Origin of the sequence: Alteromonas sp. MB-3u-76 (assembly GCF_002831605.1) — a bacterium.
Classification (GTDB): Bacteria; Pseudomonadota; Gammaproteobacteria; order Enterobacterales; family Alteromonadaceae; genus Alteromonas; species Alteromonas hispanica.
The window spans coordinates 3228916-3286586 of the sequence record NZ_CP025115.1 but is presented as its reverse complement, the minus strand read 5'-3'; the positions used below and the strand labels follow the sequence as shown (position 1 = coordinate 3286586).

The following is a 57671-nucleotide window of genomic DNA, read 5'->3' as shown; positions in this document are numbered from 1 at the left end:
CAAATGCCGGTGCAGGTAATCGATTTCTCTGGTGAGTACCAGCATATCGATATTACCAAGCTCGAGAGACTGATAAGAAAAGCACAGCCTGGAAGCTTCTTTGCGTTAGACGTTAATGATGTGTTCGAATTGGTTGAGTCGCAGCCTTGGGTATACCGCGCTTCGGTGCGAAAAAAGTGGCCAAATACACTAAAGATTTATTTGGTAGAGCAGCAAGCTGTTGCAAAATGGAACGAAGATTTATTGCTCAATCCATATGGTGATACCTTCAATGACGAAGGGGTAGAAATGGAATTGCCGAGACTTTACGGTCCTGGTGGTAGTGAGAAAACCGCGTTAGAAGGCTTTAATAGCATGCACGCGTTGATGGCTACTACCAATATGGCTATTGATGAACTGTCGTTAAGCGAGAGATTTGCTTGGCAGGTACAGTTAGAGAACGGTATTAGATTGAATTTAGGGCGTCAGGACTTTATCGATAGACTACAGCGGTTTATTGATGTTTATCCGTTATTGGCGCAACAAGAGAAGGCCGTACGTTATGTCGACCTTCGCTATGACACGGGCGTTGCCGTTGGTTGGAACGACGACAATGCCACAAACAAAGAGAGTTAAGGAAACCATGTCAAAACCTGCTGAACGCAATTTGATTGTAGGACTAGATATCGGCACCAGCCAAGTGAAGGCCGTGGTGGGCGAAGTGCTAGATGATGATCAAATCAGTATTGTTGGCGTGGGTACCCATGCATCAAAAGGCATGGATAAAGGCGGCGTCAACGATTTGAATTTGGTAGTGAAGTCGGTACAGCGCGCAGTAAATGAGATGGAACTGATGGCAGATTGCCGCGTTTCTTCTGTGTTTATGTCAATTTCTGGGCGCCATGTTAAATGCCAGAACGAAAATGGTATGGTGCCGATCAATAACCAAGAAGTTACACAAGAAGACGTGGATAATGTGATACATGCGGCGCGTAGTGTACCTATTGCAGCGGAAAGACGTTTGCTACATGTGTTACCACAAGAATTTACCATTGATGTACAAGAGGGAATTAAAAATCCGATTGGTATGTCAGGGGTTCGTATGGAAGCCGATGCACACATTATTACCTGTGCAGATGATATGGCTAAAAATATGGTGAAATGCGTTGAGCGCTGCGAGCTGAATGCCGATCAGCTTATTTTCTCCGCATTGGCCTCAAGTTACGCTGTGCTAACCGACGATGAGCGTGAATTAGGCGTATGTGTTGTCGATATTGGTGGCGGCACCATGGATATGGTTATTTACACAGATGGCGCAATTCGTCACACTGCTGTAATACCAGTAGCTGGCAATCAAATAACCAGTGATATAGCGAAAATTTTTAGAACGCCAATCAGCAATGCAGAGGAAATTAAAATTAATTATGCCTGTGCATTAAAAGATATGGTGAGTATGGAAGATAGTATTGAGGTACCTAGTGTAGGCGGTCGTCCTGCTAGGGTAATGTCTCGTCATACATTAGCTGAGGTTATTGAACCTCGCTATCAAGAACTTTTTGAACTGGTACACGATGAAATTCGTGCCAGTGGTCTGGAAGAGCAAATTGCTGCTGGTCTTGTGTTAACAGGAGGCACCGCCAAAATGGAAGGTGCAGTAGAGTTTGCTGAAGAGCTTTTTCAGATGCCCGTACGTGTGGGCAAACCCATTGACGTAAAAGGCTTAGCTGAATACGTTGACGATGCCGGCTTTGCTACGGTAGTGGGTTTACTGCAATACGGTAAAGCACAAAATGATAATAAGAATTCCAGTACGCAGAAATCGAGTGAAAGCTTGTTTCACAGAGTGCAAAGCTGGTTTAAAGGTGAATTTTAATTTTTAGGGGGCGCTATTGCTATGGCATTTAGGCTAGCAGGATGCAATAAGCCTTTGTAGATGACCTAGTGTAGTGTTTTAAAGACGTACAACCGGAGAGTAAGTATGTTCGAATTAATGGATAGTCACGGCGAAGAAGCCGTAATCAAAGTCATCGGCGTAGGCGGTGGCGGCGGTAATGCTGTTGAACACATGGTGTCTCAAAGCATTGAAGGCGTAGAGTTTATTGCGGTAAACACCGATGCACAGGTACTTCGTAGTTCAAATGCAGACATTACTCTGCAAATTGGCTCAAGTGTGACTAAAGGGTTGGGCGCAGGCGCCGATCCCAATATTGGTAGAGATGCTGCGCAAGAAGACAGAGAAACTATTCGTCAAGCGTTAGACGGCGCCGACATGGTGTTTATTACTGCCGGAATGGGTGGTGGTACCGGAACAGGTGCTGCGCCAGAGGTGGCAAAAATTGCTCGTGAAATGGGTATTCTGACTGTTGCAGTGGTAACAAAACCGTTTCCTTTTGAAGGGAAAAAACGTACCTCTTTTGCAGAGCAGGGCATTGTTGAATTAGCTAATAACGTAGACTCGCTTATTACTATTCCTAACGAAAAACTGCTCAAAGTGATGGGGCCAGGTACGCCATTACTTCAGGCATTTAGTGCGGCAAACGACGTGTTACGCGGTGCGGTTCAAGGTATCGCTGAACTGATTACACGCCCTGGTTTGATCAATGTGGATTTCGCCGACGTAAGAACGGTTATGTCTGAAATGGGTAAAGCCATGATGGGCAGTGGCGCGGCAAGTGGTCCAGACCGCGCTGAAGAAGCTGCAGAATCAGCTATCGCCAGTCCACTGTTGGAAGATATCGATTTGTCGGGTGCACGAGGTATTCTTGTTAACATTACGGCTGGCCCAGATTTCGCTATCGACGAGTTTGAAACAGTAGGTAACGCAGTAAAAGCGTTCGCTTCTGAAAACGCGACAGTGGTTGTTGGTACTGTTATTGATATGGAAATGACTGACGAGCTTCGTGTTACCGTTGTTGCAACGGGCATTGGCGCAGAGCGAAAGGCTGATATTTCTTTAGTAAGTACCGAGGGTTCACGTTTAACTCAGCCGGCTAAAGAATACGGAAGTAGCAACAACGCTGGTGAGTCGCGTTCTTCTGTTGGTGGTACCGAAGGTAACCAAGCACTAAAAGCAGAAGACAGCGCTCAGCCTGACAATGATTTGGAATATTTGGATATTCCTGCGTTTCTACGTAAACAGGCAGATTAACGTACTGCCTTGTTTTCTTGAAAAACTGTGAAAAGCTGCGAACAACTGCGAATAACTGCGCGAAGTTGCAGGGAATTTTTTTGTTCTGTTGCGGTCTTACGCATAGCAATTAGTTAAACACTGTGTATGCGTAGGTCAAATTAGGACCTGCATAGGCGCTAACATAGATAAAGATAAACGCTGCGGGGAAACCCTGTATTTGTGTGTTTTTTGACATGTGAGTAATAACTCACTATAATTCGCGCCCGCTTTTTTAAAAGGTAAAAGCATAAGCAAATGATTAGACAACGTACAATCAAGCAATCGGTTCAAGAAACTGGTATTGGTCTGCATAAAGGGGAAAAGGTCACGATGACTCTCCGGCCTGCGCCTGCGAACACGGGGATCGTGTTTAGGCGTGTTGACCTTAACCCACATGTTGATATTCCTTCTCGCGCTAATGCGGTAGGGAACACTATGCTGTGCACGTGTTTAAATAACGAAGACGGTGTAACTATTCAGACCGTTGAACATCTTGCTTCTGCTCTTGCTGGCTTGGGTATTGACAATATTATTGTTGAAGTAGACAGCAACGAATTGCCTATCATGGATGGAAGTGCAAGTCCGTTTGTATTTCTTCTTCAAACCGCTGGTATTGAAGAACTTAACGCACCAAAGCAGTTTATTCGTATTAAAAAGCCTGTGCGTGTTGAAGACGAAGATAAGTGGGCCGAACTTGTGCCCTACGACGGTTTTCGCGTCGATTTTAAAATCGATTTCGATCATCCTGTTATCAGTGAAACCCGCCAGCATATGGTGATGGATTTCGATTCGTGTTCATACGTTAATGAAGTGAGCCGTGCGCGTACGTTCGGTTTTATGCGAGATTTAGAATACATGAATGCTAATAACCTTGCATTAGGTGGCAGCATGGAAAACGCAGTGGCGCTAGATGAATTTCGCGTTCTTAACCCCGAAGGTTTGCGTTACGATGACGAATTCCTAAAGCACAAGATCCTTGATGCAATCGGTGATCTTTACTTAGGCGGAAACAGCCTAATTGGTGAGCTTAGAGCTTACAAAACAGGGCACGGCTTAAACAACAAACTTCTTAACGCGTTACTTGCGCAGCAAGATTGTTGGGAATATGTGACTTACGACTCTCAAGAGTCTGCGCCAATTCGCTACGCACAGCCCGTATTAGCATAATTTCAAAAAGCCGCCTTTATGGCGGTTTTTTTTCACGTGGCAATCGTTCAAATAAATGATAAAGTAAGCCACAATTTTGTAGTACTTTCACCTCAACGTTCATAACGAAGCGACTAACAAAAAGCGTTGGCGATATCGCTAAGCGCAAAGCAATGAAAAGAGTGTGAAACCCAAATCCGTTACGTGGTATGAAGTTAACAATTACACTAGCAGGTAAAAACACACGCTATCGGCACAGTGTCAGTGTTCGTACGCTTGTGAGCGCAACTGTGCTTACTTCTATTTTTATGCTTGTGTCTAGTCGTTCAACAGAATCAGTTCCTGAAGATATTGCTCGCGTTCGTTTAGCGCAAACTCAGTTAGACGAATCCAAAGACGATATTGAATCACTGAAGAAAGAAACCACAACGAAATTAAACGTTTTGCTATCTCGCGTGGCTGAGCTCTCAGCTAAAGCTACCTTGCTCGATGAGCAGGGGAAGGAGATAGCAACAGAATTAGGTATGTCAGCGACTGACCTGGACGCTTTCGTACCGGTATCGATACCAGACAACACCCAAGACGACCCCATTCTTCACGAGATAGCAAAGCTAGAGCAATCACTCGACTTGAAATCGCAACAGTTAGCTATGCTTGAAAATTTAGTACGGGGTCACCATATCCAAGAACAGAGTCGATTATCTGGTCGTCCGATTGCGTCGGGGTGGTTGTCTTCTTATTACGGTATGCGTGCCGACCCGTTTACTGGCGAGCCTGCTATGCACAAAGGGCTGGACTTTGCCGGTAAAGCGGGAATAGACGTAGTATCTACAGCGGCAGGTATTGTTACCTGGGCAGGCGATCGCTATGGCTATGGCCAACTTGTAGAAATTGATCACGGAGATGGTTTTGTTACCCGTTATGGGCATAACGATACCTTATCTGTTTCGATAGGTGATGTGGTTACCAAAGGGCAACCTATCGCAAAAATGGGCAATACCGGTCGCTCGACTGGTGCCCACGTTCACTACGAAGTAATAAGAAACGGAAAACAAGTCGATCCTCTGCCTTTTGTAAGAAAAAAGTAAGGTAGCAGCCAGGTTAGTAGGTTTTACACCTGCATCAAGGGTAGCAAGCAATGAAAACGCTGTTCGTTTTTGCGCGCTAGTTACATAAAAATCGCAAGGCATTGCCTGGTATTGGTATACGCCTTAATTATTTAATTTTGCTGTACTTTTGGTATGGCGTCTCGACAAGTAGTGGAATAAAAAAGCTAATGTTTTCAAGCATCCTAAGAAAAGTATTCGGAAGTAGAAACGACCGACTATTAAAAAAATTACGTAAAAACGTAGATGCCATCAATGCACTGGAAGCAGAGTATGAAAAGCTTTCTGATGAGGCGCTAAAAGCGAAAACCGAAGAATTCAAAGCCCGCATTGAAAAGGGTGAAACCTTAGATGCGCTGCTTAACGAAGCGTTTGCTACGGTAAGAGAAGCCAGTAAGCGTGTTTATGGTATGCGTCACTTTGACGTTCAAATGCTAGGCGGGCAAGTTCTTCACCAAGGTAACATTTCAGAGATGCGTACTGGTGAAGGTAAAACTCTTACCGCTACGTTGCCTACTTACTTAAATGCACTTTCTGGAAAAGGTGTTCACGTTATTACCGTGAACGACTACCTAGCCAAGCGTGATGCACAGTGGAGTAATCAGCTATTCAATTTCTTAGGCATGCAGGTGGGATGTAACGTTCCAGGTATGTCGCCTGAAGAAAAGCGCCAAGCGTATCAAGCTGATGTGACATACGGAACGAATAACGAATTCGGGTTTGATTATCTTCGCGACAACATGGCGTTTAGCCCACAAGACAGAGTACAGCGCCCACTTAACTATGCAGTCGTAGATGAAGTTGACTCAATCTTGATTGATGAAGCACGAACGCCTCTTATTATCTCAGGTCAAGCTGAAGATAGCTCTGAGCTTTATCGTCGTATCAATACGCTAATTCCAAAACTAGTACAGCAAGAAAAAGAAGACGAAGAAGGCCAGGAAGGTGACGGCGATTTCACAATCGACCTTAAAGCCAAGCAAATTCACCTGACCGAGCGCGGACAACTTCATGTTGAAGAAATTCTGCAGGAAGAGGGTGTGTTGCCTGAGGGTGAATCACTATTCGCCGCAGGAAATATATCATTATTGCACCACATTAATGCTGCGCTACGTGCGCATAAGCTCTTTACCAAAGACGTAGACTACATTGTTAAAGACGACCAAATTGTCATTGTTGATGAGCACACGGGTCGCACAATGGAAGGCCGCCGTTGGTCAGAAGGCTTACACCAAGCTGTAGAGGCAAAAGAAGGTGTTCGCATTCAAAACGAAAACCAAACGCTTGCGTCTATTACCTTCCAAAACTACTTCCGCATTTATAACAAGCTCGCGGGTATGACAGGTACCGCAGATACTGAAGCATTCGAATTTCAACATATTTATGGTCTTGAGACCGTGGTTATTCCAACGAATAAACCTATGCAGCGTAAAGACATGGCCGACCTCATTTACTTAACGGCCGAAGAGAAATACGAAGCCATAGTAGAAGATATAAAAGATTGTGTTAAGCGCGGTCAGCCTACGCTGGTAGGTACGGTATCTATCGAAAATTCGGAGCTTATTTCACGAATTCTGAAAAAGGCGAAAATTCCGCACAAAGTATTGAATGCTAAGTTCCACGAGCATGAGGCTGATATTGTTGCCCAGGCGGGTAAAACGGGTGCCGTTACTATAGCTACAAATATGGCGGGACGTGGTACAGATATCGTGCTTGGCGGAAATTGGCAGGCCGAAATTGAAAAAATTGAGAACCCAACTGAAGCTCAAATTGAAAAGATAAAAGCAGAGTGGAAAAAGCGTCACGACGAAGTGCTTGCCGCCGGTGGTTTACATATCATTGGTACCGAGCGTCACGAATCACGTCGTATTGACAATCAGCTTCGTGGTCGTTCTGGTCGTCAAGGTGATCCGGGCTCAAGTCGTTTCTATCTGTCGCTAGACGACGCACTTATGCGAATATTTGCCTCTGAAAAAATGGGCAACATGATGAAGCGCTTGGGTATGGAGCGTGGCGAAGCTATCGAGCACCCGTGGGTAACTCGCGCTATCGAAAACGCGCAGCGTAAAGTGGAAGGTCGCAACTTCGATACCCGTAAACAGCTTCTTGAATACGATGATGTGGCCAACGACCAACGTAAAGTTATTTACGAGCAGCGCAACGAGTTGCTGGACGAAGGCGATATTAGCGAAACGATTACAGCAATTCGCGAAGATGTTATTAGCAGCGTAGTGGATGAATATATTCCGCCACAGTCGTTGGAAGAAATGTGGGATGTGAAAGGGCTGGAAGAGCGCCTTAAAGCAGATTTTGCCACTGATCTACCCCTTCAAACATGGCTAGAAAATGACGACAAGCTTTACGAAGAAAAGCTTAGAGAGCGTATTCTGGAGGAAGTGGTAAGCGCTTATACAGAAAAAGAGAAAATTGTTGGCCCAGAAGTGCTACGTCAGTTTGAAAAAGCGGTAATGCTGCAAAATTTAGACAGTCACTGGAAAGAGCATCTGGCGGCAATGGATCATTTGCGTCAGGGAATTCATTTGCGCGGTTACGCTCAAAAGAACCCTAAGCAGGAATATAAGCGAGAGTCTTTTGCACTGTTCTCTCAAATGCTTGAAACTCTGAAAGTTGAAGTAATAACAATTCTTGCGCGTGTGAAAGTGCAGGCCGAAGAAGATGTACAAAAAGTTGAAGAGCAGCGTCGTCAGGCTGACGATGTGCCCAAGAACTTTGAGCATGAAGACGCCTCTGCAAAGCCAGAAGAAGCAAGCGACACGCCTCGTACCGCAGTGAGAAACGGGCCTAAGGTTGGTCGTAACGACCCTTGCCCATGCGGTTCTGGTAAAAAGTATAAGCAGTGCCACGGTAAGTTAAGCTAATGAAGCGAGTACACGTTGCCGTGGGCGTAGTTGCCCGCGGTAGTGATATCTTTACCACTCTTCGCTCGAAAGACGTCCACCAAGGCGGTAAATGGGAGTTTCCCGGGGGCAAGGTAGAAAACGGTGAAACCGTGACTGAAGCACTCAAGCGGGAACTTGCTGAAGAGATTGGTATAGATGTTTTGTCTAGCGAGCCACTCATAGTTATCGAGCATGACTATGGTGATAAGTACGTAAAGCTAGATGTGCATCGCGTGACGAACTTCAATGGCGAGCCTCACGGCAAGGAAGGCCAGTCATCTCGTTGGCAGGCTGTTAATGACTTAAACGTGAAAGACTTTCCGGAAGCTAACGTCGCTATCATTCAAGCGCTAACGGAAGAGAATAAATAAGCAATTGAATTAGCTGGCAGCGATACCTGCTGTCATTAGCAATACAATTGCTTTTCGTGAGAGCAGCTAACGCTGAAATAAAAAAAACAGCTACGCGTTGTACCTGTTTTTTTATGTGCGGTATTCCTATGCTACTTCCACGCTATTTCTGTGGACAGTTTTAAGCTTGATTTCAATAGCAGAGAAAAGTTAGATTTCTATGCGTTCAGATGTGGCAAACGCCACGTCTAACTTGTGATAGGCGGCCTCATTAATAAAGTGAGGGTAGGTAGGCTCATCGCCATGCCACACGATATCTTTACCATCAAACCCTCTAAACATAGGGTTACCGGGCATTAACGGCACAAAATCATTATCTTGAATAGAATGATGAATCATTGCCGTGCGATTTCCTTCTTCGTTGAGCGGAAATGACACATTTTCTCCTAAACGAAATGCCTCACACGGTGGCAAGTTATCGCACTCATTGTTATTTAGTGCGATACAAAAACTCAATAGCACTTCTGCCATTTTTTGTGTAGACAAAAATACATCTTCTCTCAGCACGCCTTGTGGCTGTGCGCCTACTTCTATCATTACCCCCAGCTTTCCGGTAGTGCATAAATACCCGTGCTCATGATAAGGCTTCTCATCTTCTACCAGAATATTGGCGTCGGGCATGTGTTGTTTTACGTAGCGAGCCATTTTTATATACACATCGCTGGTATCAAGAATGATGAGGGTTGCACCCATATTGCTGGTGGTATTGTGAATATCAATCACTAAATCGGTTGTTGAAGCACCTTTGGGACCTAGCTGAGCGTTGATCGCTGCTGCAAGCTCTTGTTCTTGCGAGATGCTGCCTAACGAGTTTGGCGTCTTGGTGTGCCGACTACTCGAAAGTGCTTGGTTAGTAAATTGGCGATTGAGATCTTCCTCTAAAAATCTCACGTTTGCAGCAATAGCGGCGGGGTTTGCTTTGTAGAGCGTAATATCTAGGCTGCTAAACTGAGACGGTACGCCATTATCTTCCCAGTTTTGAACGAGCTGAATACCGCTCATTTCGTTACCGTGAGTGCCACCGACTAATGCGATAGAATTAATCATGATGTTCCTTTAAAAGAAAAATTAGTGTTTAAAAAAGTCGTCTGGCTGCTCTGCTAGCATTGCTTCAATCTCTTCTATATCGATAGATTGCGGCGTTGCATCATCGGCAGGCTTACCCGCTATTTTTCTGTCTTCTCCAGCCCACTCACCTAAGTCAATTAGCTGACATTTTTTACTACAAAAAGGGCGATATTCACTTTCGGGTGACCAAACTACGGGTTTGGTACATATGGGGCATTTGACTTCCATCTATCTCTCCAATAAAAGAATTTATATCAAGGATGAAAATAAGACTATAAACTAAGTACTCAAACTGAGCCCTTAAAATAAGCTTCCATCCAAGCTATCAAATCAAGTCTTTAAGTTACGCCTTCGAGTCAGCATTTTGAAAAAGCAGCGTATAAAATAAATTTAAAACGGCACCGATAAAGAGCCCTATAAAAGAGTTCACCAGTACAAAAATACGTTAAGTAACATCAAATGTAAGCGTGGTATAGGTTAGCAGGCTGCCAGAAGGAATTGAACGTTTTCTTCCACTGAACCACTTTTACTGTCTTCAGTTGAAAACAACATAAAGCGCAGCGCGTAGCGATACTTATTACCGCTCAGAGTAGGGTAGTAGCCTTCATCTACACGACATTTTACGCGAATAAGTTCATTTTTATCTTCGGCGGCACCTTGGAAGAAACCACTTTCAGCAACTGTGGTTTTGAACTGACCTCGTTCGCGAATAAACGACAGGCTCACTGTAATGGCGTCGTCTAGCAAAGCAAGGGTTTCTAACCATTGTGTTATTTCATTTAGACGACGTTCTAAAGGCTGGTGAAGCCAAAAATGTAAGTTAGGTAGGTCAAAGCTGCACGCCCCGCCGGGTATGGCGAAACGCTGCCTAATGGAGCTTAAAAGCTTATCTTCTTTTAACGCATTGCCAAACCGGCCGTCGGTTTTAATCTTTTGACGAAGGCGTAGCACTGTTTTTAGTGCATGCTCTAAAGCGGTAGTATCAATTTTGGGGTGCTTAGACCAATACACGAGGTTTTTTTCGTGGGCTTCTAAATCTTTAGTTAAATCTGAGCGAAGATCGATGCGTTCTATCAAGTCAAGCAGTTCAAAAAGCTGCTCGAAAAATACCAGTTGTAAGCTACTTTGTTCTGCTTTCGCTGTAATTTTAAGTTGGCCAAGCAGCTGCTCTACGCGCAGATAGTTGCGCACTTTTTCCTTAAGGGGAAATTCGAATACAGCGTCGCTCATGGAAATCCTTAAAACACACTTACGTTAGGCGAAAGTCTAAAGCCTAAAGCATAGAGGCGGTTAAGCCAAGTATACTTCTCAACCAAACTCTTCTTTTGATGCTAATTGAGTAAAAAAGTTTCAAAATCAAACAAAAACCAGAGAAAACAAAAAATTAAAACCTGCAGGCGGAGTGTTCGCAGACAGAGTATGTTTAGACGGACGGCATAAAGACAGATTACTTATAAACAGATTATTTGTAGACAAATTACTTGTAGAAAACTAGGGCACAATTCTTTCACTTAAGTAGAGAGCCCTTTGTTAAGTGCCCTTCTAAAATAGCTCTCCGTTAAGTGCCCTTCTAAAATAGCTCTCCGTAAAAAGCAATCCGTAAATAGCTCTCCATAAAGAGCTTTCCGTTAAGACACCTGCATTAGCAGCTTAGTATGTAACTCATCAACTTGCTGGTGCAACGATGTAAGCGTAGTGCTGTTATCAAGTACGTAGTCTGCAGCCTGTAAGCGTTCCTCTCTGCTTGCCTGTGCCGCCATAATATTTTTAATTGTTTGCTTGTCACTACTATCTCTTTGCATAGCGCGCTTAAGCTGAATATCCTCTTCACAATCCACCACAACTACCTTACTACACATTTCAGTAAGCTTATTTTCTACCAGCAAGGGCACAGACAATATGCAGTAAGAGCCAGTTGAGGCTGCAATTAGCACTAGCATACGCTCGCGAATAAGCGGATGTAATAACTTGTTTAGCCATGCTTTGGCTTCGGGGTCTGCAAATACATGCTTGCGCAGTTGGGCTCTGTCGAGAGTACCGTCATTGAGTAATACGCTTTTCCCGAAGCGCTGTACAATACTGTGTAACCCGAGGGTTCCTGGAAGTACAACATCTCTTGCCACTTCATCTGCATCAACAACATCGATATTGTGGGTTTTAAAGCGCTCAGTAGCAGCAGACTTACCGCTTCCAATACCACCTGTTAGGCCAATAACGTAAGGAGTATTGATCATTTATAATACAAGCTCGAGATAGTTAGAAATAATAGTATCTTTGTACAAAAAGGTAAGCCAACCTGCCACTGCTAAATAAGGGCCAAAGGGGATAGCCAGTGACTTGCCTTTATTTTGCGCCACCATTATGGCGATACCTACCACCGCACCAACGAAAGATGATAATAATATTATTACTGGCAAACCTTGCCAGCCCGTGTAGGCACCAAGCGCTGCAAGTAATTTAAAATCGCCATAGCCCATTCCTTCTTTGCCAGTAACAAGCTTAAACAGCCAATACACAGACCATAAACTAAGATACCCAGCAGCAGCGCCTATAATAGCGTCGGTGGTGCTCACAAAAATGCTATTAGTACTTAGCAGTAAGCCAAGCCATAGCAGGGGCAGGGTGAGTTGGTCGGGCAGCAGCATTTTATCTATGTCGATAAAAATAAGCGCTATAAGTATGTAGGTAAATAAAACTGCCCAAAGCGCCTGAGGAGTAGGACCAAAATGAAAAGCGGTAAAGGTACATGCAATGGCTGTAAACAGTTCTACCAATGGATATCGAGGAGATATACCTGTTTTACAACTGGCGCATTTACCTTTTAATAGCACATAGCTTATTACCGGAATATTTTCCCAAGCGCGAATAGTGTGGCCACATTTGGGGCAGGTGCTGTCTGGTTTAACGAGGTTGAAAGGGGCTGAACTGCTCTCGGAGTCACTCTTAGAACCATGTGTAGAATTGGTCCCTTCATCAGTGTCGGCAAAATAACTTTCGTATTCCTCTTGCCAACTACGCTCCATCATAATGGGTAGGCGATAAATAACCACATTCAAAAAGCTGCCAACCATTAAGCTGACTGAAAACACGAGTAGATAGAAGAACTCTGGGTGAAGTTGGCTAAGGGTGATCATTGCATCCATTAAGTTGCTTCCATAAACAGCATTGTTATATCGGTGTATAGTTATGTAAAAAGCTCGCTGGTTAGCGAGCTTGTTTTATCAGGTTTTTCGGGCAGGTAATTTGTAAGCTTAAGCGTAAATGCTAACCAATACTATTTTGCCTAAGCTTCTTCCCAACGCAATTTATACCACGTTACCCATATCAAATATAGGTAGGTACATGGCAATAATTAGGCCGCCGATTACCACACCTAGTACAGCCATAATCATAGGCTCTAGTAAGCTGGTTAAACCGTCTACCATGTCATCTACTTCCGCTTCGTATATTGTGGCAATCTTACTTAGCATTTCATCTACAGCACCAGACTCCTCGCCAATAGCAATCATCTGCGTCACCATGTCGGGGAATACGTTAGTCGCACGCATAGCCACATGCATGGGAATACCGCCAGCCACTTCTTTACGCATATATAATATCGCTTCCCTATATACGGCATTGCCAGATGCGCCGGCGGCAGATTCAAGTGCGCCTATCAGAGGTACACCAGCGGCGAATGTTGTTGCAAGGGTGCGGGTAAAACGTGCGATGCTGGCCTTTTTTAGTATTTCCCCAATCACAGGAATTTTCAATACCAATCTATCGCAACGATCACGTAAGTTTTGGCTCTTTTTATAAGCACGGCCAAATAAAAAGCCAGCAACACCCACACCAATCGCGATAAAAATACCGTAATCTTGTACAAAGCGAGAAATACCCAATACAAATTGCGTAAACGCAGGCAACTCAGCACCGAAACTGCTAAAAATCTCTTCAAATTGAGGCACTACAAAAATAAGAAGAATAGTAGTAACAATAAAAGCAACTACGACTACCGCAATAGGGTAAAACATCGCCTTTTTGATTTTAGATTTTAAGGCTTCGGCTTTTTCCTTGTATGTGGCTATTCGGTCGTAAATAAGCTCTAGGGCACCTGACTGCTCACCGGTATAAACCAGGTCGCAATACAAATCATCGAAATAGTTGGGATGTTTTCTAAGGGCTGAAGATAGAGGATTTCCGGCCTTTACTTCCTCGGTAATCTCGCCAAGCAACTTGCGCATGCTAACTTTTTCATGGCCTTGGGCAATCATTTCAAGAGACTGTATAAGCGTAACACCAGCGCTTAGCATGGTTGCTATTTGACGAGAGGTAACAGAGATGTCTGCTGGTGTTATTTTTGCTGCGCCGCTTCCGAATAAAGGTTTGCTTAACTTCTTGACCTTGTTAGCGGAAATACCCTGTCGTCGGAGAAGATTCTTGGCTTCTGAAAGTGAAACTGCGGAAATTTCACCTTTCCGCGACTGGCCCCTTCTGTCTTTGCCCTGCCATGTAAAAACTGCTGGTGCTCTTGCCATAGTAATTCTTCTGACTCTTCTTGAACGACATAAAACAAAAAAAGCCCAGTTAATGCTGGGCTTTTGAGTTATCTTGTTTAGTTAGCATATATCAGCTGGAACACACGCATTATCCCATTTAACATTACCGTCAGTTACATCAGGTGTTAACGTGTAAGTAGCGGCGTCTGTACCGTCTGTAAGACCTGATTCTCCCGATGCAGTCGCTTTAATTACTCCATCAGTGATAGTAACTCCGACAGTATCTGTATCCGCGTCAATTTTGCCTGGGACTCCATTTGTGCCTTCATCACAGTCTGCAATATTACCTGTAGATGAATAACAGATCTCTACAGCCGTTTTCGCAGCAGCAGTAGCGTTGGTCACCTCAGTAAACTTCGCTTTTTGCGTGTAGTTTTGATACGCAGGCAACGCGATCGCTGCAAGAATACCGATGATTGCAACAACAATCATTAATTCGATTAGGGTGAAACCTTTTTGGTTTGTTTTATTCATTTTCATCATGGTCTATCTCCGGGACGCGTATAACACGCTAAGTTTAAATAAATTCAAATTGACGTTTATACCCGAGTCGTCCTTAAACGCCCCTGGTACTTGTTACTCAGTATAGAATTTTATTTGTCACTGACAAGTATCTAGAACTATACCTATGTCTGACTCAGCAAGTATGACACGTTCATCTACGCCTTTGCAGGTCTATGTCATTGAACTTTCGTATAAAACTCTTTTTGCTTTCGATGTATGTCGAGCAATACAATACTCTAGATTTAATGTTTTAAGTGTTGACCGCTATCGCTGTTCCCGCCTTCATTTTTATTTTGCGAATGTTTGCAAGTAGTTAACCAGCGTATTCCTCAAAACACAATTTAAGCACACTACATCAAGCCCAGGTTCTGTTTAACACTAACGTGATCCTACCAAAGCCTGCATTACATATTCATCTTTACATATTAGTCCAAATTTATACGCAGCGATAAATCTATCGCCTGCACATGCTTGGTTAATGCACCGGAAGATATGTAATCCACGCCTAGCTTAGATAAAGAAGAAAGTCTCTCGTCGGTAATATTGCCAGACACTTCAAGCTTACACTTACCGTTATTAAGCGCCACTGCCTGTTGGATCTGTTCGTTGGTAAAGTTATCTAACATCACTATGTCTGCACCGGCCTCAAGCGCTAACTTGAACTCGTTGATACTTTCCACTTCTACTTCTACTGTTTTACCCGGCATAGTTTCTTTAGCCCGGCTCACCGCTTTTTCAATGCCGCCGCAAGAGAATATATGATTCTCTTTTATTAGAAATGCATCAAATAGCCCAACGCGGTGATTTTGTCCGCCGCCACAGCGAACAGCGTATTTTTGCGCATATCGCAGGCCAGGAAGCGTTTTTCTGGTATCTAGAATTTTCGTTTTCGTACCTTGCAAAAACTTTGTGTAAAAAGCAGTGACGGTTGCGCTGGCTGATAAAGTCTGCAAGAAGTTAAGTGCGGTGCGCTCAGCGGTAAGAATAGCGCGGGCAGAGCCAGACAAACTCACCAGCACGGTATCAGCAACTACGCTGTCACCATCTTCAACATGCCAGGTTACCGTTACCGATTCGTCAATAAGTGCAAATGCCTGATTTACCCATGCCACGCCGCAAATAACGCAAGGTTCTCTGGTGATAATTGTCGCACTAGCCGTTACATCTTTGTCGATAAGGTTGGCGGTAATATCATTATCGGCATTAAGCTCTCCGCCCAAATCTTCTATTAATGCTAAAGAAACTTGCTCGCGTATGGCGTCTATATCGGGTGATGTTATCTTCATCGCTATGGTCTTTTCAGGTTGTCTTTTTTACAGGGTACGCAATATTAACCAATCGCCACGCTGAGTAAACTCTAATTGGCGAAGAACGCTCATTCCAAGCAAAATATGGTTATCTTGCATACCAGGGTTTAAGTTTGCCTGTACGTTTCGTAGCTCAATATCGCCAATGCGAAGGGTATCTATTGTCGCTTCGGCAATTCTAACTGTGCCATTGGCGGTTCGCGCTAGCCCTTGGCGGCCAGCCTGTAATTGTAACTTGTTAGCTAAATGGGCGGGAACGGCAACGTCGGTAGCTCCGGTATCAACTAAGAAAATAACTTCTTCACCATTAATGAAGCCACTGGTTACATAATGCCCCTGACGATTTTGCTTTAGACGCACCTCGGTTTGTTCACCCATTCGCTCAGAAATTGGGTCACTGTTGGGGTTTACCTGTTTTTCCAATAGGTCTGAGAATACAAAAACCAGCAGTCCCAGACCGCAGACCCAGGCAAGAACCACCATCCATTTGCCAGCAGCGCTTGTTTCGTATTGTTCCTGTGACATTACCCTCTTACCTCTTTTTGCTTATGTAAACGAATGACACTGCATGACGCTGTAATAGTGCACTATGATAAGACATCATTGCCTCTTATAGATACTGTGTTAATTTCTTGTTTTAATTCTGATTGCTATTAGTAAGGTAGCAATGTAACACTTCTATATGTAATCGGTTTTTTGTAAAAGAGATTAAAAACAGGTCTCAACCAATTACCGAATAACTTTTATACTCATCACTTGCACCACGTTACGATAAGAAGATTTGCGACATGACAACTTACCACAACGCCACTCTTTTGCCTTCTCCGCACTGCGATGCACGTCCTGATGGAGCCGTGGTGAACATGTTAGTTATTCACAATATCTCTCTGCCACCCTCACAGTTTGGTACGTCGGGGATAAGAGATTTGTTTATGGGTGAGCTCGACCCTACTGAGCATCCATTTTATCAAGAACTTGCCGGATTGCGGGTATCTGCCCACTGCGTTATTTACCGCACGGGCAAAGTAGAACAGTTTGTACCATTTAATGAACGTGCATGGCATGCAGGTCTGTCCACTTTTCAGGGGAAAAGCAGGTGTAATGACTTCTCAATTGGTATTGAGCTTGAAGGCACAGATACGCTGGCATACACCAACGAGCAGTACGCTGCATTAACAGAGCTAACCGAGTTCATCGTTAAGCACTACCCAGACATTACGTTAGGGCGTATTGTAGGTCACAACGATATCGCTCCGGGGAGAAAAACCGATCCTGGCCAAGCTTTCGATTGGGCGCGTTACAGAAAAAGCCTGACTCATTTGATATAAGCATTGCTGCAAGCTATTTATCAAGTATACGAGCTCACAGCGAAATATGATGCAAAAAATGAACAAACGTACAAACGAATAAACCAATAAAGAAGAAGCGACCTACCACATGATTTTAATGAGTTTGCTATTAGTTTTAAGCTTGGAACGGCTGATTAGTAAAGAACCGAATTGGCACATTGAAAAATATGCTAGTCAATACAGAGAATGGCTTACAGGTAAAGGATGGATAGGAAAGAAAAGCAATTCTGCAGTTTTGTATTGTAGTTTGCTGGCGCCAGCTGTCATTTTAGCCGCTGTTGAGTATTTTCTGCTGGGTGCTTTTCTTACCTTTATTGAACAAAGTATTGTTCTATTCCTGTGTATTGGCTGCCCAGCCTTAAGAGCAACTTACAAATGCTTTTTAAACGCAGCTGAGCGTAACGACTTGCAAGCCTGCAGCATGTATACAGACCAACTTGGTCATTGCGCGAATACACAGAGTGAAAGTGAAGACGGTGAATATGAAGAAAAGAATCAAGGAAGTGCTCAAGTACAGGGAAAAAGCTTTGGGCAACACTTAACCTGGCTTAATTATCAGCATTACGCAGCCGTTATGCTGTGGTTTATGGCATTTGGTGCGCCCGGTGCACTGTTTTACAGTTTAAGTAGAAGCACAACGGAAGCCCTCTGCACGGCGCAACATCCTTTGCGAGAAACTGCTGGTCGCCTTATGTTCGCACTAGATTACGTACCAGTGCGTATCACCACATTTGGAATGCTAATGATGGGGCATTTTTCGAGGGCATTGCCCGAGTGGATAAAGCACGCGTTGCAACTTGATATATCCGCTTACGATGTGTTGACGATTATTTCAGCAAAAGCGGAGATGCTCACACCTGAAGAACAGGCATTGCAGGCTGAAAATGCGGCTGTTGAACCTAAGGTTTTAGTAAAATTAGCAAAACGTAATGTTATTTTTTTACTGGTTGTTACGTCTGCACTTACGGTTATTGGCAGCTTGGCATAGCGATTATTTTTTACATTTACCTATTGGGGAATAGTTGGTCTAATAAAAAACTGCCGCTATATCAGACCTTTTCGTCGCTATTTCCTTCTTTTCTTTCTCATCAGACCAGTAATGATGAGAAAACTTTTCTTAACAAATTCAATTATAAAGCTTTACACGCTGCAAACTGAGTGAGGTTTGCTATGCTTGAAAGTATTTACCTCTAAATCGATCTGCCTTAAACTGTATAGGTAAAATGGTATTACCAATTTTTGTTGTGAGAATATTTAACTGATGTATTCAGTGCATTCACAACTGTTATTGATACCAAAGGACTTCAGCAAAGGACTTCACAATAGGACTTCAACAAAGGAAGACAAGGCCGCATGCGTCAGCAGCGAAAAAAACTAGCAGATGTTATTACCGAGCAGCTTGAATCTATGATTCTTGATGGTTCGCTTTTAGCCGGGCAAAAGTTACCGCCTGAGCGCGAATTAGCGCAGCAGTTTGATGTGTCTCGTCCCTCTTTACGTGAAGCTATTGGTAACCTGCAAGCCCGCGGTTTAGTAGAAAGGAAGCAGGGTGGCGGCACATTCGTCAATCGCAATCTCAATTCTGCTATGACAGACCCACTGATGGACTTAGTGAGTGCGCGACCAGAAACACAGTTCGATTTGCTCGAATTTAGACATGCGTTAGAAGGTATGTCTGCGTATTACGCGGCGCTTCGAGGTCAGCCCGAAGATTACAACGCGCTCAAGCAAGCGCTTAACAATCTTCCAGCACCAAAAGCCAATGAGAGCAAGCGAGAACAAGCGGAAGCGCTAGGCCGATTTTATATCATCATGGCCAGGGCTTCTCATAACATGGTTCTGCTACATGTGATGAGCACCATGCAAAGTATGTTGGTAGACAACATAGAACGAAATTTAGACATGCTTGCTGTGCATAGCGATGCAGTTGCAGATATTGCAAAGCAGCGTCGCGAAATTGTTGAAGCCATTGCTTCACAAGATCCAGAAGCAGCGCGACAGGCATGTAATACGCATTTGGCGTTTATCGAAAAAACGCTATTAACCATTAATCAGCGCGACACTCGTGTTCAGCGAGCGTTGCGCCGTTTAGAAATTTAGCCGCGCGCACCGAGCACACGGTTAATTATTCGCAGAGGCCGGTCGGGGTATTCCCGTGCCACTGCAACAGCAGGTGAGCCAGAACGGGTCACTGTGAGTACAACGTAGTTTAGTTTTCCTTCTTAAATGCAGGGGCTTAGCCATGCACAAGGAGGATTTTCTATATAAGCAAAAATAGGATGGCACCATGACTGATATGATGCACCAAGATGTGGATCCTCAAGAAACTAAAGAGTGGCTAGATGCCCTCGAGTCTGTATTCGAAGAGGAAGGTGTAGAACGCGCTCATTACTTACTTGAGAAGCTAGTTGATAAAGCTCGTCGTAGCGGAGCACACTTACCGTATGACGCAACAACTGCGTACATCAACACTATCCCTGCAGCGCAAGAACCTAACATGCCTGGCGACCTAACGATTGAAGCGCGTATTCGTGCAGCAATTCGTTGGAACGCACTAATGATAGTATTGCGAGCGTCTAAGAAAGATCTAGAACTTGGTGGTCACATTGGTAGCTTTGCCTCTTCAGCCATGCTGTACGATGTGGGTTTCAACCACTTCTTTAAAGCGCCAAAAGATGGCAACGGCGGCGATTTTATTTTTGCTCAAGGGCATATTTCTCCGGGGATCTACGCTCGTTCTTTCATTGAAGGTAATTTAACTGAAGAGCAGTTAAACAATTTCCGTCAAGAGTGTGCTGGCGATGGCTTATCATCGTACCCTCACCCTCACTTGATGAAAGATTATTGGCAGTTCCCAACGGTTTCCATGGGCTTAGGTCCACTTCAAGCTATTTATACTGCTCGCTTTCTTAAGTACCTAACCAATCGTGGTATTAAAGACTGTTCAGAGCAGCGCGTGTACTGCTACATGGGTGATGGTGAGTGTGATGAGCCAGAATCATTGGGTGCAATTGGCTTGGCGTCTCGCGAAGGCCTAGACAACCTAACATTTGTTATCAACTGTAACTTACAGCGCCTAGACGGCCCTGTACGTGGTAACGGCAAGATTATCCAAGAACTTGAAGGCACATTCCGCGGCGCAGGCTGGGAAGTGGTTAAAGTAATTTGGGGAAGTTACTGGGATGAACTTCTTGCGCGCGATAAATCTGGCAAGCTAATTCAGCTTATGGGCGAAACCGTAGACGGTGAATACCAGAACTGCAAAGCTAAAGGCGGAAAATACACCCGCGAAAACTTCTTCAACAAGTACCCAGAAACCAAAGCGCTTGTAGCTAACTATTCAGATGAAGATATCTGGCGCTTGAACCGTGGTGGACACGATCCGGTTAAAGTATTTGCTGCGTATCAAAAAGCTATCGACACCAAAGGTCGTCCAACGGTAATACTAGCGAAAACTGTAAAAGGTTTTGGTCTTGGCTCTTCAGGTGAAGCACAAAACGTTGCGCACAACGTGAAGAAAATGGACGTGGAATCAATTAAGAAATTCCGCGATCGTTTCAACATCCCGGTAGAAGACGACAAAATTGCCGACCTTCCTTACTACCGCTTCCCAGAAGACAGCGAAGAGCTTAAGTACCTTAAAGAGCGTCGTGAAGCGCTTGGCGGTTATTTACCTGCGCGCAGAGAGCAGGCTGAAGAGCAGCTTGAAGTGCCAGAACTTAAAGCTTTTGACGCTATACTGAAAGGATCTGGCGATCGTCAGGTGTCGTCTACCATGACATTTGTACGCGTATTAAACGCCTTGCTTAAAGACAAGAAAATTGGCAAGCGCATTGTACCCATTATTCCTGATGAAGCTCGTACGTTCGGTATGGAAGGCTTGTTCCGTCAGGTTGGTATTTACGCTAACGAAGGTCAAAAATACGTTCCACAAGATGCCGATCAAGTGGCTTACTATCGCGAAGATAAGAAAGGCCAAGTACTGCAAGAAGGTATTAACGAGCTAGGTGCAATGGCATCATGGGTGGCGTCAGGTACGTCTTACTCAACATGTAACGCTACCACTATTCCTTTCTACATTTACTACTCAATGTTTGGTTTCCAACGTGTTGGCGACCTTGCATGGGCGGCGGGTGACAGCCAAGCACGTGGTTTCCTTTTAGGTGCAACAGCAGGTAGAACAACACTAAATGGTGAAGGTCTACAGCACCAAGATGGTCATTCACATGTTCAGGCGAACCTAATTCCAAACTGTATTACTTACGACCCAACGTATGGTTACGAAGTGGCGGTTATCGTGCAAGATGGTTTGCGCCGTATGTACGGTGAAAACGAAAATGTTTTCTACTACCTAACGCTGATGAACGAGAACTATCAGCACCCTGCAATGCCAGAAGAAGATGATATTGCAGAGAAAATCATTAAAGGTATCTACAAGCTAGAGCGCGTTGAAAACGACAAGTCTAAGCTTAACGTTCAGTTAATGGGCTCAGGTACTATCTTGAACGAAGTACGTAAAGCAGCGCAGATTCTTTGTGAAGACTACAACGTATCGTCTGACGTTTACTCGGTAACCTCATTCAACGAGCTAGCCCGCGAAGGTCAAGACATAGCACGTTGGAACATGCTAAACCCAGAAGCCGAGCAAAAAGTCCCTTACATCGGTCAGGTGATTACGAAAGATGCAGGTCCAGCAATTTCTGCCACTGACTATGTGAAGAACTACTCTGATCAAGTACGCGCATTTATCGATACTGAATATCGCTGCCTAGGTACAGATGGTTTCGGTCGAAGCGATAGCCGTGAAAATTTGCGTACACACTTTGAAGTTAATGCGTCGTACATTGTGGTGGCATCACTTTACGAATTAGCTCAGCGCGGTGACGTTGAGAAGAAAGTGGTAGCAGAGGCCATTAAGCGTTTTGATATAAACGCTGAAAAACTTAACCCACTTTACGCGTAAGCCAGATAAGGTATTTTACATATGTCAGATATTCAAAAGATTATCGTACCCGACGTAGGCGGTGACGAAGTTGAAGTTATCGAGCTATGTGTTGCCGTAGGCGACAACATTGAGGCAGAGGAAGGCGTTGTTACTGTTGAAAGTGACAAAGCGTCTATGGACATCCCAGCACCGTTTGAAGGTGAGATTGTAAGCCTGTCTGTATCAGTAGGCGATAAAATCAAAGAAGGCGATGTGATTGGTGAAATGAAGGCTGCAGGTGGTGACAGTTCGGATGAGAGCAGCGCTGAAGAAACATCTTCAGACAACGCGTCACAAGAAGAAGCGCCTAAGCAAGAAGAAGCACCAAAAGAAGAAAGCAAGTCAGATGCAGCGCCCGCTGCGTCTGGCGGCAGCGAAGTGATTGAAGTTGCCGTTCCGGATATCGGTTCTGACGATGAAGTTGACGTAATCGATGTATTGGTTTCAGTGGGCGACACCATCGAGAAAGAAGATGGTCTTATTACCCTTGAAACTGACAAAGCGACGATGGACGTACCTTCAACACACGCAGGTACAGTGAAAGAAGTTCTTATCAGTAATGGTGATAAGGTAAAAGAAGGCACGGTAGTGATTAAGCTTGAAATTGCTGGTGACGGCGGTTCAAGCGAGTCGTCTTCAACTGAGAAAGCTGAAAAATCAGAAGCGTCTTCTAGCGAAGAGTCGAGCCAACAAGAATCAGCACCTCAAGCAGAAGCAAGCAGCGAGACTATCGAAGTTGCTGTACCTGATATTGGTGAAGACGGTGAAGTTGACGTTATCGATGTGCTTGTATCTGCCGGCGATACTGTTGAAAAAGAAGACGGCCTAATAACGCTAGAAACCGATAAAGCCACTATGGATGTACCTTCAACACATGCGGGTACCATCAAAGAAGTCTTTATCAAAACAGGCGATAAGGTTAAGCAAGGCACACTAGTCGTTAAATTAGAAACTAGTGGCGGCTCTTCGGCAAGCGCCGAATCTGCTGACAAGCAGTCTTCAGGCAAAGAAGCTAGCAACGCGAATGAAAGTAAAGCTGAAAGCAAGTCAGAAGCGCCTAAAAAGGCTGCAGCTGCTAATGCATCAACAGAGAATGCATCAGCGCAAAAGTCTGCGCCAGCTAAACAAGAGTCGGCTCAAGACAACGGTGGAAAAGCCCATGCCTCTCCATCAGTACGTCGTATTGCGCGCGAGTTTGGTGTCGATCTTACCCTGGTTAAAGGTTCTGGTCGCAAGAACCGTATTTTGAAAGAAGATGTTCAAGAATACGTCAAAGCTGAACTGGCTAAGCCTAAAACTGCTGCCGCGTCAGGTAATGCGCCTGTGGGTGACAATGTGCTTCAAATTGTGCCGGTTAAACCTGTCGATCACAGCAAGTTTGGTGAAATTGAAGAGCAAAAGCTATCGCGTATTCAGAAAATCTCTGGTCCGTTCTTACATCGTAACTGGGCAACTATCCCACACGTTACCCAGTTCGACGAAGCAGATATCACTGAAGTTGAAGACTTCCGTAAAGAGCAAAATGCTTACCATGCGAAAGTTAAGTCTGGTCTTAAGATCACGCCACTTGTGTTCGTCATGAAAGCGGTAGCTAAAGCACTTGAAAAATACGAAGTATTTAATTCTTCACTGTCTGACGATGGCGAAAGCTTAATTATCAAGAAGTTCATCAATATTGGTATCGCGGTGGAAACACCAGGAGGCCTTGTTGTTCCTGTTATTCGCGATGTGAATAAGAAGGGCATTGAAGAACTTTCTCGCGAGCTTATCGAAACATCGAAGAAAGCCCGTGAAGGTAAGTTGAAAGCTGCAGACATGCAGGGCGGCACATTTACTATTTCAAGCCTAGGCGGTATTGGCGGTACGGCATTTACACCAATCGTGAACGCGCCAGAGGTAGGTATTTTAGGTGTCTCTAAATCTGAGATGAAACCTAAGTGGAATGGCAGTGAATTTGAACCTCGTTTAATGGTTCCGCTAAGCTTGTCATACGACCACCGTGTAATTGATGGTGCGGTAGGTGCAAGATTCTCTACCGAGGTTGCTGCAAACCTAACTGACTTACGCAGAATTATACTTTAAATAAAAGGTCGAAAAAGTTTACAATATCAGTAACATTTTCGATGATTTTATCAGCCCATTTGGTGGCATTTAGGTTATGCTATTACTCAAAAGCAATAGCATAACCCTACAAGAACAGGATTGAGGTTCACAATGAGCGAAATTAAAACGCAATTAGTGGTACTGGGCGGCGGCCCTGGCGGTTATTCTGCTGCATTCCGTGCAGCTGATCTAGGCGTTGAAACAGTTATCGTAGATTCGCGCGATTCATTAGGCGGTGTATGTCTTAATGTTGGCTGTATTCCTTCAAAAGCTCTTCTTCACGTTGCGAAAGTAATGAAAGAAGCAAAGCATTTGGCAAGTCATGGCGTGAGCTTTGGTGAGCCAAAAATTGATCTAGATAAAATTCGTGATTACAAAGACGGCGTTGTTAAGCAGCTTACCAACGGTCTTGCTGGCATGTCTAAAATGCGCAAAACCAAGCACGTTAAAGGCTATGGTAAGTTTACAGGCAGCAACACTCTTGAAGTGCAAGGCGACGACGGCGTTACTACTATTACATTTGAAAAAGCGATTATTGCTGCAGGTTCTGAGCCAATCAGCTTGCCATTTATTCCAGAAGACGATCGCGTAATCGACTCAACTGGCGCTTTGGAAATGAAAGATATTCCAGAAAAAATGCTAGTACTAGGCGGCGGTATCATCGGTCTTGAAATGGGTACAGTGTATGAAGCACTTGGCTCAAAGGTTGATGTAGTAGAGTTTTTAGACCAGCTAATTCCAGCTGCCGATAAAGACATCATGAAAGTATTCATGAAAGACTACAAAGAAAAGTTCAACATCATGCTAGAAACCAAAGTAACTGCGGTTGAAGCAAAAGACGATGGTTTGTACGTTACTTTTGAAGGTAAAAAAGCACCTGCTGAGCCAGTTCGTTACGACAAAGTACTTGTAGCCGTTGGTCGTAAGCCAAATGGTAACCTAGTAAGTGCTGACAAAGCCGGCGTAAATGTTGATGAGCGTGGTTTCATCAATGTCGATAAGCAAATGCGCACTAACGTAGACCACATCTTTGCTATTGGTGATCTTGTAGGTCAACCTATGCTTGCGCACAAAGCAGTTCATGAAGGCCATGTTGCTGCAGAAGTGGTTGCTGGTCAGAAGCACTACTTCGACCCACGTGCAATTCCATCAGTTGCCTACACAGAGCCAGAAGTTGCCTGGGTTGGTTTAACTGAGAAAGAAGCAAAAGAGCAGGGCGTGAACTACGAAGTAGCGTCGTTCCCGTGGGCTGCATCAGGCCGCGCAATTGCTCAAGATTCGACTAACGGTTTGACTAAGATGATCTTCGATAAAGACTCTGGTCGCGTTATTGGTGGTGCAATGGTGGGTACAAACGCCGGCGAAATGCTTGGTGAAATTGGCCTTGCCATTGAAATGGGGGCAGACGGCGAAGACGTTGCGCTTACTATTCACGCACACCCAACGTTAAACGAATCAATTGGCCTTGCGTCTGAAATATTCGAAGGAAGCATTACCGATTTGCCTAACCCAAAGGCTAAGAAAAAGAAATAAACCTCTTTTCTGAAATAATCTTGAAAACCCGCTTTCTAGCGGGTTTTTTATTTTCTATTTCCATATTCGTCTTTTCACTTGTTTTGCTTGTATACCATATATGTTATCAATCAGACGAGTGAAGCGAAAAGGGCATGGCACGAATAGCAAAGCCGTTAATTGCTAAAAAAGGCAATTGCTAAAAGAGCTAATTGCTAAAAAAGTCAATTGGTAAAAGAGCTAAGCAATTATTTTGTTTTCATAGTCTGAATCGGCTGCTAACACGTCGTTATTTGCCTTTTGCAAATGCGCTGGTGTAAATTCATTGCTGTCCATATTACGCTGTTTCATTAAGCGTTTTACTGTATCTGCGCAATATGCTTTTCTACAGCATTGTGATAGCAGCATATCGTGGCGCTGCACGCGCTCTTGTATAAACTTCACAACCAGCCCCCTTAACCACTGCAGACCCGCGTCTTGATCTTGGCGTTTATGCCACATCACTGAAAGCGGAGAGCTCACTATATCCACAGGGGTTTCGAATACCGCTAACTCACCAGAAAATATTTCTTTTTCTAAAACTAACGAAGGTGCTACGCAAATAAGATTGCTTTCTTTTAGAAGTGGCGTTGCGTTATAGAACTGGTTTACCGACATGGCAACTCGTCTTTTAAGTCCTAAATTTGCCAGCACTTGGTCTGTTGGGCCAGTTACATCGCCGGTTACCGACACCAGTAAATGATCGGCTGCGACAAAATCATCAAGGGTTAGCTGTGAGCTGGCAAGGGGGTGATCCGGGCGCATAACTACTGCCCAACTCGGATCTAGCACATGTTCCGCTCGTATCACCGAATCGGGCTCTTGATGTTTTGAAAACGTTAACTCAGCTTCTGCGTCTTTTAATATTTTGTCTGTTTCCATGTCGTAATTTGGAATAGCGTGAATATTAATTCCCGGCGCTTCATTCTCAATAACTTTGCGCAATGGTCCCCACACCATAGACACAATGCTGTCAGTTGCAGCAATACGAAAGGTACGTTTAGCAGTGGCGGGGTCGAAATCAGTCGGGTTAACTGCCACTTCAAGTTCACCTAGCGGCCCCTGAATTTGACTCCATAAGTTTTTGGCATAAGAAGTGGGCTGTACACCTCTTCCGTCTTTAACAAACAGTTCGTCGTTCCATGCGGTACGCATTCTCGATAATGCGTTTGATACTGCAGGCTGCGTCATTGATAGTCTGTCAGCCGCACGAGTGATTGCTCCCTCAGTCATGATGGCATCAAAAATCATTAACAAGTTTAAATCATGCGGTCGCATAGCCGTCTCCGAGAAGCGTGTTCATAGTTTTTAACACTGTGTTTACGTACTGCTAAACACATCATATTGCATGATGTGTTGCATATGAAAAGATAATTATTTTTATTGATTAGACTTTAGCATAATGCGCGCCATTAATCCTGTAGCAAATTTCAGAAGAGTATCTTGCAATGAAAAGTTTACCTCGTTTAATGGCAATCGTAGGTCTCACTGCACTCATCGCTGCCTGTGGTGATAAGCAGGAGCCCGACCAGATGATGCAAGCTAATAGTGGCGTTCCCGTTGATGTAGCTACTGTGCTGTCGCAACGTTTAACTGAATGGGACAACTTTACGGGCCGTTTAGAGTCTCCTCAAATTGTCGCCCTTCGCCCTCGAGTTTCAGGCTACATAGACTTTGTAGCATTTGAAGAGGGCGAGTATGTTGAGCAGGGACAAACCTTGTTTCTTATCGATAATCGCATGTTTAAAGCAGAAGTTTCTCGTTTAACCGCTCAGTTTGAAGAAGCGAAAAGCCGATTATCATTGGCAAAGCAAAACTACGATCGCGCGTTTAAACTTCGCGAAACACAAGCCGTGTCAGAAGAGGTACTCGATGCTCGTTTAGCGGAAAAGAACCAAGCGCTAGCAAGCTTAAATCAAACGAAAGCTTCGCTTGATGTGGCAAGGTTAAATCGAGGGTTTGCACGTGTAGAGGCTCCAATATCCGGTCGTGTTTCACGGGCAAACATCACGGAAGGAAATTTTGTCACCGCAGGGCAAACCGCGCTCACACGTATTGTATCTACCGAGCAACTGTATGCTTATTTCGATATCGATGAGCAAACATATCTCAACTACCTTTCAGACAATACGCAAACTGCCACTGCGGTTAGCGAGCAGCCAGTGGCCATGCGTCTTGCAAACGAAGATGATTACATGCACTGGGGAAAAATTGACTTTATTGACAATCAAGTCAATGCGAATACCGGTACTTTGAGAGTTCGCGCGGTTTTTGACAATGAAGAAGGGCGTTTAATTCCGGGTCTCTTTGCGCACCTCAAGCTTGCCGGCGATACCCGTGATGAAGGCATTCTTATTAAAGAAAAGGCCATAGGCACAGATCTTAACAACAAATACGTTCTCACTGTTAATGACGACAATAAAGCCCAGTATCGCCCAGTGACGCTAGGCGACAAAGTGGGTAGCTTGCGTATTATCAAGCAAGGATTGTCTGCAAATGACACCATTATTGTCGATGGCCTTCAGCGCGTTCGACCTGGTGTATCAGTGCAAAAAAATGAAGTGCCCATGGGTGATGAAGAAGCTTTGGCGAACTTACAGAACTGGCAGTCAAAAGTTGACGGCGTGACTAACATGGCACAGCTAGAAAGCGTACTCTCTGGCGGTTCATTTACCTCAGGTGCAGCTACAGCAGGCCTTAAGTAATGAATGTGTCGCAATTTTTTATAAGCCGGCCCATTTTTGCTGGCGTCCTTTCAGTACTTATTTTCATTGGCGGTGCCATTGCTGTTTGGCAATTGCCTATCACAGAATACCCTGAAGTGGTTCCGCCAACCGTGGTGGTTACAGCGAATTATCCTGGCGCTAATCCTGAGGTTATTGCCGAAACCGTTGCTACGCCGTTAGAGCAGGAAATCAACGGCGTTGAAAACATGCTCTACATGTCTTCGCAAGCTACCAGCGACGGCCGTATGACGTTGACCGTTACCTTTGCCATTGGCACCGATCCAGATGACGCCACCACATTGGTACAAAACCGGGTTAATCGCGCAACGCCTCGCTTACCTCAGGAAGTGCAGCGTTTGGGTGTGGTTACCGAAAAGTCATCACCCAACTTAACCATGGTGGTGCACTTAACCTCCCCAGACAACCGCTATGACATGCTATATCTATCAAATTACGCAGACCAAAATGTCAAAGACGAGCTGGCGCGTATCGACGGCGTTGGTCAAGTAAGGCTATTTGGTGCTGGTGAATTTAGCATGCGAGTGTGGTTAAACCCAAGCAAACTTGCTGCATTGCAGTTAAACCCCGGCGACGTGGTAGCTGCCATTGCAGATCAAAATCAACAGGCTGCGGCGGGTAGTTTAGGAGCGCAACCTACAGGTTCAAGCGAGTTTCAGCTTTTAATAAACGTACGTGGGCGCTTAAAAAATGAATCTGAATTTGAAAATATTATTGTCAAAACGGGCGATGATGATGAAATTACTCGCCTGAAAGATATTGCTCGAATTGAGCTTGGTGCTAACAACTACGCCTTGCGATCGTTATTAAATAATAAACCGGCAGCTGCTATTCCTATTTTTCAGGCGCCCGGCTCTAATGCAATTCAAATATCTGATGATGTAAGAAGCCGCATGGCCGAGTTGTCGAAGCTATTTCCACAGGGGTTAGAGTACGACATCGTTTACGACCCAACGGTTTTTGTAAGAGGTTCTATTGAAGCTGTAGTGGGTACGCTTTTTGAAGCCGTGCTGTTGGTTGTACTGGTAGTGGTGCTGTTTTTGCAAACATGGCGCGCTTCTATTATTCCTTTGGTGGCGGTTCCTATTTCGCTAGTCGGTACCTTTGCATTTATGCAGCTTATGGGTTTCTCGTTGAATGCGCTGTCTCTGTTTGGTTTGGTACTCGCAATAGGTATTGTTGTCGACGATGCCATTGTTGTTGTCGAAAACGTAGAGCGTAATATTGCAGAGGGCAAAACTCCTTTCGATGCCACTGTACAAGCCATGAAAGAGGTAACCGGGCCCATCATCGCTACTACACTGGTATTGGCGGCGGTTTTTGTGCCAACTGCCTTTATGAGCGGCTTAACCGGTCAGTTCTATAAGCAGTTTGCGTTAACAATAACTATTTCAACGGTAATTTCGGCTATTAATTCACTTACGCTAAGCCCTGCTTTATCTGCGCTTTTACTTAAACCTCATGGTAAAGCAAATGATTGGCTTACCCGTGGCATGGACAAAGTGTTTGGCAGATGGGTATTTGCGCCATTTAACCGTCTGTTCGAGCGCAGTGCCAAAGGGTATACCAATGCCGTAGGTGGTTTGATTCGTAAAAGCGGTATCGTTCTGGTGCTTTATGCTGGGCTAATTGCGCTTACCTACAATCAGTTTTCAACAACGCCAACAGGTTACGTGCCTCCTCAGGATAAACAGTACTTGGTTGCGTTTGCACAGTTGCCAAACGCTGCAAGCCTAGACAGAACTGAAGAAGTGGTTCGTGAAATGTCGCGCATTGCCATGGAACACCCTGGTGTATCCGATGCTGTTGCGTTCCCTGGCCTTAATATAAACGGATTTACCAACAGCCCTAGCTCAGGCATTTTATTTACGCCGCTTAAACCCTTCGACGAGCGTCAGTCCCCCGAGCTATCGGCAGGTGCTATTGCCGCCAAATTGAATCAGCAGTTTGCGTCAATAAAAGGGGCTTATGTCGCTATTTTTCCACCACCTCCGGTGATGGGGTTAGGCACAATTGGTGGCTTTAGGCTGCAAGTAGAAGACAGAGGAAATCTAGGTTTTGAAACGCTTGAGCGAGTAACGCAAGAAGTAATAGGAAAAGCATGGCAGCACCCAGCGCTTACCGATGCCTTTACTAGCTTTACCGTTGCAGTGCCTCAGCTAGATGTTGACGTAGATCGTGAAAAAGCGGTTAGCCAGGGCGTAAATATTGATACCTTATTTACCTCCATGCAGGCGTATTTAGGCTCTTTGTACGTCAACGATATCAACCTGTTTGGTCGAACTTATCAAGTTAACGTGCAAGCCGACGCCCAGTATCGTCAAGACATAGAGGACATAACTCAGTTTAAAATACGCAATGCCCAGGGAGAGATGATTCCTCTAGGCTCGTTTTTAGATATTGAGCACAGTGCAGGGCCAGATCGCGTTATGCATTACAACGGGTATATCACGGCGGAAATTAATGGCGCTCCCGCACCTGGATATTCATCAGATCAAGCTAAAGCGGCTATTGAAGAAATATTGGTAGAAACACTGCCTCGGGGGATGACCTACGAATGGACAGAGCTGACCTATCAGCAAATACTTGCTGGAAACGCATCGGCATATATATTCCCACTGGTTGTGCTGTTGGTGTTCTTAGTATTAGCGGCTCAATATGAAAGCTTACGTTTACCGTTAGCCATTATCCTTATCGTGCCAATGACTCTGCTCAGTGCCTTAATCGGCGTGCAGATTTATGGTGGAGACAACAACATATTTACTCAAATTGGTTTGATTGTGCTGGTGGGGTTAGCAACGAAAAACGCCATTCTTATTGTGGAGTTTGCAAAAGAGTTGCAAGACAGCGGCATGGGTGCGCTCGCAGCCATAAAAGAAGCAAGTCGATTGCGTCTTCGCCCCATTCTGATGACATCAATCGCCTTTATTATGGGGGTATTGCCTATGGTGTTGTCCACAGGGGCGGGTGCCGAAATGCGTCAGGCCATGGGCGTGGCGGTATTTTCCGGCATGATAGGCGTCACCTTTTTTGGGCTTATTCTTACTCCCATATTTTATTACCTATTGAAACGTAATGAAAAGGCCAGCACTCACTAGCATTTCTGGCTATCGTTTCTATCTATTCAGACTCTCCCGTCTACCCAAGCGTTGCTCTCTCAAGGAGCACTTTTAGGCCACTCAATTGAGTGGCCTTTTTTTGTTTGCCCAGCGAAGCTGGCAAACCCGTCAGGTTGAAAGAAACCTGAATCACCCTGACTGAGGGGAAGATAATCCGAATGGCAAGGGCGCTATTGGCCAACGATAGGGTCTGAAGGAAGCCATAGGAAGTTAGAGGTACACAACGCAAGTGAACCTGATTCGGCAAGACAGGAGGGTAAGCGTGCAAAATAGCGCGAAGCCCGATACTCAGTCAGTCCTGTTTTGTGTTTGAGGGTGGAATTTCTAACAGGGAGCCATAACGTGGTTACCAGCACAGTAACTGGGGAAGCCTGGCATTAGATCCAATCAAATGGTTGGACGTATCGTTCAAGGAGTGATCCAAGAATGTTGCGAGTGTGAGGTGGCAGATGAACCCGTAGTAGTGAGTAAGGCTAGGCCGATGAAAGCCAGTAATGGTGTGGAGGGTAAAACCAAGCCGACTATCAGCATTGTGTTTGATAGGATCTATTTTAGCCAAAAGCTTAAATGGATTGCGAAGGGGGGAAGCAGACTTTAAGACTCTGATGAGTTGTGAGTTTTTTTATCATTGATACACAAGCCGCCAGATCAGCGGGACAAGTCGAATCGGTGCGCTAGGAATAGTGATGTCTGGTGAGACAGGCCGTATATGGGAAGTAATTGTAGTCAAATTTGGTAGATTGCCTCAGTGCTAGAACGCCAAACCCTGCAATGAAAGTTACCACAATGTTAGAAAATGAACGATGTCCATAGGGCGCACGATACTAGATTGCAAATTAGCATTGTGTCACTTAGCAAGTGATATGAAGTATGCAGGAGCCGTATACGAGGCCCGTACGTACGGTTCTGTGAGAGGGATGAGGCGCAAGCCTCACCCTACTCGATACTGTGCTTTTTAGCTGTTTTGCTATTTTGTTCCTTCATCTAGATAAAATGTCAGACCCATTAAGCAGAAGCTATTTTTGACAAGTATCGAAAGAAAGCTGTTATTCATACTATTATGTATTGATACGACTAAATTATTCATAGCACTCTATATTTCCAAAATAAGTTAATATTGAGCGCGATGACATTGCAATAAGCATCGTTAACAGGAGGTTTTAGAATGAAAATAGGTTCAGCACTGGTGATTGCACTAGGAATGATTATCGCCGTAGCTTTACTAGGAAGCACCATATCTTCTTCGTTAAGTGATATGCAAACTTGGAATCGCGTGGTAACGGTTAAAGGGTTATCAGAGAGAGAATATGTTGCAGACCAGGTGATTTGGCCTATTCAGTTTGTCGACGCCGGAAATGATTTACCTGAGCTGTATAAGCGTATCGAAGAAAATAGCAAGAAGGTGAAATCCTTTTTAGAACAAGTCGGTATTGCTACAGACAGCATCACCATAGGTAAACCACAAATAACTGACAAGTTGGCGCAACAATACGGCGGTGGACAGCAAGCACCGTTAAGGTACAGCAGCATACAAACCATCACCGTATTTTCGACACAAGTTGAGACGGTGCGAGGCGCAATGCAGAAGGTAGGCAATTTGATAAAGCAGGGCATCGTGCTTTCTGAAAACCGCTACGACGTGCAGCCCGACTATGTATTTACTCGTTTAAACGACGTAAAACCCGCTATGATTGAAGAGGCAACGCTCAACGCACGGGAAGTGGCTGAGAAATTCGCCAAAGATTCTAATAGTACGTTAGGTAAAATCAAACGGGCAAATCAGGGTAGGTTTAGCATAAGTAGTCGCGACAGTTACCATCCGCACATAAAAAAGGTGCGCGTGGTATCCACCATAGACTATACGTTAATCGACTAACGTGTTGACTGTTTAAGCACTGAGAAAAGCTAGCTCGCCGTATTCTTATCGTGTTCTTGTCGTGCCCTTATTGTGTTCTTGTCAAATTAGGGCAACCTACAAAGTCGGGCTTATAACTGATAGGAGAATTGATGCTAATGTCTAGTAGCGATTCAAAGCGACTTGGGGTTTAATTACGCTGTGCTCACTTAGATGTAAAATTAGCTGAATCATTAGCTGAAATAAAAGTAATAGGCCGTGCGTACCTGATTGTAAATAAAGCAAAATAGGGCTAAATGTTGCCCTTGCAGTTTTCAATCAACAGCCAAAGTTCACTATAATGAACACCACTATGCTAAATTTCACTATGACTAATTTTACTACAGGCCGAATAGCGATATATCTTGAGCAGTGATGTCAGAGCAAAAAGCACAATCTGAACAGTTAGAGTTCTTTGAGATCCCCAGTCCATGCATAGGTGTGTGTGAATCTGGGCCTCGTGGTTTTTGTAAAGGATGCTTACGCAGTAGAGACGAGCGTCTTTACTGGCTTCAAGTTAATGATACGACCAAACGTCAAATATTGGCAGCCTGTGGACGTCGCAAGCGCGCGATAATTGCTAGAGCACGAAAACAACAACAGGCAGAGAAAACACTCGATGCAAATAGCCAAATTGGTTTATTTGAAAGCGAAACCAGCAATGAAAAATAGTCCCTGTTTACAAAATGTCTATCACTACTATCAATTGAGAATGTGTTAATGTCGATACAGAAGTACGTAAAATTTGCCACTAAATCCTTTGCACTTCCAAATGTGTGCGTTAGGTTACGTGAATTACTCGACAACCCACGATCGACAGCTGAGGATATTGGCAACCTAATAAGTATAGATACTTCTTTAACGGCGAAGGTATTACGCTTAGCGAATAGCTCGCTGTTTCGATTTCCCTCGCAAATAGAATCTGTGCCTAAGGCAATTAATGTTATAGGCGGAGAAGCTCTCTATAACCTTGTAGTATCGGAAACGGCAAGCACAGCATTTACTTGCTTTGACTCAGAATTAATCGATTTGAAAAAGCATTGGCATGGCTCTGTTTACTCGGGCATGTTAGCTAAGCACATCGCCCTAAGTGCAGGCGTTAAAGTGGCTGAGCGTTTCTTTGTTATGGGTATTTTACAAAACTTGAGCGAACTGGTGGTGGCAAAGCGCTCACCAGAGTTGTATCAAGAGTATATGAATAGCGATAAATCACAGTTGCCTTTCGAGCATCAAAAACAGCTTTTCGGTTTTACGTTTGCTCATTGTAGCGGTATCATACTTGAAAATTGGAACCTTCCTATTGGCTTGTTCTATCCCATTACCAACGTTAACGATGTATCAAGACAAGCATCAGACCGTGAAGTGGGTTTATTGGCACTGGCTAATCGCATTGCGGTTAGTCAACTTGAGCAAGAAAACTACGCAAATATTGAACTTTTTACGCCAGAAATAGCCAATACGGTAACGGTTGATATGGAAATGGTGGGTAACGCCACTGACTACGCTGAACGAGAAACAGTGAAAGTTGCCGCGCTAATCAAATGAGCCGCTGCGTTTTACGCGGTATTTTAAGGCTCGGTTAAAGAATGGATGCTAGCAAGCGCCACGATAGGGCGTGAATAATAAATATAAAAGCCCAACGTAAACCGAATTATGCCTACAAATTTCAACAAGCTCGGCAACGTGCTATGTGCTCTATTTTTGAGTATCTTTTCAAGCGCAGCCACCTTCGCACAAGCTAACGATCTCATCCAAACTCTCTATCACGCTGAGCCTGTAGCTGATGCAGACGATGACATTCCTCATTTTAATCTTGATGGTGAATTGGGGATCTTAGTCAACACCGGCAATACCTCTGCCGCGAGTGTTAAAGCGGCTATTAACGCAGATCATGAAACGCAAGAGTGGAGCAGTGTGTATTTTGCTGAACTGCTTTATAAAGAGAGTGCGCCTATTGGCGCTAAACGAGACATAAGTGCCCAGCGTTTTTTCAGCAGCGCGCAGTTTGACTACAAGCTAGTGGCTAATGGCCGTCGTGTTTTTATGTACGGGGATTACGAAGACGATAGATTTACGGGCTACGAGCACCGAGCGTCTATTGCAGCAGGTTATTCAGAACGTCTTTGGCGCAACGAAGACAGTGAATTTCGCTATAGTATTGGTCCAGGGTACACGTTTATCGAGGCAGCTGACGATAACAATACTTTGATAAATGATGGGGTCATTGTGAGAGCGTCAGCAGAGTATAAGTACCGCTGGAGTTCAGGCGCAAAGCTCCGTCAATTTGTGAGTACTGAAGCCGGTGAGGAAAACACCAAATCTCGCAGCGAAACCTCACTTTCGGCCAATGTTTTTGGCTCTCTTGCTATGAAATTATCATTTATTCTCAACCACGAAACTGACACGGCAGAAAATATTGCACCGCTCAGTACCGAAACTTCCGTGGCCTTGGTTTATCAATTTTTTTAAACCTAAGACGTAAAGACCAACACACTTCAATCTTTTGTCTTAGTCTTTTGTCGATATTTTGACCTTCACCCGTTGACTGTCAATATTTTAACGGTAAACTGCGCGGCATTATATAACCCGCGCTGGTTTACATCCTTCGCAAATCCTCTTTATCTAGATGGGCTGCATCTTCAAGCCGTGACCGCAGCACAATAAATGGAAAAAACATCAAATAGGAATGTTCAATGAATAAGCAAGTTCTGGTATCGATAATAGCACTCTCTTTTGCTCCAAACGCTTTTGCGCAAGATAAGCCTAAGCCTTTCACTATGGAAGGAGAGTTAGGATTTATTTCAACTACCGGTAACACTGAAACCACCTCAATTAATGCTGGCATTACTGCTCACCAAGAGCTTGAAATGTGGAGTAATGATTACCTTATTGAAGGCCTTTATAAAGAAGAAACCGTAGAAGGTGAAGATGGTGAAGACGTTGAATTTACTTCTGCGCAGAAGTTTTTCGCTTCAGCTCAGGGTAACTATAAGTTAGATAACCCTGATAATCGTTTATTCGGCTTTGCTTCCTACGAAGATGACCGCTTGAGCAACTTTAACTACCAGGCCACATTGGCACTAGGTTGGAACCAAAAAGTACTGCAAAACGAAAAGCATACGTTAGAGTATTCAATTGGTCCTGGTTACTCGTTTGTAGAAACACAAGCAGGTGAAGAGCAAGACAGTGTGATTGTTCGTGCTTCAACGGCATACACGTGGTTAATTTCAGATACATCTAAGTTTACCCAAACGCTAAGTACGGAAGTAGGTTCTGAGAACACCAAATCTCGTGCCGAATCTGCACTTACTGCCGTTATTACGGGTAACCTTTCAATGCGCTTGTCTTTCAAGATGGATCATAACTCAGACGTAGCAGCAAACCGAGATAACCTAGATACAGAAACTGCGGTAAGCTTGGTGTACAACTTCTTCTAAACACTTTCAGTTTCTAAAGACGTAAAAAAACGCTGCCAAGATGATAATCATCAAGGCAGCGTTTTTGTTTAAAGTGCTCGTAAATCTTTGTTTTAGTGCAAAATACGAGTTTTAATAGTCCCGTCAATTTGCTGTAGTTCTGCCAGTGCTTCGTAGCCCCTGTCTTCTTTCACGTCAACCACTACATACCCAATATCCGCATTGGTTTGAAGGTATTGTGCTTCAATGTTAATGCCTTTTTCAGCGAACGCCCGGTTAATTTGAGTAAGTACACCTGGCTGATTTTTATGAATATGAAGCAAGCGAGAACGTTCTGTATGCTCTGGCAGCGACACCTCTGGGAAGTTAACCGCAGATAGCGTAGAGCCGTTATCGCTGTATTTTGCTAACTTTCCAGCCACTTCAATACCAATGTTTTCTTGAGCTTCTTGCGTACTTCCTCCAACGTGTGGGGTAAGAATAACGTTATCAAACTCTCGCAAAGGAGACTGAAACTCTTCGGTATTAGATTTTGGCTCAACGGGGAATACGTCGATAGCAGCCCCATTTAGATGACCGCTTTTAAGCGCGCCGGCAAGGGCATCAATGTCTACTACCGTGCCTCGTGAGGCGTTGATAAGAATACTGCCCGGCTTCATTTGAGAGAGTTCCTTTTCGCCTATCATATTCTGAGTTTGCGGAGTCTCTGGTACATGAAGGGTAACGACGTCAGCGGTGTTCAAAAGCTTTTCTAGCGACTTCACTTGCGCCGAGTTACCCAATACAAGCTTATCTTCAATATCAAAAAATTGAACGCGCATACCCAAGTGCTCAGCAAGTATACTTAGCTGTGTACCAATGTGGCCATAACCAATGATACCTAAGGTTTTGCCTCTCGCTTCATAAGAGCCTGCTGCTGTTTTTTCCCATTCACCGCGGTGTGCTTTTGCATTCTTGCTAGGCACTTGACGAAGTAACAGAATAATTTGGCCAAGTACTAGCTCTGCTACTGAGCGAGTATTTGAAAAAGGAGCGTTAAAAACGGGAATTCCGCGGCGTTGAGTAGCGCTCAAATCGACTTGATTGGTTCCAATACAAAAACAGCCTATAGCCACGAGCTTTTTGGCGGCATCTACCACTTTCTCAGTAATTTGAGTACGAGAACGAAGTCCAACGAAGTGAGCATCTTTTATTTTTTCAATCAGTTCATCTTCAGGAAGCGATGTCTTCAGATACTCAATGTTTGTATAACCGTTGCTTTTTAACGTTTCTAGCGCGCTCTGGTGAACACCCTCTAACAATAAAATCCGGATTTTGTCCTTCTCAAGTGAAACTTTACTCATGAACTCGCTATCTCTCGCTGTTGTGTTTCGGTTCGAAAATACAATAAAGACCCATAGATCAGTAAAGTGACTGGTTAAAACATATTAGCGGCCTGTTGAGTCGCTATATGTTTGTTTAAGTCGATTACCGCTGTAACTTGCTGCTGCTTTTACTTTCGAAAAGCCGCTTAAAGCGGCTATTGCTATATTTAAAAGCCATCTAGACGTCTAAATGGAAGTTAACAGAAAATGCGTTCAGTTAAAAGTAGTATTTTACTTAAAGGTTTTGACGCCATCTTCTGTTGCTGACAACACGATATCCGCACCACGCAGAGCAAAAATACCGTTAGTTACAACACCAGGAATATTATTGATTTTTTGCTCTAATTCTCTTGGGTTTAGAATTTCTAGGTTGTGAACATCTAAAATAACGTTGCCGTTGTCGGTAACAACACCTTGACGGTACTCAGGATCTCCACCAAGTTTTACTAGCTCCCTTGCTACAAACGAGCGAGCCATAGGAATCACTTCAACTGGCAGAGGAAAGTTTCCTAAAACAGGAACGCGCTTACTGTCGTCCACAATACATACGAAGGTTTTCGCTACGCCTGCGACAATTTTCTCGCGAGTAAGAGCTGCACCGCCGCCTTTAATCATGTGCTTGTGTTCAGTAACTTCATCCGCACCGTCTATGTAAACGGATAAATTACTTACATCGTTGAGTTCAAAAACTTCAATACCCAATGCCTCAAGCTTGGCAGTAGAGGCCTCTGAGCTTGATACAGCTCCCTCTATATCGTTTTTAATTTTACCTAATTCTTCAATAAAGAAATTAACGGTTGAGCCAGTTCCTACACCAACAATACTGTCTCGCTCAACATACTCAATGGCGGCTTTTGCTACTGCCTGTTTTTTTGCGTTTTGATCCATAATTAGTCTCCTTTTCGGTTGAGTAAAGTGTAACCGATATATCGTTTATTACCCACTAATACAGTCTCTAAAAAGACAAGCGTCGGTTTATGAACAAAGATAAGAAGCAGAAGCATGTAAATTTAAGCTTCTCATGCTATGAGAAAACCTAAAACACGCCCTAGGCTATAAGAGAAGAAAAAGTCAGTATTCTGGTAGGCGTAACGATAGCGTCAACCGGTATATCCCAAGAGGCGAAGGGCAGAGTGTCTACCTCTTGCTCATCGTGCGCAATGCCAATAAGCAGTGGTTTTTGATCGCTGGAGCGGGTAAAGGCTAGCGTTCGATCATAATAGCCTCCTCCCATACCTAGTCGGTTGCCTTTGTTATCAAAACCCACTAAAGGCATTAATATAATATCTAACGCGTGGGTTGGAATAACGTTCTGGCAAGCTAATTCGGGCTCGTCTATCCGGTACTTATTTTTTACCAAGGGTGTACTTTTAGCATACTGCAGAAATAGCAGGTGGCCTTTACAAACGGGGTGTAAAACAGGTATTGAAAATGTGGGAGATGGTTTTGATTCCCACTTCTGTTGTATAAACTTACTTAAGTCTAGTTCGCCATCGTTTACCAAGTATGCGGCGATAGATGATGCATTTGATATACAAGCTAATGAATTAAGTTGTTTTTTCACTAGAAAGGCAGATTCAGCGTGCTGCTCAAAAGAGATAGAGTTTCTTACAGTGCGCAATTGATGGCGCAAATTTTTACGTAAATCATTGCGCAAATTGATTGGGTTCTCTAGTTGCTGATGACTCGATGTAACGGGGCTAGGCATAGCTTATTAGTCGCCTAGATAATGGTTTAATATTTTTACCAACGCCGCCGCATTAATTGGTTTAGTAAGCACATCGTCTAAACCTCTTTCTTTAAGCTCTTTTGCCCCGGTAATGACATCAGCTGTTAATGCGATAATGGGAAGGTTGGGGTGGTCTTTCTTAATTAATGCAGAGGCTTGGTCGCCCTGGATACCGGGTAAGTTTAAGTCCATTAAAATAAGATCTACCTTATTGGACGAGATAAATTCTATACCTTCCTCCGCAGTAGCCACAACGCTAAAGCCAAGCTCCAACTTTTCGAACAAAGCCACAATAACCGCTTGGTTAATTTGGTGGTCTTCCACAATAAGAACGTTTACGGGTTTACTTACCGTCAGCTGCGCCGCTGCGCTTTGGGGAGAGGCTTTAACCGATGACGTTGACTCTGTTTGAGAGCATGGAATAGATATGCTAACTCGAGTGCCTTCGTGCAATTTACTGGTAAGTTTTAATGTACCGTTCATCAGCTCGACAAGTTGTTTGGATATGCTAAGCCCTAACCCCGAACCGGGAATGGTCTGCGCGTTGTCCATGCGCTCAAAGCGAGTGAAAAGACGCCCTTGATCTTCGTCGCTTATTCCAATGCCTTCATCGGTCACGATAAAAATCAACGCCCCTTTTTTGTACTTTACCGAACAAGTCACAGCGCAATTTTTCTGAGTGAATTTAATCGCATTCGACAAGATATTGAGCGCAATTTGCCCGAACTTTGTGTCATCTAGTTGAATTGAAGCTGGCACAGTAGAGTCTATTGTAGCGCTGAAGGTGATATCACTTTGCTCTGCGCGCACCCGCGAAACCGAAAACAAATGAGTAAAGAAGTCTTTGGTATTCACCGCCCTTGGCATAACGCGCATTTTACCCGCTTCTATCTGTTTGATATCTAGCACAGAGTTTACTATTTCAAGTAAACGCTCTCCGCTTTTGCTTATGTGCGAAAGCGATGAAGTGAACTGAGTAGGTAATTCGAGTTTGCGAGCCTCACTTTCAAGCAAATTACTAAAAGTGTTAATTGCGTTTAACGGCGTGCGAATTTCATGGCTGATATAAGAAAGAAAGTCCGATTTAAACTGACTTGTACGCTCTAACTCTCTGTTTTTACGCTTTAGTTCTAAGTGCGCTACCACAGACTGCCCTAAAGTTTTCAGTGCGGTTCTTTGCTCATCGGTTAGCTTGTTAGGTTTTTTATCGATGGCGCATAATGTACCAATAGCATAGCCTGAAGGCGTGGTGAGCGGGGTTCCGGCATAAAAACGAATATCTGGAGAGCCTGTTACTAATGGGTTATCGCGAAAGCGATCGTCTTTCGTGGCATCAGGAACCTCAAAAATTTCTTTTTGTAAAATTGCGTGAGAACAAAACGCTATATCGCGTGATGTTTCTTTTGCGTCTAGTCCAACCCGAGATTTAAACCATTGACGGTCTGGGTCTACCAAACTGATTAAAGCAATTGGTGTCCCGCAGATTTGGGATGCAAGAGCGGTTAAATCATCAAAAAGCTGCTCTGCTTCGGAGTCTAATACATCGTAGCTGAGCAGTTCAGCTAACCGTTCTTTTTCGTTTTCTGGAATAGGGGCACGTTTCATAGAACTTATGTATTAACCTCAAGATGAAATACTAACGGGGGAGCGTAATGCTCCCCCGTACTGACTTACTTTAAAAAATTGCCACTAGTGAGCATAGCTTTTAAAGAGCGTAGGTGTCTATGAACAATTTCTCAAGCTTGCCGTGGTCAACTTTAGTTGCAACTTTTATAGTATTTGCCTCATTCCAAAGCGGGCTTGGTGTTGTACCCTTTGGAGCCACCACTGTTTGGCCTCTGTCGAGCGGGCCTGTTCCAACCCTTGCGTGCCCTTCTGTTAATTCAAATAGCTCAGGGTGACGCAAGTGCGCAATTGGAAACGCATCGTGGAAGAAACATACTCTGTCTTCGCGGTTTTGCGAGTAGAAGTCCATGTAGAATTGTGCGCTTTCTTGCACAAAGCCGCCCAAAGTTGGGTTTTTCTCTGCTAATACGTCGACAAACGTTGGTGCGAACGGCACGTCGTTAGTGACATCCAGGCCAAACATCGTCAACTCCCAGTCTGCGGCGAAAACAATTTCTGCAGCATGAGCGTCGTTCCAAATGTTGGCTTCAGCAACCGGAGTTACATTACCTGGTACAAACGCTGCGCCGCCCATAATGCTCACACCTTTCACCAATTTAGGTAATTCTGGTTCTAAACGAAGTGCTAGCGCTAAATTACCCAACGGACCAATTGCTACTAGTGTAATTTCGCCTGGATATTTGCGAGCCATATCTACAATAAATTGAGCCGAGCTACGTGGGTCCAGTTCACCTTTTGGAGGCTCTGGTTTCATATGGCCAAAACCGTGTTCACCGTGAACAAAATGAGCATAGGTAGATTCAGGTCCAACCCATGGCATACCTACGCCTTTTGTTACCGGAACGTCTTTTCCAGCTACTTCACACAATGTAAGCGCATTTTGCGCTGCCATTGTTACGGGAACGTTTCCGTAAACCGTGGTTAAACCTAGCAGCTCGATGTCGGGTGACTGAAATGCAAAAAAGATGGCCATTGCATCGTCGATGCCCGGATCCGTGTCTAAAATTATTTTATGTGCCATGAAATACTCTCTGAATTTTTAGTTGGCGTGTTTAGCCAAGAATCGGTCGACTTCTTTCTGCGTAGGGATGCTTTGCGCTGCGCCTTCACGTGTAACGGCAATAGCAGACGCAGCACACCCTCGCTTAAGCGCTTGCTTAGCGTCGGTATGATTGCTGTAGGCTGATAAGAAGTAACCAATAAAGGTGTCACCCGCGGCGGTAGTATCCACGGCGTCTACGCTGAATGCGCTGACATTAATAACATCATCACCGCGCAGCATCATTACGCCGGCTTTTCCAAGCGTAATAATGACTTCACAATGAGACCAATGCTGTTTGAATTCAGCAACGATGTCGTCAAGCTCATCTTTACCCGTTAACGCCGCAGCTTCGGTTTCATTCACAATAAGCAAGTCAATACAATCGTGAGGGAGAGCCTTCACAGACTCACTCATCGGGGCGGGATTAAAGGCAACTTTAAGGTTATTCTCTTTTGCCTGACGTAAGACTTCGTCAATACTGCTGGTTTCGTTTTGCGTAAGTACCCAATCTGACGGTTTGGTATCGTCTAGCGCGGCCATTACTGTTTTGGCTGTAATGGTTTGATTAGCGCCGCCAAAAAGTACGATGGCATTCTCACCGCTTGGGGTTACTTGTATAATGGCGTGGCCTGAAGGGGTTTCAGAGCATTTAACACCGCGACAATCGACGCCTTTCTTAATTAGCGCTTGTTTGAACGATGCGTCATTCTCGTGAATACTGCCAACGTGTCTGACATCTGCTCCTGCTTGTGCAAGGGCGATAGACTGGTTCGCTCCTTTACCACCTAACAAGGTTTGATAGTGAGTGGAGGCTATGGTTTCACCAGGCTGAACAAAGTGGTCTACCTGATAAACGTGATCGATATTTATGGAGCCAAAATTTATTATTGCCATTTCTTCTTCCGTCGAAAGAGGGCGTCTCCCAGAATGCCGCGTGTCCATTTTCGCCCGTGAACCGAAAAGTTCAGGGCGGAAGAATCACTGTGACCGTAGGCGTCTCGATACGAGCCGAGCTTGCACAATAGTCACGGTTTCAACTTCCTAGGTTTAAAGCATCGGCCAGGGACATGAATGAACTTGCAAACATCCCAGGAAACATTGTTATTGTATTAACGCAACAGGGTATACCAAACGCGTATCCCAGTGAAGAGGATCACTCTAATGCGATGTAAAACGTTGCATTGTTGAATATAGCTGCCTCTAGAATATTTATTCTTGACCAAATGGTCAGCATCTATTGGTTGCTAAGTATACACGCATAAGTTTTAAGCTCAAGAAACAGAACTCAATCAATAGAAGTAGTGCGCTATCAACAAGAACGGATCTACAGTAAAAGTGATATCACTTTAAAGCATTCTGTCTTTTAAAATGCTTGATTGCTTTTACCCGTTGCTAGGGGAAGTCCTTGTCCACAACAAGATGGTAGTAGAAATGTGTTGTCGTTACCAGTGAAGTTCAACGTTTCCTTGCTTTTTAACTTCTGTTTGCGCAGTGAGTAATCAATATGGCAAAAGTGGGTTTTATAATGCTATTTTGCTACTATGCTCTCTTGAATATGACATCATGAAGGTCACTATGATTGAAGAAGCGCTAACCGATACTTGCACTCTTAGCGAGCGCGTTATTTATGTAAGGTAAAGACATCATTTCTCTTAAACTTACTTGTCGGTGCCTTCTCCGGTTATTAGTCCGGTACTGAGTGCAACAACTCAAAAATACAATCAAACACGAAATAAAAGAGAGTTATCAGTGGAAAAGCAGCTCGATTACGACAGCGTTACCAATAAATTATCACAGCACGGCGTAATAGTGGATGGCGCCGAAATACACGGAATTCTATGTGGAATGTTGTGCGGTGGTATGTCACTTACCGACCAGAAATGGCTTGAAGCGTTAAGCGAAACTGTTAATCAGGGCGATGACTTTTCCGAACCGGTCGTATTTACATTAACCACATTGTTTAATCAAACATGCCAGCAATTGCTCGAACCTGAATTTGCTTTGTCTTTATTGCTGCCAGAGGATCAGGCGCCTATTAACGATCGCGGCGCAGCACTAATTAATTGGGTGCAGGGTTTTATGTTGGGTTTTGGGCTACATCAACAAGATTTGGTTCAGTGTTCAGACGATGTTAAGGAAGCGCTTGAAGACTTTTCAGATATCTCTCGAATGGAAGAACCTATGGAAGCTGATGAAGAGTCGGAAAAGGCGCTTTTTGAAGTAGAAGAATATGTGAAAATATCAGCAATTCTGTGCTTTAGCGAGCTGGGCCAATCGTTACTAGACGACCAAAAAGACAAGCCTTCACTTCACTAAAAAAATAATAATTATCACAGGGGCCGCGAATTTATGATTAGTGCGCAAGAGTTCATTTCTCGCCAAGACAGACTATTAGCACAATGCCAACCAAACAGTGTGTGTATTATTCCTGCGGCCTCGTTGGTAACACGAAGTCGAGACACCGAGTACCTTTTTAGACAAGACAGCGACTTTTGGTATTTGACCGGCTTTGAAGAGCCGAATGCGTGGCTAATTATGTCGAACAACCCTAGGTATGGTGAGCGTTACCGTAGCATGGTTGTACAGGCAAAAGACAAGCAGGCCGAAATATGGCAAGGAAAGCGGCTTGGTGGCGAGGCGGCGTTATCTCGATTCAGTTTAGACGAAGCGTTCGAAGAGCAAGAGTTAGAAGAAGCGTTGCTTGAGGCTATGCAGGGACAAGATCATTTGTACGCGCCAATAGGCGCAAATGAACAACATGATAAAATATTGTTCACTGCACTAAAAACCTTGAAAGGGGCGCCAAAATCATCACTTGCACCTAGCGCCGTTCACGACGTGCAGCCCACACTTCATGAAATGCGCGTGTATAAATCGGCCAGCGAAGTAGCGGTAATGAAAGCGGCTGCTGAAATAACTGCCAGAGCGCATAAGCGTGCCATGCAGTTTGCTCATCCAAATTGTTATGAATACCAACTTGAAGCAGAACTTCATCATGAGTTTGCCATGGCAGGTGCCCGTAGTCCTGCTTACGGCACTATTGTTGGGAGTGGTCACAATGCCTGCATATTGCACTACACAGAAAACAGTGCGCAAATTAACGATGGCGACTTAATTCTTATCGATGCAGGCGCCGAGTACCAAGGTTATGCTGCAGATATTACGCGCACATTTCCTGTTAACGGCGTTTTTAGCGATGAACAAAAAGCCATTTACAATGTGGTCTTAAAAGCGCAAAAAAGCGTTTTAGATATGCTGGCACCAGGTGTAACTTTGCCCGAAGCAATGAGGCATAGCGTTGAAATTATTACCGAAGGCTTGGTAGAACTGGGTATTTTAAAAGGTAGCGTAGCCGAGCATTTAGAAAACGAGAGCTGGCGACAGTACTATATGCACGGGCTAGGGCACTTTTTAGGGTTAGATGTTCACGATGTGGGCGATTACAAACAAAACGATCAAGACCGTCCGCTAGCGCCTGGGATGGTTATCACCGTAGAGCCTGGTATCTATATTGGCGAAGACACCGACGCGCCAGCGCGTTTTAAAGGTATTGGCGTAAGAATAGAAGACGATGTTGCTATTACTGCCACCGGTGTTGATGTGCTTACCGCCGATGTGCCCAAAGAAATTGATGAAATAGAAGAGTTGATGGCAAAAGCGTAGAAAGAGCTTCACAACAGCTCTGAATCTATGCAGAAGCGCAGCGTTATGTAAAAGAAAAGCGCAGTGTTAAAGAGCAGCGCAGTGAAAAGATCAGTGCTATGTAAATGTAAAGCGCGATGCAAACGTGAAAGATAAGGGAAAGCGTAATAGTGAAGAGTGTCGATGTTGCAGTAGTAGGGGGAGGCATTGTTGGCAGTGTATTGGCCAAAGGTTTAGCCGAACGCGCAGGGTTAAGTGTGGCACTCATTGATGCGGCACCCGTTAGCCAAAGCGTCGCCGAAGTCTCAAAGGCCAACGCCCTCGATTTTAACCCTTTCACCGACACTCGGGTTATTGCGCTAGCTCGTCGCACCGTTGATGAGCTAAAAGCGCTCAATGTTCCACTTGAAAAACTTGCAGACATTTATCACGGTGAAACCCCACCTACCATTGACTCCATTGAAGTAAGTGATCGCGGCCATTTAGGCTTAGTCAACCTAGCGGCCGAAGACTACCGCATTCCCTCTTTTGGGCAGGTTGTATCGCTAAGTGCTTTAACACGCCTTGTTGCGTCATCAAGTAATGACTATGAACATATTGCACCGGCAACGGTGCAGAGTGTGACTCAGCATCAAAATTACACTGAGGTGGCGCTTGATAATGGTGATACTCGTCGCGCAAAGCTTGTTGTACTGGCCGATGGTGGACGCTCTGCTCTTGCTCAGCAAGTAGGGCTTACGCGCACAGCAAACGATTATGAGCAAACGGCGATAGTGTTTAATGTACACACTCAGCAGCCTCACAATAATAAAGCATATGAGCGTTTTACAGAGTCTGGGCCACTGGCATTTTTACCCTTCGACAGTGATATAGATAATCAAAAGTCGACAGGCTGTGGCTTTTCCGTTGTGTGGACAGTGAAAGCTGACAAAGCGGAAGCACTACTTTCTATGACTAATAAAGCGTTCGTCGACGCGCTACAAGACGCTTTCGGGTTTCGCCAAGGTAAGATTATACGTGTAAGTGATAAGGCAAGTTATCCGCTTTCTTTAAAGTTAGTTGATGAGGTAACAGCTCATAGAACAGTGGTAGTGGGAAATGCGGCTCAAAGCCTTCACCCTATTGCTGGACAAGGTTTTAACTTAGGGCTTCGAGATATTTATACGCTTATTTCCACCTTGCAAAGCGAACGGTTAAATAAAAGCTCTATAGATAAAGACGGTGAGTTCGATCCGGGACAGTTTAACGTGCTCAATACTTATGCAAAGAAACGTAAAAAAGACAGAGCGGCCACCATTACCCTAACCGATACCTTGGTTCACACGTTCTCAAACCAGCACTTTCCCCTAGTAGTTGGCAGAAACGTATCATTAATGGCCCTGAGTATGGTGCCTTTTGCTAAAAAGCAGTTTGTAAAACAAACTACGGGCTATGGCTTAGGTGCACGGTAAAAAACAGAGCAGGGACATAATAAACCATGACGTTAAATTTTATCACGCTAACAGAAAGAGAGATTTATGCAGCACGTTGATATTGGTATTGTTGGCGGAGGTATTGTTGGTTTAACTCTCGCAGCCGCGCTCAAAGATAGCTCGCTTTCCGTTGGAGTTATTGATAAGCATCCGTTGTCTACTGCATTAGGTGATAAAGCCACATCCCGTGTAAGCGCCATCAATCAGGCAAATATTACTGCATTGCAAAACTTAAACGTCTGGCCTCATGTGCAGCCTAACCGCGCCAACCCCTATGTGGCTATGCACGTGTGGGACAAAGACAGCTTCGGTGATATTCACTTTCATTGCCAAGAAATGGGCAGTGACACGCTAGGGGTTATTGTTGAGAATCAAGCTTTAGTAAATGCACTTGCTCACACCGTTGAAAAACAAGATAACGTTCAAGTATTTGAGACAAGCATAGAGCGCGTATTGTCTGGCCCTAATCAAAATATGGTGATGTTTGATAATAGCGATGTTTTAAGCTGCCGGCTTCTTATTGGTGCGGATGGCGCTAACTCATTTGTTCGTCAGCAAGCCGGGTTTCCCATTACATTTAAAGATTATGAGCACACGGCCATTGTAGCCAATATAAAAACTGAAATGTCCCATGAAAGTGTGGCGAGGCAAGCTTTCACTCCTACAGGTCCTCTTGCGTTATTACCCATGTCTGAACCCGACGTATGCTCTATCGTGTGGTCGCAAAGCCCTGATAAAGCCAACGAGCTTATGGCAATGGATGACACCGCGTTTTGCCACGCACTTGCAGCGGCAAGCAACAGCATTCTTGGCCCCGTAGAGCTTGAAACCAAGCGTTCTGCATTTCCATTAACTATGAGATACGCCAGAGAATGGGCGAAAGACGGCATTGCCCTAGTGGGAGATGCTGCCCATACCATTCATCCTCTAGCGGGGCAGGGGGCAAACTTGGGAATGCAAGATGCACTAAAACTTGCTGAGTTATTGCAAACATTGTCTAGCGAAGGAAGCGATATAGGGCTTCATAAAAACTTGCGCCCGTACGAACGTAGTCGCAAAACCGAGGCTATGAAAATGATTGCAGCTATGGACGGGTTTAAGCTGTTGTTTGATGGCAATGACCCTATCAAAAAACTGATTCGAGGTATTGGCTTAGCGGCCACAGATAAGGTTAGTGTCATAAAGCAATCCTTTGTTAGTCATGCTATGGGGCTTTAGCCGTAACCAACAAACCAAAATCTATAATAAATAAAACAATAATTAATAAAATAAACGACAGGTGAACGTTATGGATAAACGCCATTTTTTAAAATTTGCAGGTGCGGGGTTAGCACTCTCGCCGGCACTTTCTCTGGCCGCAAGTTCAGACAGTATTCTTCAATCTGATAGACAAGATGCAAAACCGCTATCATCGCTCAAGCCTCTTACAAAAGGTGTTGCGCCAATTACAAACTCAGAGAGAAAAGCGCGCATTGAAAAAGCGCAATCTTTGATGAAAGAACAAGGTGTATCGGCCATTCTCATTGAGCCTGGCGCGGCAATGGATTACTTCTCTGGTATTCAGTGGTGGCGTAGCGAACGCCTAACGGCGCTTATTATTCCTCAAAAAGGGGATGTTGCCGTTGTTACGCCATTTTTTGAAAAGCCAAGCGTATTAGAGTCTCTCAAAGTGGGCGATGACGTTCGCGTATGGCAAGAGCATGAAAGCCCCTTTGATGTCGTTGCTGATATCCTAAAATCAAGAGGCATTACCAGCGGCAAGCTGGGTGTTGAAAGCAGTGTTCGCTACTTTGTAGTGAACGGTGTGGGTAGCGCTATGCCCAACATAGATATTGTGCCTGCCGAGCCTATAACTCGTGGCTGCCGAATGTATAAAACCGCAGCTGAATTAACCTTGATGCACAAAGCAAACGAAATAACGTTAGCGGCTTATAATGTGGTTTTTAGCCATTTAAAAGAAGGCATGACACAAGCAGATGTAAAAGCACTTATGCACCAAGCTCAGCAGAATTTAGGTGGCAGCAATACATGGTGCTTGGCTCTGTTTAATGACGCTAGCGCTTATCCTCACGGAACCAATGCAAAACAAGTTATTCAACAAGGCTCAGTGGTATTACTTGATAGCGGCTGTAGTGTGCATGGCTATCAAAGCGATATCAGTCGTACGCTTGTATTCGGTAAGCCATCACAAAAAGTGACAGACGTATGGAATACGGTGCGAGAAGGGCAAAATGTAGCGTTCAACGCAGCCAAAGTGGGCACACCTGCCGGTAAGGTTGATGATGCCGTGCGAGCTTACTACGTTACTCAAGGTTACGACAAAGACTACGCATTACCTGGGCTAAGTCACCGCACTGGGCATGGCATTGGCATGGAAGGTCACGAAAGCGTGAACTTTGTGCGCGGCGAAACAGCACCGCTTAAAAAGGGTATGTGTTTTTCTAACGAGCCTGGCTTATACATACCCGGTGAGTTTGGTGTGCGTTTGGAAGATTGTTTGTATATGACAGACAAAGGCCCACGATACTTTACTGAGCCACCTGTATCGATAGAAGAACCGCTAGGTCGCTTAGTGCCTATGGTATAGCACTTTCACCCGTTAGTTATTTTTAAGCCGAGTAGTGAAAAATTCCGCCAAGGTTTTACTAATAACAGGATGCTGGGTGTCTTGGTTAAACAAGCAAATTTTCACTTTCCCCAGCTTAGGTAGGTGAGGGTGATTAAGAAGCATTAGGTTTGCAGGTAAGCTCGATTTTGCCAATGCGGTAACGCCTAGCCCTTGTTGAATAGCTGCGGTTATACCGCCTAAATCAGCATTGGTATAGGTAATTTTCCATGCAAATGTTTGCTGTTTAAGTTGCTCTATTACTCGGCTTCTATACATACAGCCATCTGGGGCCAGTACAAGGGGAATAGTGCTACCTACAAGCGGATGGGAACTATCTCCCACCCACACCACATCATCTTCTAACACCACTTCGCCTTCGGTGTCTTCATCGGGGTTCACCAAGGCCAAAATAAGATCGAAGTGATCGCGCTGGCTAGGATGCAGTAAGTCGCGGCTGAGTGAGGACGTGACTTCTAAAGACACATCTGGGTAGCGCTTTGAAAATTCACCAATTAACCCTGGCAACAGGGTAGAGGCGAACTCATTGGGAATGCCTAAACGCAATCGCCCGCTTAATGGGGCAGGGGTTAAGCTTCGAAATATACTGTCGTTCAGTTCAAGCAATTCTTTTGCTTTGGCATACAACCAGTTTCCATCTGCACTGGGTACATGCCGCTGGCCTAGTTTAATAAACAGCTTTCTGTCGAGTTGAGACTCCAGCTTTTTAATTTGCAAGCTGATAGCTGGTTGAGAGCGACCAAGAAAGTCGCCGGCTTTAGCGTACCCACCAAGCTCAATAACACTTACAAATGTACGCAAGTTATCTAACGAAAGCTGTTTCATTATATAAGTATTTCTAATTGCCTAACCAAACTACATTATATTTATAAATGTTAATATTGAAAACCGCTATTACAAGTGGTCGCTTCTAAGACTGAGCTGTGTCTGAGGTTGTATCTGTCGTTGAACCTCTTTTTCAGCTCTTATTTAATAGGGCTCATGCTGGTTTTTTATATATCGCTCATGCTGGAATTGTTTTAGGCTTAACTTAATTTCATCATCAAGCTACATAGGGTAAGTAACCTATTATGAAAAAAACGATGTACGTTGATTCCATCTTAGTGAAAGGCGAGTGGAAGACGAAGCAAGTAATGACTATTGAAAGCGGCAGTATTTTAGACATTGTCGATAGTAGTGATGAAGAAAGTAAAAAATTAGAGAGCAAAGACTTACAGGGCATCCACGAGCATATTAAAGGAACGGTTATCCCAGGCTATGTAGATACCCAAGTGAATGGTGGTGGTGGCGTTATGTTTAATCATGCCCCCACGTTAGAAAGTGTAAATACTATTGCCAAAGCACATGCGCAGTTTGGTACTACGAGTTTGTTTCCTACCCTTATTACCGATGATTTTGCCACCATTTGCAGTGCCGCCGATGCTATATCGCAGGCTATAGACCTTAATCATCCCTCTATTCAGGGCGTTCATTTTGAGGGGCCGCATTTGTCGGTGGCGAAAAAAGGGGTACATAAGGCTGCTCATATCAGGTCCATCTCAGATGAAGAGCTAGCGGTGTATACGCGCAAAGATATTGGCCAAGTTATTGTAACTGTAGCGCCAGAAAATGTGTCGCCAGAGATAATACGCACCCTTGTTTCAGATAATGTGGTTGTTGCGCTTGGCCATTCAAATGCGCCATATGAGGTGGTGCAGCAAGCCCTTGATGCTGGCGCAACTGGGTTTACCCATTTGTTCAATGCTATGTCGCCACTAACATCAAGAGAGCCAGGAATGGTAGGCGCCGCATTTTTATCTGATGCTATTTGCGGGCTTATTGTTGACCATCAACACCTTCACAAAAAGTCGGCAGAACTTGCCTGCAAAGTAAAAGGCGAAGAAGGCATTATGCTGGTAACCGATGCCATGGCTCATGTTGGCGGAACACAAGACACCGTTGCCTTTTTTGATACTAAAATTACGCGCACGCGCACCCTTACGGGTGAGAAGTTAACCACACCCGATGGCACATTAGCCGGCAGCTGTTTAGATATGCATTCGGCACTACGTCATTGCGTTAACGATTTAGGCATTAAGCTTAAAAGTGCCAGCGTAATGGCAAGCACTACTGCCTCTTACTTCACCCATAGCTTAGATAACATTGGGCAGTTAGTACCAGGGGCTGCTGCTAATTTTGTAGTACTCGACGATAAGCTTGATCTTAAATCAGTGTGGCAGCAGGGCGTTAATATTCTCAATAACGATTAGCCAAAAAGCCTGAACAAATAAAAAAGACTGCCCTATGTGTTTGAACTTTTAACTCTCACTATTGCCCCACACTATTCAACTGGTGTGAAACCCAATAGATGCAAAGCGTTATGGGTAGAACGAAGTTGTTCACAATTGGCTAGAAGAACGGCTTTCAAATAACGAAGTTAAACTCAATTATCGCAGCCAATTGACATTCATGAAATGACAAGGAGCTTTAATGAAGCTTATTAAGACAACATTGCTCACCGCCGCCTTAACCGCAGGACTAAGTGCAGGTGCAGCCATTGCACAGGAAACAAATACACAAGCCTCCAAGGCACAAGGCGTACAGGCTCAAGAACAGCAGGGCGCCACAAAACAGGTGCAAATTTCTGAAAAGCAGGTCGACCAGTTTGTTCATGCCTATTTAACGGTTCAGTTAATAGGCCAGAAGTATCAGGCAGAAATTCAGGCTGCTGGCGATCAGGCTAAAGCCAAAGATCTTCAGCAAGAAGCTAGAGAAAAAATGCAAACCGCCATTTCAGACAACGGCATAGCAATGCAGAAATATCGTGAGATCTCCATTGCGGCTAATCAAAATGAATCGTTACGAGGCCGCATTTCTGAAAAGCTTACCATAGAGCTAGAGTCGCGTAAGCAGGCTCAGAACGTCGACAGCTGAGTCGCATCGTATTCACGCATTCTCAATAAAACGCTGCATCAATAGGCAGCGTTTTTTGTTTGCCCAGCGAAGCTGGCAAACCCGTCAGGTTGAAAGAAACCTGAATCACCCTGACTGAGGGGAAGATAATCCGAATGGCAAGGGCGTTGTTGGCCAACGGCAGGGTCTGAAGGAAGCCATAGGAAGTTAGAGGTACACAACGCAAGTGAACCTGATTCGGCAAGACAGGAGGGTAAGCGTGCAAAATAGCGCGAAGCCCGATACTCAGTCAGTCCTGTTTTGTGTTTGAGGGTGGAATTTCTAACAGGGAGCCAGTGCAGTAACTGGGGAAGCCTGGCATTAGATCCAATCAAATGGTTGGACGTATCGTTCAAGGAGTGATCCAAGAATGTTGCGAGTGTGAGGTGGCATAACGTGGTTACCAGATAGAACCCGTAGTAGTGAGTAAGGCTAGGCCGATGAAAGCCAGTAATGGTGTGGAGGGTAAAACCAAGCCGACTATCAGCATTGTGTTTGATAGGATCTATTTTAGCCAAAAGCTTAAATGGATTGCGAAGGGGGGAAGCAGACTTTAAGACTCTGATGAGTTGTGAGTTTTTTTATCATTGATACACAAGCCGCCAGATCAGCGGGACAAGTCGAATCGGTGCGCTAGGAATAGTGATGTCTGGTGAGACAGGCCGTATATGGGAAGTAATTGTAGTCAAATTTGGTAGATTGCCTCAGTGCTAGAACGCCAAACCCTGCAATGAAAGTTACCACAATGTTAGAAAATGAACGATGTCCATAGGGCGCACGATACTAGATTGCAAATTAGCATTGTGTCACTTAGCAAGTGATATGAAGTATGCAGGAGCCGTATACGAGGCCCGTACGTACGGTTCTGTGAGATGTATGGACTCCCTTCCCTGAAAGGGGTACGGTCTTAATTGTCAAATTAGCCAAAGGGGTCCATACATGATTAAGAATACAATTATTGCAATTGACCTTGCAAAGCATTCCTTTCAGGTTTGCAAGTTCAACAGTGACGGAAAAATTGATTATAACAAAGCAATGAGTCGTAAAGCATTGATAGCACTTCTGGGAAACCATGTGTCAGCGTTAGTGGCAATGGAAGCCTGTGGTGGCTCGAATTACTGGGCGCGTTTAGCGAGGCGGCATGGTCATCAAGTAAAAATCATTCATCCTCGCGCAGTAAAAGGGCTGCAATTAAAGCAAAAAACAGATAAAAATGACGCCTACGCTATCGGTATTGCGGCTCAATTACCTCATATAAACTCTTGTGGCATCATGGAGGAAGATGAACAGGGTCTTCAGGCCCTGGAGCGGGTGCGAATGCTGCAGTTGGAGCAAAGGACGGCGTTGGCAAACCAGATACGAGGACTGTTGACGGAATTCGGGATTGTGATAGCAAAGGGGTTAAATCATTTAGTCACTGCGCTGCCTGACATTTTAGAAGATGCAGAAAACGGCTTGCCGATGAATTATCGTCAGGCTTTGGCTGCGCAGTCACAAATGTTACAACTCTATACGACTCAAATAGAAAGTTATGACAGGCTCATAGCAGAACACACGCGGCATAATCCTGTTTGCCAGAAATTAAGTAAACTCGAAGGCGTAGGCCCTTTGATTGCTTTGGGGTTAACCGTTCGATTGGGAAATGCGACAGAGTTCAATACAGGCCGGGATGCATCAGCATGCATAGGTTTGACACCGAAGCAGCATTCGACCGGCGGTAAAGAGCGATTGGGACATATTTCTAAAAACTGTGCAGATAAAAGATTGCGAAGTTTGCTCTATCAGGGAGCAATGTCGGTAGTGAATAAAGCAGTATCCAGAGAGCCTAAGACTGTGAAAGAGCAGTGGCTGAAGGCGTTAGTTGACCGAAGGGGAAAGAAGGTTGCTGCCATCGCGTTAGCAAATAAAACGGTGAGAACCGCTGTTGCTCTAATAAAGAATAATGACGATTACAATCCGATACTGTTAGCAGCCTAAGAGTTAGTAAATCAACAAATTGCGAAAATAAATGGTAAGACCAACCAGCAGAATTCAGCCAGTCCTCTCAAGTGACTAAACACTGTGTGTGAGAATTGAACTGTTGGTGCGTATACATCGAAGGGCAGGAGTAGCTCTCCATTTAAAGCCCGTATATAAGAGCGCATCTACTACTAATTTTTCAAAAGATGTTGATTACTTCAGGGAGTCCATATAAGAGGGATGAGGCGCAAGCCTCACCCTACTCGATATTTTGCGCTATTTATTTAGTCCTTATCTATTTTTCCCCTATTGGCAAACCTGCTCGATCAACGCTCTCTAATCTTACTAAACAGGTTCTCCTCGAAGGCTCTTCTCAAGCTCTTTTACAGCTCTTCTTAAGCCCTTCTCAACCCCTCTTACGAATATAACGTTTTCTGATGTTCTCTAGTATTTACATCAGGTTTTCAAATGTAGTGATAAGAATTATCAATTTGTTGCGTGATTGTTACCTAACTATACTCATTGTTGTTTTCTATCTTTCAACAAGAGTAAAGTGGAATGTCTAACACCACCGCCCTACATGCGAAGCACCTAGAAGCGGGTGCCAAAATGGTCGACTTCTTCGGCTGGGATATGCCAATTAATTATGGTTCTCAAATTGAAGAGCATCACGCCGTGCGCCAAGACGCCGGTATGTTTGATGTATCTCACATGACCATTGTTGATGCTACAGGCCCGCAGGCAAAAGCGTATCTTCAATACTTATTGGCAAACGACGTTGCCAAGCTAAAAGATAAAGGCAAAGCCCTTTACAGCGGTATGTTGAACGAAGAGGGTGGGGTTGTTGATGACCTTATCGTGTATCACTTTGACGAAACTAATTACCGCTTAGTGGTTAATTCAGCCACTCGTGAAAAAGACATGAATTGGCTAATGAGCAAAGCCGAAGGTTTTGAGGTAACCATTACCGAGCGTTCTGAGTTCGCAATGATTGCAGTACAAGGCCCCAATGCAAAAGAAAAAGCGGGAACGCTTTTCAGTGCGGCGCAAAAAGAAGCAGTAGCAGGCATGAAGCCGTTCTTTGGCGTACAAGCTGAAGACCTTTTCATTGCAACAACAGGCTACACCGGTGAAGCGGGCTACGAAATTATGGTGCCAACGGCACAAGCAGCAAGCTTCTGGCAAAGCTTGTTAGACGCAGGCGTTAAGCCGTGCGGTCTAGGCGCACGAGATACATTGCGCTTAGAAGCAGGTATGAACCTTTACGGCCAAGATATGGATGAAACTATATCGCCACTGGCGGCTAACATGGGTTGGACAATTACTTGGGAGCCAGCAGACAGAGACTTTGTTGGCAGAAAAGCGCTTGAAGCGCAGCGTGAGTCGGGTACCGACAAGCTAGTTGGCTTGGTAATGACTGAAAAAGGCGTACTGCGCCACGGCCTAAAAGTAAAAACAGAAAGCGGCGAAGGGGTTATCACTTCAGGTACGTTTTCACCCACATTAGGCCATTCTATTGCCATGGCACGAGTACCTAGTAATGTGGGTGACACAGTAGAAGTGGAAATGCGCAAAAAGTGGGTTACAGTAAAAGTGGTTAAGCCCTCCTTTGTTCGCAATGGAAAAAGTGTTTTATAAGTTTACGTCTCAAGTTTACAAAATTGACAAAGATTAACAGGAACGATTATGAGCAACATCCCAACTGATTTACGTTATGCCGCCACCCACGAATGGGTTCGCTCTGAAGGCGACGGTGTTTTTACTGTAGGTATTTCTGAACACGCACAAGGTTTACTTGGCGATATGGTTTTCGTTGAACTACCAGACGTAGGTGACGCGGTAACTACTGGCGACGACGTGTGTGTTGCTGAGTCGGTTAAAGCGGCTTCTGACGTTTACACGCCAATCACTGGTGAAGTAATCGAAATCAACGAAGACCTAGAAGACTCGCCAGAGCTAGTAAACTCTGACCCATACGGCGAAGGCTGGATGT

At 44.5% G+C, this 57671-nt stretch carries 50 protein-coding genes and 1 other RNA gene (2 of these 51 only partly in view); 31 read left to right on the top strand and 20 right to left on the bottom strand.

The genetic code is table 11. The features are described 5' to 3' along the window. From CW735_RS14615 to mutT, 7 genes are all read left to right on the top strand, one after another. Positions 1-615, top strand: partial view of a cell division protein FtsQ/DivIB gene (locus CW735_RS14615; RefSeq protein WP_071981329.1) — the 3' portion only. Its footprint begins 90 nt before the window's first position; 615 of the gene's 705 nt are visible here — the last part of the coding sequence; the start codon falls outside the window, past its left edge; the stop codon is at positions 613-615. A gap of 7 nt (positions 616-622) precedes the next feature. Next, positions 623-1852 (top strand): cell division protein FtsA, encoded by a 1230-nt coding sequence (gene ftsA / locus CW735_RS14610; RefSeq protein WP_071980377.1) that lies wholly within the window; start codon positions 623-625, stop codon positions 1850-1852. Positions 1853-1957: 105 nt separating this feature from the next. Further along, positions 1958-3127 (top strand): cell division protein FtsZ, encoded by a 1170-nt coding sequence (ftsZ, locus tag CW735_RS14605; RefSeq protein ID WP_071980376.1) that lies wholly within the window; start codon positions 1958-1960, stop codon positions 3125-3127. A 276-nt stretch (positions 3128-3403) separates the two neighbouring features. Continuing rightward, positions 3404-4315, top strand: coding sequence for a UDP-3-O-acyl-N-acetylglucosamine deacetylase (lpxC, locus tag CW735_RS14600; RefSeq protein WP_071980375.1), 912 nt, complete (start codon positions 3404-3406; stop codon positions 4313-4315). Between the two features lie 188 nt (positions 4316-4503). Then, on the top strand, positions 4504-5382 hold the full coding sequence (locus CW735_RS14595; protein ID WP_100972788.1) for a M23 family metallopeptidase: 879 nt from the start codon (positions 4504-4506) through the stop codon (positions 5380-5382). A 188-nt stretch (positions 5383-5570) separates the two neighbouring features. Continuing rightward, a complete protein-coding gene (gene secA / locus CW735_RS14590; protein WP_100972787.1) occupies positions 5571-8279 on the top strand; it encodes a preprotein translocase subunit SecA in 2709 nt (902 codons plus the stop codon). Beyond that, a complete protein-coding gene (mutT, locus tag CW735_RS14585) occupies positions 8279-8671 on the top strand; it encodes an 8-oxo-dGTP diphosphatase MutT (RefSeq protein ID WP_071980372.1) in 393 nt (130 codons plus the stop codon). The genes secA and mutT overlap by 1 nt, the downstream gene beginning before the upstream one ends. Before the next feature lie 189 nt (positions 8672-8860). On the opposite strand, the gene CW735_RS14580 is transcribed toward mutT, so the two are convergent. The 9 genes from CW735_RS14580 to CW735_RS14540 form a co-directional block, all read right to left on the bottom strand. Then, the gene (locus CW735_RS14580; RefSeq protein WP_071980371.1) at positions 8861-9757 is read right to left on the bottom strand and encodes an aspartoacylase; all 897 of its coding nucleotides are present in this window, start codon (positions 9755-9757) and stop codon (positions 8861-8863) included. 21 nt (positions 9758-9778) lie between these two features. Then, on the bottom strand, positions 9779-10006 hold the full coding sequence (gene yacG, locus CW735_RS14575) for a DNA gyrase inhibitor YacG (protein WP_071980370.1): 228 nt from the start codon (positions 10004-10006) through the stop codon (positions 9779-9781). A 249-nt stretch (positions 10007-10255) separates the two neighbouring features. Beyond that, a complete protein-coding gene (zapD, locus tag CW735_RS14570) occupies positions 10256-11008 on the bottom strand; it encodes a cell division protein ZapD (RefSeq protein WP_071980369.1) in 753 nt (250 codons plus the stop codon). A gap of 398 nt (positions 11009-11406) precedes the next feature. Then, positions 11407-12012 carry a dephospho-CoA kinase gene (gene coaE, locus CW735_RS14565; protein ID WP_198520976.1) on the bottom strand — a complete coding sequence of 202 codons (606 nt, stop codon included), beginning with the start codon at positions 12010-12012 and terminating at the stop codon, positions 11407-11409. Further along, the gene (locus CW735_RS14560) at positions 12013-12921 is read right to left on the bottom strand and encodes a prepilin peptidase (RefSeq protein ID WP_100972786.1); all 909 of its coding nucleotides are present in this window, start codon (positions 12919-12921) and stop codon (positions 12013-12015) included. A 162-nt stretch (positions 12922-13083) separates the two neighbouring features. Then, on the bottom strand, positions 13084-14295 hold the full coding sequence (locus CW735_RS14555) for a type II secretion system F family protein (protein ID WP_100972785.1): 1212 nt from the start codon (positions 14293-14295) through the stop codon (positions 13084-13086). An 81-nt stretch (positions 14296-14376) separates the two neighbouring features. Then, positions 14377-14799, bottom strand: a complete 423-nt coding sequence (locus CW735_RS14550; RefSeq protein ID WP_100972784.1) for a pilin — start codon at positions 14797-14799, stop codon at positions 14377-14379. Positions 14800-15245: 446 nt separating this feature from the next. After that, on the bottom strand, positions 15246-16100 hold the full coding sequence (gene nadC / locus CW735_RS14545) for a carboxylating nicotinate-nucleotide diphosphorylase (protein WP_198033618.1): 855 nt from the start codon (positions 16098-16100) through the stop codon (positions 15246-15248). 33 nt (positions 16101-16133) lie between these two features. Further along, positions 16134-16652, bottom strand: a complete 519-nt coding sequence (locus CW735_RS14540) for a retropepsin-like aspartic protease family protein (protein WP_100972783.1) — start codon at positions 16650-16652, stop codon at positions 16134-16136. A 263-nt stretch (positions 16653-16915) separates the two neighbouring features. Here CW735_RS14540 and ampD point away from each other — a divergent pair, with 263 nt between their 5' ends. The 6 genes from ampD to lpdA all read left to right on the top strand — a co-directional run bounded on the left by ampD (position 16916) and on the right by lpdA (position 26096). Further along, positions 16916-17455, top strand: coding sequence for a 1,6-anhydro-N-acetylmuramyl-L-alanine amidase AmpD (ampD, locus tag CW735_RS14535; RefSeq protein WP_100972782.1), 540 nt, complete (start codon positions 16916-16918; stop codon positions 17453-17455). A gap of 109 nt (positions 17456-17564) precedes the next feature. Beyond that, positions 17565-18464 carry a beta-lactamase regulator AmpE gene (gene ampE / locus CW735_RS14530; RefSeq protein ID WP_100972781.1) on the top strand — a complete coding sequence of 300 codons (900 nt, stop codon included), beginning with the start codon at positions 17565-17567 and terminating at the stop codon, positions 18462-18464. A gap of 365 nt (positions 18465-18829) precedes the next feature. Then, positions 18830-19576, top strand: a complete 747-nt coding sequence (locus CW735_RS14525; protein ID WP_071980358.1) for a GntR family transcriptional regulator — start codon at positions 18830-18832, stop codon at positions 19574-19576. A gap of 187 nt (positions 19577-19763) precedes the next feature. Beyond that, positions 19764-22439, top strand: a complete 2676-nt coding sequence (gene aceE / locus CW735_RS14520; protein ID WP_100972780.1) for a pyruvate dehydrogenase (acetyl-transferring), homodimeric type — start codon at positions 19764-19766, stop codon at positions 22437-22439. Between the two features lie 21 nt (positions 22440-22460). Then, complete coding sequence (aceF, locus tag CW735_RS14515; RefSeq protein ID WP_100972779.1) at positions 22461-24542, top strand: pyruvate dehydrogenase complex dihydrolipoyllysine-residue acetyltransferase; 2082 nt, start codon at positions 22461-22463, stop codon at positions 24540-24542. 132 nt (positions 24543-24674) lie between these two features. Then, positions 24675-26096 carry a dihydrolipoyl dehydrogenase gene (gene lpdA / locus CW735_RS14510; protein WP_100972778.1) on the top strand — a complete coding sequence of 474 codons (1422 nt, stop codon included), beginning with the start codon at positions 24675-24677 and terminating at the stop codon, positions 26094-26096. 219 nt (positions 26097-26315) lie between these two features. Here the strand turns inward: lpdA and CW735_RS14505 are convergent, their stop codons facing one another. After that, positions 26316-27392, bottom strand: coding sequence for a LysR family transcriptional regulator (locus CW735_RS14505; protein ID WP_100972777.1), 1077 nt, complete (start codon positions 27390-27392; stop codon positions 26316-26318). Between the two features lie 170 nt (positions 27393-27562). Here CW735_RS14505 and CW735_RS14500 point away from each other — a divergent pair, with 170 nt between their 5' ends. Beyond that, positions 27563-28819, top strand: coding sequence for an efflux RND transporter periplasmic adaptor subunit (locus CW735_RS14500; RefSeq protein WP_100972776.1), 1257 nt, complete (start codon positions 27563-27565; stop codon positions 28817-28819). Continuing rightward, on the top strand, positions 28819-31956 hold the full coding sequence (locus tag CW735_RS14495) for an efflux RND transporter permease subunit (protein ID WP_100972775.1): 3138 nt from the start codon (positions 28819-28821) through the stop codon (positions 31954-31956). The genes CW735_RS14500 and CW735_RS14495 overlap by 1 nt, the downstream gene beginning before the upstream one ends. 191 nt (positions 31957-32147) lie before the next feature. Here the strand turns inward: CW735_RS14495 and CW735_RS19610 are convergent, their stop codons facing one another. Then, on the bottom strand, positions 32148-32333 hold the full coding sequence (locus CW735_RS19610; RefSeq protein ID WP_157812703.1) for a hypothetical protein: 186 nt from the start codon (positions 32331-32333) through the stop codon (positions 32148-32150). A 35-nt stretch (positions 32334-32368) separates the two neighbouring features. Between CW735_RS19610 and CW735_RS14485 the strand changes: the two genes are divergently transcribed. From CW735_RS14485 to CW735_RS14460, 6 genes are all read left to right on the top strand, one after another. Next, positions 32369-32575, top strand: a complete 207-nt coding sequence (locus CW735_RS14485; RefSeq protein ID WP_015068459.1) for a hypothetical protein — start codon at positions 32369-32371, stop codon at positions 32573-32575. Positions 32576-33142: 567 nt separating this feature from the next. After that, positions 33143-33853 carry an SIMPL domain-containing protein gene (locus tag CW735_RS14480; RefSeq protein ID WP_100972774.1) on the top strand — a complete coding sequence of 237 codons (711 nt, stop codon included), beginning with the start codon at positions 33143-33145 and terminating at the stop codon, positions 33851-33853. A 393-nt stretch (positions 33854-34246) separates the two neighbouring features. Continuing rightward, positions 34247-34543: a DUF1289 domain-containing protein gene (locus CW735_RS14475; protein ID WP_100972773.1), complete on the top strand. Its 297-nt coding sequence runs from the start codon at positions 34247-34249 to the stop codon at positions 34541-34543. Positions 34544-34591: 48 nt separating this feature from the next. Continuing rightward, positions 34592-35416 carry an HDOD domain-containing protein gene (locus CW735_RS14470; protein WP_071980347.1) on the top strand — a complete coding sequence of 275 codons (825 nt, stop codon included), beginning with the start codon at positions 34592-34594 and terminating at the stop codon, positions 35414-35416. Between the two features lie 108 nt (positions 35417-35524). Beyond that, a complete protein-coding gene (locus CW735_RS14465) occupies positions 35525-36340 on the top strand; it encodes a DUF481 domain-containing protein (RefSeq protein WP_100972772.1) in 816 nt (271 codons plus the stop codon). A 224-nt stretch (positions 36341-36564) separates the two neighbouring features. After that, on the top strand, positions 36565-37308 hold the full coding sequence (locus CW735_RS14460) for a DUF481 domain-containing protein (RefSeq protein WP_100972771.1): 744 nt from the start codon (positions 36565-36567) through the stop codon (positions 37306-37308). Positions 37309-37400: 92 nt separating this feature from the next. Here the strand turns inward: CW735_RS14460 and serA are convergent, their stop codons facing one another. From serA to ssrS, 7 genes are all read right to left on the bottom strand, one after another. Beyond that, positions 37401-38630, bottom strand: coding sequence for a phosphoglycerate dehydrogenase (gene serA / locus CW735_RS14455; RefSeq protein ID WP_071980345.1), 1230 nt, complete (start codon positions 38628-38630; stop codon positions 37401-37403). A 252-nt stretch (positions 38631-38882) separates the two neighbouring features. Next, a complete protein-coding gene (gene rpiA, locus CW735_RS14450; RefSeq protein ID WP_071980344.1) occupies positions 38883-39539 on the bottom strand; it encodes a ribose-5-phosphate isomerase RpiA in 657 nt (218 codons plus the stop codon). Between the two features lie 160 nt (positions 39540-39699). Continuing rightward, positions 39700-40359: a 5-formyltetrahydrofolate cyclo-ligase gene (locus CW735_RS14445; protein WP_100972770.1), complete on the bottom strand. Its 660-nt coding sequence runs from the start codon at positions 40357-40359 to the stop codon at positions 39700-39702. Positions 40360-40365: 6 nt separating this feature from the next. Next, positions 40366-41985: an ATP-binding protein gene (locus CW735_RS14440; protein ID WP_100972769.1), complete on the bottom strand. Its 1620-nt coding sequence runs from the start codon at positions 41983-41985 to the stop codon at positions 40366-40368. Between the two features lie 100 nt (positions 41986-42085). Continuing rightward, positions 42086-43027 (bottom strand): nucleoside hydrolase, encoded by a 942-nt coding sequence (locus tag CW735_RS14435; protein ID WP_100972768.1) that lies wholly within the window; start codon positions 43025-43027, stop codon positions 42086-42088. A gap of 18 nt (positions 43028-43045) precedes the next feature. Further along, a complete protein-coding gene (locus tag CW735_RS14430; RefSeq protein ID WP_071980340.1) occupies positions 43046-43942 on the bottom strand; it encodes a ribokinase in 897 nt (298 codons plus the stop codon). 21 nt (positions 43943-43963) lie between these two features. After that, positions 43964-44146, bottom strand: a non-coding RNA gene (gene ssrS, locus CW735_RS14425) — 6S RNA. A gap of 651 nt (positions 44147-44797) precedes the next feature. Between ssrS and CW735_RS14420 the strand changes: the two genes are divergently transcribed. The 5 genes from CW735_RS14420 to CW735_RS14400 all read left to right on the top strand — a co-directional run bounded on the left by CW735_RS14420 (position 44798) and on the right by CW735_RS14400 (position 50749). Beyond that, positions 44798-45364 (top strand): UPF0149 family protein, encoded by a 567-nt coding sequence (locus tag CW735_RS14420; protein WP_071980339.1) that lies wholly within the window; start codon positions 44798-44800, stop codon positions 45362-45364. Positions 45365-45397: 33 nt separating this feature from the next. Continuing rightward, positions 45398-46711 carry a Xaa-Pro aminopeptidase gene (gene pepP / locus CW735_RS14415; protein ID WP_071980338.1) on the top strand — a complete coding sequence of 438 codons (1314 nt, stop codon included), beginning with the start codon at positions 45398-45400 and terminating at the stop codon, positions 46709-46711. Positions 46712-46860: 149 nt separating this feature from the next. Then, on the top strand, positions 46861-48141 hold the full coding sequence (locus CW735_RS14410) for an FAD-dependent monooxygenase (protein ID WP_071980337.1): 1281 nt from the start codon (positions 46861-46863) through the stop codon (positions 48139-48141). A 66-nt stretch (positions 48142-48207) separates the two neighbouring features. Then, entirely contained in the window at positions 48208-49380 is a 1173-nt protein-coding gene (locus tag CW735_RS14405; protein ID WP_100972767.1) for an FAD-dependent monooxygenase, read from the top strand. Between the two features lie 70 nt (positions 49381-49450). Next, positions 49451-50749, top strand: coding sequence for a M24 family metallopeptidase (locus tag CW735_RS14400; protein ID WP_071980335.1), 1299 nt, complete (start codon positions 49451-49453; stop codon positions 50747-50749). Between the two features lie 12 nt (positions 50750-50761). On the opposite strand, the gene CW735_RS14395 is transcribed toward CW735_RS14400, so the two are convergent. Next, complete coding sequence (locus tag CW735_RS14395; RefSeq protein ID WP_071980334.1) at positions 50762-51613, bottom strand: LysR family transcriptional regulator; 852 nt, start codon at positions 51611-51613, stop codon at positions 50762-50764. 245 nt (positions 51614-51858) lie between these two features. Between CW735_RS14395 and nagA the strand changes: the two genes are divergently transcribed. Both nagA and CW735_RS14385 read left to right on the top strand, forming a co-directional pair. Beyond that, positions 51859-53037 (top strand): N-acetylglucosamine-6-phosphate deacetylase, encoded by a 1179-nt coding sequence (gene nagA / locus CW735_RS14390; RefSeq protein WP_071980333.1) that lies wholly within the window; start codon positions 51859-51861, stop codon positions 53035-53037. 220 nt (positions 53038-53257) lie between these two features. Beyond that, entirely contained in the window at positions 53258-53701 is a 444-nt protein-coding gene (locus tag CW735_RS14385; RefSeq protein ID WP_071980332.1) for a DUF4168 domain-containing protein, read from the top strand. Positions 53702-53739: 38 nt separating this feature from the next. Here CW735_RS14385 and CW735_RS19605 read toward each other — a convergent pair whose 3' ends face one another. Further along, the gene (locus CW735_RS19605) at positions 53740-54075 is read right to left on the bottom strand and encodes a hypothetical protein (RefSeq protein WP_198521021.1); all 336 of its coding nucleotides are present in this window, start codon (positions 54073-54075) and stop codon (positions 53740-53742) included. A gap of 583 nt (positions 54076-54658) precedes the next feature. On the opposite strand from CW735_RS19605, the gene CW735_RS14370 reads away from it, so the two are divergent. The 3 genes from CW735_RS14370 to gcvH all read left to right on the top strand — a co-directional run. Beyond that, entirely contained in the window at positions 54659-55696 is a 1038-nt protein-coding gene (locus CW735_RS14370) for an IS110 family transposase (protein ID WP_100970721.1), read from the top strand. A 540-nt stretch (positions 55697-56236) separates the two neighbouring features. After that, positions 56237-57316 carry a glycine cleavage system aminomethyltransferase GcvT gene (gene gcvT / locus CW735_RS14365; protein WP_100972766.1) on the top strand — a complete coding sequence of 360 codons (1080 nt, stop codon included), beginning with the start codon at positions 56237-56239 and terminating at the stop codon, positions 57314-57316. 48 nt (positions 57317-57364) lie between these two features. Then, positions 57365-57671, top strand: partial view of a glycine cleavage system protein GcvH gene (gcvH, locus tag CW735_RS14360; RefSeq protein WP_071980330.1) — the 5' portion only. It continues 83 nt past the right edge of the window; only the first 307 of its 390 coding nucleotides appear in the window; its start codon is at positions 57365-57367; the stop codon falls past the right edge of the window.

Excerpts from the sequence above, each read along its gene's own strand:
- ftsA (WP_071980377.1), top strand. The coding sequence starts at position 623 with ATGTCAAAACCTGCTGAACGCAATTTGATTGTAGGACTAGATATCGGC.
- ftsZ (WP_071980376.1), top strand. The coding sequence starts at position 1,958 with ATGTTCGAATTAATGGATAGTCACGGCGAAGAAGCCGTAATCAAAGTC.
- lpxC (WP_071980375.1), top strand. The coding sequence starts at position 3,404 with ATGATTAGACAACGTACAATCAAGCAATCGGTTCAAGAAACTGGTATT.
- CW735_RS14595 (WP_100972788.1), top strand. The coding sequence starts at position 4,504 with ATGAAGTTAACAATTACACTAGCAGGTAAAAACACACGCTATCGGCAC.
- secA (WP_100972787.1), top strand. The coding sequence starts at position 5,571 with ATGTTTTCAAGCATCCTAAGAAAAGTATTCGGAAGTAGAAACGACCGA.
- mutT (WP_071980372.1), top strand. The coding sequence starts at position 8,279 with ATGAAGCGAGTACACGTTGCCGTGGGCGTAGTTGCCCGCGGTAGTGAT.
- CW735_RS14580 (WP_071980371.1), bottom strand. The coding sequence starts at position 9,757 with ATGATTAATTCTATCGCATTAGTCGGTGGCACTCACGGTAACGAAATG.
- yacG (WP_071980370.1), bottom strand. The coding sequence starts at position 10,006 with ATGGAAGTCAAATGCCCCATATGTACCAAACCCGTAGTTTGGTCACCC.
- zapD (WP_071980369.1), bottom strand. The coding sequence starts at position 11,008 with ATGAGCGACGCTGTATTCGAATTTCCCCTTAAGGAAAAAGTGCGCAAC.
- coaE (WP_198520976.1), bottom strand. The coding sequence starts at position 12,012 with ATGATCAATACTCCTTACGTTATTGGCCTAACAGGTGGTATTGGAAGC.
- CW735_RS14560 (WP_100972786.1), bottom strand. The coding sequence starts at position 12,921 with ATGGATGCAATGATCACCCTTAGCCAACTTCACCCAGAGTTCTTCTAT.
- CW735_RS14555 (WP_100972785.1), bottom strand. The coding sequence starts at position 14,295 with ATGGCAAGAGCACCAGCAGTTTTTACATGGCAGGGCAAAGACAGAAGG.
- CW735_RS14550 (WP_100972784.1), bottom strand. The coding sequence starts at position 14,799 with ATGATGAAAATGAATAAAACAAACCAAAAAGGTTTCACCCTAATCGAA.
- CW735_RS14540 (WP_100972783.1), bottom strand. The coding sequence starts at position 16,652 with ATGTCACAGGAACAATACGAAACAAGCGCTGCTGGCAAATGGATGGTG.
- ampD (WP_100972782.1), top strand. The coding sequence starts at position 16,916 with ATGACAACTTACCACAACGCCACTCTTTTGCCTTCTCCGCACTGCGAT.
- ampE (WP_100972781.1), top strand. The coding sequence starts at position 17,565 with ATGATTTTAATGAGTTTGCTATTAGTTTTAAGCTTGGAACGGCTGATT.
- CW735_RS14525 (WP_071980358.1), top strand. The coding sequence starts at position 18,830 with ATGCGTCAGCAGCGAAAAAAACTAGCAGATGTTATTACCGAGCAGCTT.
- aceE (WP_100972780.1), top strand. The coding sequence starts at position 19,764 with ATGACTGATATGATGCACCAAGATGTGGATCCTCAAGAAACTAAAGAG.
- aceF (WP_100972779.1), top strand. The coding sequence starts at position 22,461 with ATGTCAGATATTCAAAAGATTATCGTACCCGACGTAGGCGGTGACGAA.
- lpdA (WP_100972778.1), top strand. The coding sequence starts at position 24,675 with ATGAGCGAAATTAAAACGCAATTAGTGGTACTGGGCGGCGGCCCTGGC.
- CW735_RS14505 (WP_100972777.1), bottom strand. The coding sequence starts at position 27,392 with ATGCGACCGCATGATTTAAACTTGTTAATGATTTTTGATGCCATCATG.
- CW735_RS14500 (WP_100972776.1), top strand. The coding sequence starts at position 27,563 with ATGAAAAGTTTACCTCGTTTAATGGCAATCGTAGGTCTCACTGCACTC.
- CW735_RS14495 (WP_100972775.1), top strand. The coding sequence starts at position 28,819 with ATGAATGTGTCGCAATTTTTTATAAGCCGGCCCATTTTTGCTGGCGTC.
- CW735_RS14485 (WP_015068459.1), top strand. The coding sequence starts at position 32,369 with ATGGTTGGACGTATCGTTCAAGGAGTGATCCAAGAATGTTGCGAGTGT.
- CW735_RS14480 (WP_100972774.1), top strand. The coding sequence starts at position 33,143 with ATGAAAATAGGTTCAGCACTGGTGATTGCACTAGGAATGATTATCGCC.
- CW735_RS14475 (WP_100972773.1), top strand. The coding sequence starts at position 34,247 with ATGTCAGAGCAAAAAGCACAATCTGAACAGTTAGAGTTCTTTGAGATC.
- CW735_RS14470 (WP_071980347.1), top strand. The coding sequence starts at position 34,592 with ATGTCGATACAGAAGTACGTAAAATTTGCCACTAAATCCTTTGCACTT.
- CW735_RS14465 (WP_100972772.1), top strand. The coding sequence starts at position 35,525 with ATGCCTACAAATTTCAACAAGCTCGGCAACGTGCTATGTGCTCTATTT.
- CW735_RS14460 (WP_100972771.1), top strand. The coding sequence starts at position 36,565 with ATGAATAAGCAAGTTCTGGTATCGATAATAGCACTCTCTTTTGCTCCA.
- serA (WP_071980345.1), bottom strand. The coding sequence starts at position 38,630 with ATGAGTAAAGTTTCACTTGAGAAGGACAAAATCCGGATTTTATTGTTA.
- rpiA (WP_071980344.1), bottom strand. The coding sequence starts at position 39,539 with ATGGATCAAAACGCAAAAAAACAGGCAGTAGCAAAAGCCGCCATTGAG.
- CW735_RS14445 (WP_100972770.1), bottom strand. The coding sequence starts at position 40,359 with ATGCCTAGCCCCGTTACATCGAGTCATCAGCAACTAGAGAACCCAATC.
- CW735_RS14440 (WP_100972769.1), bottom strand. The coding sequence starts at position 41,985 with ATGAAACGTGCCCCTATTCCAGAAAACGAAAAAGAACGGTTAGCTGAA.
- CW735_RS14435 (WP_100972768.1), bottom strand. The coding sequence starts at position 43,027 with ATGGCACATAAAATAATTTTAGACACGGATCCGGGCATCGACGATGCA.
- CW735_RS14430 (WP_071980340.1), bottom strand. The coding sequence starts at position 43,942 with ATGGCAATAATAAATTTTGGCTCCATAAATATCGATCACGTTTATCAG.
- pepP (WP_071980338.1), top strand. The coding sequence starts at position 45,398 with ATGATTAGTGCGCAAGAGTTCATTTCTCGCCAAGACAGACTATTAGCA.
- CW735_RS14405 (WP_100972767.1), top strand. The coding sequence starts at position 48,208 with ATGCAGCACGTTGATATTGGTATTGTTGGCGGAGGTATTGTTGGTTTA.
- CW735_RS14400 (WP_071980335.1), top strand. The coding sequence starts at position 49,451 with ATGGATAAACGCCATTTTTTAAAATTTGCAGGTGCGGGGTTAGCACTC.
- CW735_RS14395 (WP_071980334.1), bottom strand. The coding sequence starts at position 51,613 with ATGAAACAGCTTTCGTTAGATAACTTGCGTACATTTGTAAGTGTTATT.
- nagA (WP_071980333.1), top strand. The coding sequence starts at position 51,859 with ATGAAAAAAACGATGTACGTTGATTCCATCTTAGTGAAAGGCGAGTGG.
- CW735_RS14385 (WP_071980332.1), top strand. The coding sequence starts at position 53,258 with ATGAAGCTTATTAAGACAACATTGCTCACCGCCGCCTTAACCGCAGGA.
- CW735_RS14370 (WP_100970721.1), top strand. The coding sequence starts at position 54,659 with ATGATTAAGAATACAATTATTGCAATTGACCTTGCAAAGCATTCCTTT.
- gcvT (WP_100972766.1), top strand. The coding sequence starts at position 56,237 with ATGTCTAACACCACCGCCCTACATGCGAAGCACCTAGAAGCGGGTGCC.